Raw genomic sequence first — 57,671 nt, forward strand, 5'->3', positions numbered from 1 at the left:
ACCCGAAGGTCGAGTTCGTGTTCGTCTCGCTCGACGCCAACCCGTCCGACGTGGAAGCGTTCCGCACCGAGCACTGGTCGATGCCCTGGACCCACGGCTTCGTGGGGCACTCGGGCGAGAAGGCGGCCATGGAGCGCTTCGGCTTCTTTGGCGTTCCCACCACGATCCTCGTCGACGAGAAGGGCACGATCGTGGAGTACGGCAACGCCCTGCGGGGCGAGAATCTGCTGCCCGTGCTCGAGCGAACGCTGGCCGAGCGACACGGCTCGCCTGCTCGAGCGAAGTAGCGGATGCTCAGCCCGCCAGCCAGCGCAGGGTGTTGAGCACGAGCACCAGGTTGTCGTGGGCCTCGGCGGCCTGGAAGCCCACGGGTTGCCACTCACCACGTTGGTCCTCGACGTAGCGGGCCGAGAGCATGGCCGCCTCGCCCGACACGACGATGCGCCCGCGGCCGTGCTCGCGCGCGGCCATCACCGGCCAGCCGCTCACGTCGTGCCGGGGCGTGTGCTCGTCGAACTGCCACGCAGTGGCGGGCACGAGCGAGACGGCCGGGCTCGGCATGCGCAAGACGACCACCGCATCGTCGGGAACCTCGAACGCCTGTCCGGTGAACGAGCGCACCGAGTCCGCGCGCTCGCTCGGACCTCGCCCTTCGGTGATCGGGTGGCCGGAGACGATCGTCCCCTCGTCGCGGGTGTGCTGGATCGAGTTCGGGATCACTTCGCCCTGCTCGGTGGCCGCGAACGCGAAGCCATTGCTCATGCCAAAGCCCAGCCGCGTGGCGAGGGCCTGCGCAGCCCCGGGGAACGGCATGTGATCGGCGATGAGCCACAGCCGCCCGCCAGCCACGATCCATGCGTCGAGGGCCGCGATCTCGTCGTCGGTGAAGGCCGAGGGCGTGGGCAGCGTCCACTCGCCGCCGATGCGATGATCGTTGCGCTCGTGCAGCGCATTGGCGATCACCAGGATGTCGAGCGCGGCGAGCGACTCGGCGGAGAACGGGGCCTCGTGGGCGATCACGCGAAAGCCATCGGCTCGCGCAGCGTCGGCGAACGGGGCGAACATGCCGTCGAGGGTGTGGAAGTCGTGGTGGCCCTCGTCGATGCCGAGGCGGGGGCCCGTGCCGGGGGGGAAGCGCGGGTCGTCGATCACCACGTGGACCGTGGGCGGCGAGCCAGGCTCGGCGAGGATGGACTCGAGCACGCGGGCGTTGCGGGGCGAGCGGTTGGGGGCCGCGGTCGGCTCGGGCGGGAACGCGGACGGCGGGAGGGCCTCGGACGCATCGCCCCCAGACGGGCCCGCCGTCACGGGAGCGCGGACGTGACAGGCCGAGGCCAGCAGGAGGCCGGCCAAGGCCGGCCAGCGCATGCGTGCAGAGCGGGACCCCACGACCTCGATCATGACCCCAATCGCAGAGGCCGGGTGCCCCGAGGGCATCGTGCTGTTGCTCACCATGGCAAGGGAGCCGTCTCGTGATCGCGGAGGTCTCGGCCGGCACTTCCCCGGCATGACGCGATTGACCCTTGGATTGCTGACTCTCCTCCTCCTGCCGCTGCCCGCCTGCGACACCCAGCCCGAGGAGCCCGAGCCGCGTACGATCGTCGACAAGACCCCCCAGGAGGCCGCCGACCTCACCACCGAGGTCGCGTGCGACTACGTGGCGCGCTGCGGGATCATCGAGGTGACGTGCGCCGACTGTGCCGAGGGCCAGGACTGTGGCGGCTGCACCACGGAGGTGATCGAGGTGTCGCCGCAGGAGTGCGCCGAGGACCTGGGGCCCGAGCTCGAGCAGATCTTCGGCTGCGGGGAGCTGACCGCCGAGGAGCAGGCCCTGGTCGACGAGTGCCTGGCGGCGCTGCCCGACGCGGCGTGCCCCTCGGTCGAGGTGGTCGAGGACGGGGCCGAGCCGCCCGAGGACCTCTCCGATGATCTCCAGGCCTGCGAGGTGTTCGAGCAGATCTCGGAGCGCTGCGGGATCTACGGACAGAGCGAGCCCGGCGAGCCCGGACCCGATGTGCCGCCGCCGGCCGAGCCCATGCCCGGATGACGGAGATGCCTCGCACCACGAGGCCATCCCTCGAGCCGCTCGGGTAGGATGGCGTCGACATGGCCAAACATCGACGTGGCAGTCCGGGTGCTCGCTCGGCGCGCAAGCGGCGAGCCCCCGATCCCAAGGCGCCGCCAGCACACGTCCGCCATCATCCGCTCTACGGCGACATTCCCCTGATCGTCGTCACATGGATCGATCACCTCGGGTGCGAGCGTGGCACCTACCAGCACGACCCCGACTACCGGCCTCCGTTGCCACCGGGGGCGGTCCGCGGCGATGCGCGGCGGCAGCCGTTGCGAACGGTGTTCGACACGCCGCGGTACTTCTACGTCGACGAGGAGCGGACCTGCATTCAGTGCCGAGAGGAGTTCTCGTTCGGCGCGCGGGAGCAGAAGTACTGGTACGAGACGCTGCGGTTCCCGTTCGAATCGGTCGCGATTCGCTGCCCGGCGTGTCGTCGGCAGACCCGTAGCGACAAGGCGCTGCACCACGCCGTGGCGGAGGCCAAGCGACGGGTGGGTGCAGCCTCCGATGATCCCGCGGCCTGGCTCGCGCTGGCCGAGGCCATCGTTCAGCTCCACGAGCGGCTCGAGCGAGGGAACCTCGACCAGGCGATCGCGGCCGCGCGCAAGGCTCGTGTGTCGAAGGAGGCTCCGCTCTCGGAGGGATGGCAGGCGGACGCGCTCTACTGGGAAGCCACCGCGCAGGCCCGAGCCGGCCGCGAGGGCAAGGCGCGGGCGCTCTACGAAGCGTTCGTCGAGCAGGCGAAGGGCAAGGTGCGAGCGCAGCGGCTCCGCAAGGCCACCAAGTGGCTCGAGGCGCATCCGGTGGGGTGAGGGTGCGCGAGGTCGCAGATCAGCGACCATCACGATGATCCGGCCGGGCGCCGTGTTTTCGTCCGGTCGGACGGGCAAGGCCCTCGATACCGGCCCATCCCAAGCGCTGATGGATCGGGGGGCCGGTCACCCATCAGAACGCTCATCCTCGGCGCCACCGGACCCGAACGATGTATTGGCTCGTCGATGGGTCGCCGGAACCACCCCAAATTCGCGCCCATGCTCTTCGCTCACCGGCTCCGGCCACGCCGGCGACATCGGGGTTCCCATTTCGTTTTCGACCACCGCTCACCACCGTAATGGTGCGCAATCCCTTGCCCACGCACCGAGCTCCATCGCTCCATCGATCGCTTGCGCCAGGACCGGATCTCTGCGTAACTGCATGGACGCCACTGACTCGTGTGCTGCGCCGAAACGCACCAGGTCGTCGCGAACAGCAGGAACGTCATGGACCACTATCTTCTCGGCGACCCGATCTCCGTGACTCATCACTCGGTACTGCGTCGCGCGGTGCGAACGGCCGACGGCTTGCCGGTGATCATCAAGACGGCCGCCGCTCCGCATCCCAGCCAGGCGCAGCTCGAGCGGCTGCGGAGGGAGTACCAGCGGCTGCAGATGCTCGACTCGCCACATGTGGTGAGTCCCATCGAGTGCATCGACGACTCGGACGGCGTATTCATCGTATTCGAAGACCGTAACTACGAGTCACTGGCAAGCGGGCACACGGGCCAGATGTCGCTGGACGCGTTCTTCGGCTACGCGGCGCAGCTGGCCAAGGCGCTCGATGACATCCATGACGTCGGGATCACGCATCGAGACATCAAGCCCAACAACGTGCTCGTCAACGAGGCCGGAGACCTCGAGATCATCGACTTTGGCAGTGCGTCGCTGCGGGTGCGCGAGCGGCAATCGAGCGGAGCATCCGGTACGCTCGAGGGCTCGCTCCCGTACATCGCGCCCGAGCAGACCCGACGGATGAACCGCGTCGTCGACTACCGCTGCGACTTCTACAGCCTCGGCGTCATGTTCTACGAGCTGCTCACCGGACAGCTCCCGTTCGTCGCTCACGACCTGCTGGGGTGGATTCACTGCCACATCGCCGAGCTCCCGGTCGCACCGACGGAGCTGCGCCCCGACCTGCCCCGCCCGGTGCAGGCCATCGTGCTCAAGCTGATGGCGAAGCTGGCCGAGGACCGCTATCAGAGCGCCCGCGGGCTGTCTCACGACATCGAGCGCTGTCGTCGCGAGTGGCAGGAGCACGGGAGGATCGCACCGTTCGTACTGGGCGAGCACGACCACTCGCTGCGCTTCGAGCTGCCGCAGACGCTCTACGGCCGAGACGACGAGCGCGAGCGGCTGCTCCAGGACTTCGCCGGGGTGCGCCGTACGGGCGCGCCCCACCTGAGCATGGTCAGCGGGTACTCGGGCATCGGCAAGTCGGCGCTGGTCAACGAGCTCCATCGCCCGATCGTCGTGGCGCGCGGGCGATTCATCTCGGGCAAGTTCGACCAGTTCCAGCGGGATGTTCCATACGCCACCTTCTGCCATGCGCTCGAGTCCCTGGTTCAGCAGATCCTCGGGGAGTCGCCCGAGTCGCTGGCGCGGTGGCGCCGACGGCTGCGCCAGGCCGTCGGCGACAACGGCCGCGTCATCACCCAGGTCATCCCATCGGTCGAGCTGGTCATCGGCGAGCAAGCTCCCGTCCCCGAGCTGCCGTCCAACGAGGCCCGAAACCGGTTCCAGCGCGTCTTCGGCGAGTTCCTGGCGGCGCTGTGCTCGGCCGAGCATCCCCTGGCCATCTTCCTGGACGACCTGCAGTGGGCCGACCAGGGCAGCATCGACCTCATCCGATATCTATTCACCACGTCGTCGATCCAGTACTTCCACCTGATCGGATCCTATCGCGACAATGAAGTGACCTCGTCCCATCCCCTGATGCTCGTACTCGACGAGCTCGCTCAGCGCAAGGGAGTGTCGAGCACGATCACCCTCGAGCCGCTGACCCTCTCTCACATGCAACGCATGCTCGCAGATGCGATGGCCACCCGTGAGGAGGACGTCACGAGCCTGGCACGGCTGGTCCACGAGAAGACCGGCGGCAACCCATTCTTCATCGGCCAGCTGCTCTACTCGATGTACGACGACGGGTACATCCGGCGTGGCCCGGACGCCTGGGAGTGGAACGAGGACGAGATCCGGCAGCGAAACTACAGCGACAACGTCGTCGAGCTGATGCTGGCCAAGCTCACCACGTCGTCGACGCGCGCGGTCGAGAGCATGAAGGCCGCGGCATGCCTGGGCAGCGTGTTCCATGTGCGAGATCTGGAGATCGCGACCGGCGCGAGCGCAGCGGAGCTCACCGAGGCGCTCGAGGAAGTGTACGCCCACGGCTATCTCATCGACGCGGGAGATCGCGTCCAGATCGCTCACGATCGAATCCAGCAGGCGGCGTATGCACTGTTCGAGCCGGCCGAGCGAGCCGCGGCGCACCTCGCCATGGGCCGCGGCTTCGTGCGCGAGCTGTCCGAGGAGCAGCTGACCGAGCGGTTGTTCGACGTCGCGGCACAGTTCGCCCAGGCGGTCGAGCTGCTGACCGATGCCACCGAGCGCGACGCCGTCGCCCGAATGTTCTTGCGGGCCGGACTAAGGGCCAAGGCCTCGGCCGCGTATGACACGGCCATCCGGTTCTTGACGCTGGCCAAGGAGCTGCTCCCCGAGGCGTGCTGGGAGCGAGACTACGCGCTGGCCTACGCGGTCCACGTGGACCTGGCCGAGGTGTTCGCCATCTCGTCCCACGAGGGCCACGCCGAGGCAGATCGACTGTTCGACGTCGCGCTCGAGCACAGTCGGACCAACATCGACCGAGGGGCCATCTATCGCATCAAGGTCGAGCTGGCCACGGTACGCTCGGACATCGAGTCTGCGGTGCCGCTGGCCCTGGCCGGCCTGCGGCTGTTCGGCATCGACATTCCGGCCCAGCCCGACGACGACGCCATGCAGCGCGAGTACGACCTCGTGTGGCAGAACCTCGACGGCCGCTCCATCGAGTCCCTGGTGGAGCTACCGCTCGTGGACGATCCAGAGCACCTGACGTGCATGTATCTGCTGGCCGTGCTGCAAATTCCCGCCCTGTTCGCCGGTGGGAACCTGCTGGGGGTGGTGTCGTACCGCATGGTGAACCTGAGCCTGCGACACGGCAATTGCCCCGCCGCCGTCAACGGCTACGGATGGTTCGGGCTGTTCTTGCAGGCATATCACCGCTATCGCGACGGCACCCGCTTCTCCCGGCTCGCGTACGACTTGGTCCACGAGCATGGCTTCGATCGCTTCGAGCACTACGGCAGCTACTTCATGGAGCTGAGCAGCTACTGGACCGGCTCGATCTCCGACATGATCGCCTTCGCGCGAGAGTGCTACTTCCATGCGCTTCGCAACGGCGACGTCGGGTTCGCATGCTATGGCTGCAACCACACGGTCACCAACTTGCTGGCTCGAGGCGACGCGCTCTCGGACGTGGACGCCCAGGCGGACCAGTGGATCGACTATCCGCGGCGGACGGGCTTCCAGGACGTCGTGTGCGTCATTCGGTCGACGCAGCAGTTCGTCCGGTCGCTGCGTGGGCTCACCGACGAGCTCGTCAGCTGGAACCAGGCCGACTTCGACCTCGAGCAGTACGAGGCCGAGTTCTTGCCCCCTCGGGTCACGACCGCAATCTGTTGGCACCATGTCCTCCGGATGACGACCCTCTACCATGCCGGCGAGTACGAGCAGGCGCTCGCCGCCAGCGAGCGGGCCCGGGAGCTGCTGTTCAGCTCCGCGTTCCACCCCCAGTATCACGACTACTTCCAGTTCCGCTCGCTGTGTCTTGCGGCCTGCTATCGCGATGCATCGGACGAGCTCCGGGCGGCGTACGCGGAGGAGATGCAGACCAACCTCGAGCTGATGGAGCGTTGGACCGACTGCAACCCGCGCAACTTCGAGGCCAAGACCCGGCTGGTGCAGGCGGAGTGGTGCCGAGCCCGCGGCCGGCTGGACGAGGCGATGCTGCGCTACGATCAAGCGATCGCGTCGGCCAAGCGGTACCGGTTCATCCACACCGAGGCGCTGGCCCTCGAGCATGCCGGGCTCGCCCATCGCGAGCACGGGCTGGACGAGGTCGGCAAGCTGCTGCTCGCCCAGGCCATGCTGCGGTATCGCGCGTGGGGAGCCGAGGGCAAGGTCGATGACCTCGTCAGCCGGTTTCCCCACGTTCGCGTCCTCGAGGCCGGCTCGTCGTGGTCGGACAGCCAGAGGACGCCGCGCTCGGGCTCGATCACCCTCGACCACGGCTCGGCAGCCGGGGGCGTGTCCAACGTGGACAGCATGAGCCTCGCCAAGGCGGTGCAGAAGGTCTCCGCAGAGCTCGACCTCGACCGGCTGCTCGAGGCCCTGCTTGGAGTGGCCATGGAGAACGCCGGAGCGAACGTCGGGCGGCTGTTGCTCGTGGAGGACGACCGCTACGAGGTCGCAGCCTCCGCCTGGCTGCGCAACGGCGAGCTCGTCGTCGAGAAGGGCAACGACTCCGGGAACGGTCGACCGCTTCCCGAGGACACCGTCTACAAGTGCTGGCGCACCAGGAAGCCCGTGTTCGTCGAGGACGCGGGAGCCGACATCCCCGATGCTGTCGAGGGGCGGCATGAACGCACGCGATCGAGCGCCTGCATCCCGCTCCGGCGACACGGTCGCGTGGTCGGCATGTTCTACCTCGAGAACACCGTGATCGGGGTGGCCTACACCAACTCGCAGGTCCATCTGCTCGACCTCATCGCGTCGCAAGCGGCGATCTCGCTGTCCAACGCGCTCCTCTACCGGGACCTGCGGCGAGAGAACCAGGAGCGGCTCGAGGCCGAGCGAGAGCTCCGCGAGGCCAAGAGCCGGGCCGAGGCCGCCAATCGGGCAAAGAGCGCGTTCCTGGCCATGATGAGCCACGAGCTGCGCACCCCGCTCAATCCGATCATCGGGTTCACCTCGCTGATGGTGAACGAGATCACCAACCAGGAGCATCTCGACTATCTGCACACGATGACCCACTCTGCGAATCATCTCCTCGAGCTGCTCAGCGACATACTCGAGTACAGCAAGTTCGAGGCGAGCACGATGGGGCTCGCTCCGCGGCAATTCTCCATGGGCAAGCTCATCTTCGACTGTGTGGCCCAGGTCGCTCCGGGAGCAGAGCAAAAGCAACTGACACTGAGGGTCGTCGCCGACGAGGCGGTGCTGGCCAGGCGCTTCGTCGGCGACGCCAAGCGGCTCCGCCAGATGGTCCTGAACTTGCTCGACAACGCGGTCAAGTACACCAAGGTCGGGGGCATAACGCTCGACGCTTCGGTGGAGGAGCGCAATGCCGAGACGGCCGAGGTGTCGATCATCGTCGAGGACACGGGCATTGGCATCGCCGAGGACCAGCAGGCCAGCATCTTCGAGCCGTTCTTCCAGTGCGACAGCTCCTCCACGCGACGGCACGGCGGGGCCGGGCTCGGCCTGGCGATTGCCAAGCAGTTCGCGCTGCTCCTGTCGGGGGATCTGGGCGTGACCAGTGTCCCCGGGAAGGGCTCGCGCTTTCGACTCACCGTGCCGCTCGGTCGGGTCGGTTTGCTCGACGGAAGGGAGGAGATGCCCGCCCCCGAGCTCGCGGCCGCGGCCAGAGACCAGGCGACGGTCCTGGTGGTCGAGGACAACGACCTCAACGCGCAGGTCATCACCGCGATCATCAAGAAGCTCGGCCACGCCGTCTTGCGGGTGTCCAGCGGCGCCGAAGCGCTGCGCACCCTCCCCACGCAATCGTTCGACCTCGTGCTGCTCGATCTACAGATGCCGGGCATGGACGGCTATCAGACCGCCGTCGCGATGCGCAAGGACACCATGCACCTGGATGTGCCCATCGTTGCGGTGACCGCCCACGCATCGGCCGACGCCAGGGCCAAGTGCCTTGCCTCCGGCATGAACGACTTCCTGACCAAGCCCGTCTCGCTGAGCCAGATGACCGCGACCCTGGGCCAGTGGCTCGACCGACCGAATTGATCGCGCCAGGCGTCGGCGGCTCGCCCGAGCGCAGCTTCTCGCGCCAGGCCGAGCGCTCACCCGCTCGGAAGCAGCTCCCAGTCGATCACCAGCTCGGGAAACAACCCCGAGGTCAGCTTGCCCTTGGTCTCGCTGATCGCCGGCCGTGGGAACGGCCGATCGATGTCATCTCGTGCATACACGGTCACGAGGTGATCGAGCGGATGCACCAACCAGTAGTGCCGCACCCCGTAGGCCTCGTAGTAGGCGAGCTTGGTGATCTGATCCCGCGCCGAGGTCGATGGGCTGAGCACCTCGATCACCCAGTCGGGGCCGCCCTGGAATCCACGCTCGTCCAAGCCCGAGGTATCGCATATCACCGTCAGATCGGGCTGGACCACCGTCCTGATGTCCCGCGGCGGTGCGTTCGCGGCCCCCAGGCGCACGTCGAAGGGCGCGGCAAAGACCTCGCACGGGCGACCCACGAGGAAGTTGGCGATCTGTCGAAACAGCTCCCCCACCACCCGCTGGTGCGCCGTGCTCGGCGCAGGGCTCATCGCCACGGGCAGCCCCTCGTGCAGCTCCCACCGCTCGTCCTCCGGCCACGTCAGCACGTCGGCGTAGGTGAAGCGATCGGCGAGGGTCGCAGGGGGCGGGGCCATGACCCGCCGAGTATAGCTCGGTCCTCACGGCCGGATGGGCCCCGCCTGGACCGGCCCGCACCAACGAATTGCTACGCCCCGCCTCGCACCCGCCCCGGCAGCACCGGTGCTGCCACGACCACCGCCTTGCCCACCGCGGGCAGCTCGAACCTCCGCAACCCTCGAGGCCCACCCGCGAGGAACACCAACCCCGGATCCTCGAGCGCCCGATCGAACGAGAACCGTACTGCCCTCACTCCCCCGCCCTTGCCCTCGGCGGCCACCTGCGCCCGAAACACCCCGACATCCACTTCGTCCCCGGCGTGCAGCCCCTGCGAGGGCGGCCGAAACAGCACCTCGGGCGGCTGGTCGTGCATCACTCCGCCCACCGTCGAGAGCTCGAGCGTCTGCTCGTCCACTCGCCGCACCAGCAAGCGCCGCTCGCCGATCTCCAGCACGTGCCACGTTCGGGGCAACGGTCGCTCGAGCAGGTGCAGCAGCCACATCCCGTGCAGCCCCGTCACCAACCCGGGGGCCGCGATCACCACCACGTCCTTGCCCTCGAGCGGCAGCGCCTGCGTGCCCACGTCGGCCATGAACCGCGGATACGAGCGCCCCGTGGCATCGATCCCGGCGATCTGCGCCCGTGCCCACCCGGCATCGACGACCACGTGCTGCGCCACCAACCCCGCCGCGAGCACCCCGAGCACCCCCGTCCGGGCCCACGCCATCACTCCAGTCGGCCGCGTCCGCACGGCCCGCACAGCCGCCACCGCCACGCTCCCCACGAACACCGCCGGTCCCAACGCCGCCACCGCCAGCGCTCGCGTCGACGGCAGGATCGCGGCCAACGGCACCAGCGCCCCGAGCGACCCCAGCGCCAACCACACCACCGTCCGGCGCTCCGACGGCTCGAGCCACCGCCGCGCCAGCCACCAGCAGGGCCCCACCACCACCGCGATCCCGAGCAGCGCGAACCCTCCGTGCGCCTTCACCACCCCGGGCGCCCCTTCCACTCCGGACAGCGCCGTCATCGCCCGCACCACGATCGTGCCCTCGTAGCGAAACAGCAGCCGATCGCTCTCGCCCGGCAGCCCCAGCCAGATCTCCCCCAGCATCCGCGGCACCCGATCCACGCACGCAACCAGGAACTCCACCGGATGCCCGAGCGGATCCACGTAGCTCGTCGCCCCGTGCACCCCGGCCCCCATCGCCACCGACAGCACCGCGAATGCCCCGAGCACCACCCCCATCGGCAAGAGCCCCCGTGCCCGCGCCCGCCATCCATCGGTGCGTCCGCACAGCGCATGCGCGATCCCATACGCCGCCCCGCACAGCGCATACTCGCCGGCCGCGAACGCCAGCGCCCACAGCCCGCCCTCGATCCACCCGTCGCGTCGCCGCTCCCGATCCGAGCCCCTCGTGGCCCGCCGCAGCTGCACCGCCAGCGCCCCGAAGGCGAACGCGGCCGACACCATCGCGCAGCGATTGGCCAGCCACGCCGTCGTCCACCCGAACGTCTCGTCCACCGCGTAGACCAGCAGCACCATGGCCGCGATCACCGGCGTGGTCGCCCGCCGCAGCAGCGCGTACGCGGCCAGCAGCGCCGCCGCCAGCCACCCCATCGAGTGCAGGTGATGCACGAACGCCCGCTTGCCCCACAGCGCATGATCGACCCACAGCAAGAGGCTCGACAGCGGACGCACCTGCACGAAGCGAAACTCCGTCACCGTCCACCACGGCAGCGAGCCGCGCCGCACGTGCTCCGCCGTCGCGGAGGGATCCCGCGGATACAGCGAGTAGAGCGACAGCGGCCCCCGCTCGCCCGCCACCCCGTCGAACAGCGCCACCTGATAGACGTCGTCGGCCAACAGCCCCACGTGCATCGCGGGCCAGTAGAGCCCCACCGCCACCAGCACCACGAACGCAGCCCACGCCCACGCCCGCCCGATGCGCTTGCGCTCCATCAGCCCCCCGCACGCGCGTAGAGCAGCGCGCACTCGAGCAGCAGCGTCGACCCCAGCAGCACCCGCACCCGATTCCAGTACCCCTCGATCCGCACCGCCGGAATCGGCAGCGCCGCCGCGACCCACGGCAGCACCACCAACACGGGATGGAAGCACCACCCCGCGTAGGCGCCCGCCAGCAGCATCAGGCCGCGGGCCAGCCACTGCGTCCGCTTCCGTCCCAGCACCACCGCGGTCGTTCGGATCCCACGGCGTGCATCGGCCTCTCGATCGCGCAGCACCTGGATGGTCTCGAACACCCCCGAGAACAGCCCGAGCTGCCACAGCAACCACCAGCCCTCGGCCGCCCCGGGCGGCACCGCCACCGCGGGCATCGCCATGCCCCACACCATCATCGCGCCGACGTCGACGAACGGCCGCCGCTTGAGCCGCGCCGAGTAGAGCCAGCAGATCCCGGCCCCCACCGTGAGCGGCAGCCACAGCCCCCCGCCCCACAGCGACGCGAACCCACAGCAGAGCCCCAGCAGCCCCCACTGGGCGCGTAGCGCGGCCCCACGGTGCGCCGCCAGGTAGGCGGTCTTGTGGCGATCCCGGGTGCTCGTCATCAGATCGTCGTCGAGATCGAACCAGTCGTTGTTGAGGTACACCAGCAGGTTCAAGAGCATCCCGAACCCCGTACGCACCATCAGCTCGGGCAGCGACAGCTGCAATGCCAGCATGATCGCGACCGCAGCCACCAGGTTGGCCATCTCGAGCCGACCGATCCGATAGCGCGCCACATCGAGGACGATCTTGAGCTCGGCGGGCATCCGCGGGTCGATGGTCACACATCGGGCTGGCTGGGCGCCAGCCGGGCTCGCAGCCCCGACGCCCAGCGACGGACCCAGCGACGGGCCCAGTGCTGCTATGCTCTGCCCGTGGACGCCGGGGATGGCTCCGTCAAGGAGTCCAACGCGGGAACCACCCGCCTCCTCGAGAAGGAGGAGCTCGCCTTCGGCGACGACGAGATCGACGAGACGGTCGAGTCCCAGGTTGGCGACGCCTCCCGCCCCCGGACCCCGGCTCCCGACAAGGAGGCCCCGCACACCATCGGGCGCTACGTGATCCTGCGTCGGCTGGGCGCGGGCGGCATGGGCGTGGTCTACCTCGCCACCGATCCGCAGCTCGACCGTGCGGTGGCCATCAAGGTCATCGCCAGCAAGGGCTCCACCGTTCGCCGAGCCGAGGCCGTCGAGCGGCTCGAGCGCGAGGCCCGGGCGCTCGCCCGGATCCGCCACCCCAACGTGGTCGTCATCCACGACGTGGGCCGCCACGAAGACGCGGTGTTCGTGGTGATGGAGTACGTGGAGGGCTCCGACCTCCGACGCTGGTTGAGCGAGCCCATCGGGCGCCGCAGCTGGAAGCAGGTGGTCGACGTGTTCATCGCGGCCGGCCAGGGCCTGGCGGCCGTACACGCGGCCGCCCTGGTCCACCGCGACTTCAAGCCGGCCAACGTGCTGGTCGCCAACGACCAGCGCGTGCTCGTCACCGACTTCGGGCTCGCGCGCGAGGCCGAGCCCGACACCGCCTCGCTCAGCTCCGGCTCGACGTTCTCGATCGAGCTGACCGCGGCCGGCACGGTGATGGGTACGCCCGCCTTCATGTCTCCCGAGCAATTGCGCGGCGCCGTGGCCACCGCCAGCAGCGATCAGTTCGCCTTCTGCGTGTCGCTGTGGCAGGGGCTGCACGGCGCGCGCCCGTTCCTGGGACAGAACATTCGCGAGCTGCGCGAGGCGATCGAGGCGGCGCCTCCCGTGCGCCCGCCGGGCTCGAAGATCCCCCGCTGGCTCCACCGCGCCCTGCTACGCGGCCTCGACCTCGACCCCGACCGCCGCTTTCCCTCCATGGATGCGCTCGTGCACGAGCTCCAACGAGGCCGCCGCGGGTGGCGTCGCGAGCTCCTCGCCACCGGGGTGCTCGCGAGCACGGCAGCCGTCGTCGCCGTGCTCGCCCACGGTGATGCCTCGCCTCCGTGCGAGGACGGGATGGCACGCATCGAGACGGTCTGGAATGCCGATGATCGCCAGGCCCTCCAGATCGGCGGAGGAGACTACACCGCCGCCCACATCCAACAGACCCGTGCGCAGCTCGAGCAGTCGCTCGACGACTATGCCGCGCGCTGGGCCGAGACCTACGCCCAGTCGTGCGCCGCGGTCGGCCCGAACGCCTCGCGGGGTACGCCCGCCGATCAGGCCACCGCGCAGTGCCTCGAGAACCGCCTGGGTTCGCTGCGCGGCCTGGTCGAGCTGTTGACCACGAGCCCGCTGGACGCCTCGCGGGTGGAGCCCGTGGTGAGCTCGCTGCCGGCCCTCGAAGACTGCACGGGCGGGCGCTGGGTGCCCTACCCCACCGGTCCCGGCGAGGCCGAGCGTGCCGCCGCGATCGACGAGCGCACCGCGGCGGTCCGTCGAGAGCGGCTCGTCGACCGCAAGGACGGTCTACGCGAGCGCATCGAGGAGGTGGTCGAGGACGCCCGAGCCCTGGGCGCTCCCTACCAGCTCGCACGAGCGCTCGCCGAGCGCTCACGCCTGCTCGGCGACGAGGGCGAGATGGACGAGGCCTTCGTGGGACTCGAGGAGGCGACCGAGCTGGCCATCGTGGCCGGTCACGACCACCTGGCGGCACGCCTCATCAACGACGAGCTGCTGGTCATGCTCGAGGGCACGCCCCCGAGCGCGCGCGAGGTTCGGCAGCTCGCCGCGCTGGCCCGAGCGCTGGAGCGCCGCTCGGGGAGCGACGACTACGAGCTGCTCGGCCACGTGCTGCTCAATCAGTCCTCGCTGCTGCGGCGCATGGGCAAGTACGACGAGGCCACGGTCTACAACGAGCAGGCCAAGGAGGTCTTCGCGCGCGCGGGGGACCGTGCCGGCGTGGCCAAGGTCCGCTTCAACCAGATGACCACGATGCTCCAGACCGGAGACATCGCCGAGATGAAGAAGCTCGATTTCCAGGAGGTGATCCACGAGCTCGAGGCGACGATGGGGGAATCGTCGCCTGCCGCGATCAGGGCCCGACGAACGTACGTGGGCTCGCTGTACCTGCTCGATCGGTCTTCCGAGGCCATCGAGGAATCACGCGCGCTCCATCGGATCGTGCGCGAGCACTTCGCTCCAAGCTCCGCCACCTACCACGACGTGCTGTTCCAGCACGTCATGATCGCCGTCCATACCGGAGCGCTCGCCGAGGCGGAACGGACCCTGGCCGAGAGAGTCCACATCGAGGCGACGACCGACCGCGAGCGCCTCGATCGCGCAATCATGGCCACGGTACTGGCCTTCGTTCACCACCGGGACGATCACGTCGACTCGCTCCTACGCGAGATCGAGCCGCTGGTCTCCGCGATCGGGAACCGGCGGGACCGCATGTGGTACACGGGGACGGCCGTCACGCACGAGCTGCTCACGGGCCGGCTCGACCGGGTTCGAGCCCGCTTCGCCGACCCCGAGACCGTGGCCACGCTCCTCGCGGAGAAGACGCTCGCCCTGGACGCACGCGCCGAGGCAGCGATCGTCGCCATGCTCGCCGAGGCTCCCGTGCCCCCGCCCGCCCGGAGCTGGGGCGAGGTGCTGCAGGTTGCCGATCCCAGGTTTCCTCCCGACTACCTGCTGATCGCAGCCGTCGAGGCGCTCTCGTCCGAGGCCGATCCCACGGCGACGATCCAGCGCGTGCGCGACGAGCTCGCGCGGGTGTACTGGAACGGGGTTCCGTCCGTGCGACTGCTCGATGCCTGGTTGGCGAGGCATCGCGATGGCCGAGTCGAGGGCGAGTAGGGCTCGAGCCGGGCCGATCACTCCCGATAGACATTGCGGATCTCGAAGTCCGCCGGATGCGGCGCGGGCACCCGAATGAACCCCACCGTATCGACCTCGTCGATCCGCTCCCGCTCGATCCGACACTCGGGCCCGCACGCCAGCGTCTCGAGCCAGTGATAGCGCAGCACCACGTCCTGCCCGGGATCACTGCCGCTCACCAGGATGCGATTGGTCCCAGCCTCCACCCGCCCGCGCCCCTCGGCGATCAGGCTCACCGGCTCCTCGAAGCGATAGATTCGAAACACCGAGATCGTGGCAACCAGCTCGAGCACCGGGCTCTGATCCCACCACGGGGCCAGCGAAGCCGGCGTGGAGATGATCACGTAGCGAGCCCCGTACGTTCGCATGTACTGCCGCAGCTCCTCGGGCGAGGCGATCCCCTGCGGCCGCCGCCGAAAGAAGTTGGCCCAGCTATGGTCGAGGTTGCGCCAGATGAACCCGCCCAGGATCTGCGCGTCGGTCTTCCAGGTGAGCTGCTCGCCGATGTGCCAGCTCTCCACCAGGAACCGGGCGCTGCCGTCGTCATGCTCGCGTACCCAGGCCGCGAGCTCGTCGTGATCCCAGTCGCCATAGACGAAGTCGCCGTGGGGCCCGTAGCCGAGCCGGGTGTACCAGACCTGCTGACCATCGAGCAGCTTGGCCGGGGGAGGCAGCGAGCGCGCACAGAAGTACAGCACGTCGCGCGACAGGTGCTGCATCGCCGGCACCGCGAGCACGGCCGCCAGCGCCCACGCCGGTCGCGGCAGGCGCGACCACAGCCGCTCGCGGGTCGCCAGCTCCACCGCCGCCGCGGCCGGGATCACGGCCAGGAACCCGGTGGGCCCCACGTGGCGGTGCGGCTGGATGTTGGCGAAGAAGGTGTAGCCGCCCAGGTACGTGAGCAGCAGCAGCACCGACAGCCCCACCCCGAACGGCAGCGTGCGCGCGTCCCCGCGGCGCCACCACGCCACCACCCCCACGATCCCGCCCGTCAGGATCATCAGCCGAAAGCCGGTGCGGTTGCCCACCACGCCCTGGGCCGCAGGATCGCCCACCAGGCCAAAGACGTCCCATAGCAGCGAGTCGAGCCCGGTGTGCCCGAACAGCGACGAGTCGAGGATGTAGTGCCAAAACGAGAACGCGATCGCCAGCCACCAGGCATTGGCGAGCACGGTCACGCCGGCGATCGCCCACACGATGACGTGATCGCGCCGCGACATGCTCCGCGCGTGACGCAGGTAGAGCGCCGCCATCGGCCCCACCAGGATGAAGAAGGTGTAGGGATGCACCAGGTGCGCGAGCGCCATGCTCACCGCACACAGAATCGCGTGGACCGGGCGGCGCTCCTCGGTGAAGCGGTAGAACGCGGCCAGCGGCAGCAGGAACAGGTAGCCGGCGATCGCATAGGCGATCATCCCCACGAACCACTCCCAGTGGTTCCACGAGTCGAAGAACCAGTAGAGCACGGCAAGGCCCGCGGCGAGCAGCGAAGAGCCGCGCCGCAGCCCGAACAGCCGCGCCGACGCATACACCACCGGCGCCACCGCGAGGTGGGCCACCACCACGAACAGGTTGAACGCCAGTCCCTGCGGCACGCCGAGCACGGTCAGCGCGTGCGTGAACAGCTCCCAGCCCTTGTTGTCGGCGTCGAAGATCGTGCCGTTGGGATAGCCGGCCAGGTGCTGCACGTCGTAGACCCACGTGCGCCCCCAGCCGCGCAGGCCCTCGAGTACCCGCCACACCTGGGAGATGTGCGTGTCGAAGTCGAACCCCGCCTGCGGCGTGGGGGCCAGCAGCCGCTCGCCGCCGAAGTACCACAAGAGCGCCACCGGCCCGAGGAACACCGTCGCGTAGGCCGCGGCCCACGCCGCCACCCGCAGGATCCGGGCACGCGCGCGAGGGGGGGGCACCATCGGCTGGATGCTACTCTTGGGCGCTGGCGTTGTGCACCACGATCTGGCTGAACGGAATCTCGATCCCCGCGGCGTTCAGTTCCTCGTACACGGCCACGCGGACCTCGTGCAGCATGGGGATGTAGTCCTCGGGCTTGCACCACGGCATGACCTGGAAGTCGAGCGAGCTGGCTCCCAGCTCGACGAACGCGATGTACGGGGCGGGCTCCTTCAGCACCCGCGAGGACTTGCGAGCGGCTCGCTCGAGCACGGGCATCACGTCCTCGATCTTGGTGCCATAGGCCACCCCCACCGCAATGCGCCCGCGGCGCTTGCCCAGCTTGCTGTGATTGATGATCGCCCCCCCGGTCACGGCACCGTTGCCCAGGATGATCACGTCGTTGTCGAGGGTGCGAATCGTGGTGGCGAACAGCCCGATGTCCTCCACGAAGCCCTCGTGTCCATCCAGGGTCACGTAGTCGCCGATGGTGAGGGGACGAAAGAGCAGCACCATCACCCCGCTGGCGAAGTGAGCCAGGTTGCCCTGCAGGGCCAGGCCCACCGCGATGCCGGCCGAGCCGAGCAAGGCCACCAGGCTGGTGGTCTCGAGCCCGACCTTGGCCAGCGCCGTGATGACCGCGGCCGCGAGGATCAGGTACTGGACCAGCGACGACAGGAAGCGCGCGAGCGACTCGTCGATCTTGCGGCGGTGCATCAGCTGCAGCGCGAGCCGATAGCCCCACTTCGATGCCACCCAGCCGATCACGAAGATCAGCAGGGCCAGCGCCGTGCCCACCACCAGCGGCATGTAGGGCACGAGGGCGTCGGGGATCCAGGTCATTCCAGAGAATTCGCTCGGCGAGCTGGGGTCCATGGAGGGTTGATACCGGAGCAAGACGCATCCGACCACCCACGGGCCATCTTTTGCGGCCCCGAAAGAGACCTCGCCTCCCGGCCTTGCCGCCAGGCTCCGCCCGCTGCCGGTCCCGCACGACGCGTCAGCGGTGCTCAGAGCCGCTTGCTGACCTCGAACAGCTCAGGGACTCTGGCGTTCGCGCTCGTCGATCGCGCGTAGCTCCAAGGCGACCTCTCGGTCCTTTGGACGCGTGAGCGACTCCTTGACTGCGATCAGCTGGCGACGATCGATGACACGTACCGTGTGTCCCGCCAGGGTCATCTCCACGGCCGCCAGCTCGTGGTAGTCACCGATCGGCTCGACCCGAGGGAGCACGTCCAGGCGCCCCAACTCGGTCTCGATGAGCAACAAGCGAAACGTCATGAGTCGATCGAGGGGATCATCGAGCACCAGTAGATCAGGCCGGGTTGCATGGACCGGTCGATGCGGCCCGAGGGCCTGCAACAAGCGCTGAAGGTTCTCCTTGCTCAGTGGAGCCGAGATGTCGAGGTCGGACGTAACCCGCGAGGCACCATGTAGGATTGCCGCGACTCCCCCGATGACGATGAACTCCACCTTCGCATCGACGAGCGCGCGCACCAAGGCGGCATTGTCTTGAGGTCGTCTACGGCTCACCGGCGTGCGTCGTGGATGAGGTGCAGCATGGCGTCGAGCTGCATCAGCCGTTCATCGGGGGTGAGCGCGAGGTTGCGCTCGGTCAAGGTGACGTCGATGCCAGCGTCGATGGCGGCCTGCCATGCAGGGCCGCCCCGCATCCGTTGCTCGGCGGCCAAGGTCTCGAAGGTGAGCTCGGCAGGGTCCATGTGCCGGCACCAGAATAGCACCTTTGGTCTTGGGGGTGCAGGTGCCTCGAGCGCCGGGTTCGCATCGTGCGATCGGGCACTGCCTCAGAGCCGCTTGCTGACCTCGAACGCATCGCTCCCATACCCACGCCGCAGCAGCGCGCGCACCCACGGTCGCTGGTACCAGCCGCGTTCCACCAACGGATCCATCGCCTGCTGGATCGCCAGCCGAGCGACCGACCCTGGCCACAGGCCCGCCGCGTGCTCGAGCCGGTAGCGCCGCGCCACCATGCGATCGAACCCGCCGCGCACGAGCGCCCGGATCACCGTCCGCCCCGCCAGCCCTCCACTCCATAGCGCCTGGAAGATCCCCTCGCCCGCGAGCGGATCCACGGCCCACGCCGCGTCGCCGCACGCCAGCACCCCTGGCCCCGCGGGCGGCCACGGGCGCGCCATCAGGGGCAGCGCCCAGCTCCGAGCACGCCCCACCGCCCGCGACGACGCCAGCCGCTCGGGGTGCGCCGCCACGAAGCTCCGAAGCAGCTGCGGCAGCGTGCGACCGTGCGCCTTGAAGCGATCGGCCCGCTGATACACCCCCACGTTGCTGCGCCCCTCCACCGCGGGGAAGATCCACCCGTAGCCGCACGGAAGATCCTCCTCGAAGTAGTGCTCGTTGGTGCTGGCCGCGTCACCATGGGTCACGCCCTCGTGGTAGGCGGTGATCGCCACCGCCAGCTCGGGCCCGCGCCGATACGGCACGCCCAACGCCGCCCATGCCACCGAGCCCGGACCGTCGGCGGCCACCACCACGTCGGCCCGCACCGAGAGCCCCTCGGCCTCCGCCCCCACCACGCGCTCGCCGTCCGTGCTCAGCCGCCGCACCTTGACCCCCTGCCGCAGCTGCGCCCCCGCGGCCTCGAGCGCGCGCCGCAGCAGATCGTCGAGGTGCAGCCGCGGCACGATGAAGCCGGGCGCATCGCCGAAGCTGCGCCCCACCCGGCTGCCATCGGGAAACACCGCCACGCCGGCCGTGACCTCGGCGTGCGGCACGGTCCGCAGCGCATCCGGGCACCCCACCAGCGCATCGACCAGGATCGCGGCGCGGTTGGAGATCGCATCGCCGCAGGTCTTGGGTCGCGGGAACGTGGCGCGATCGAGCACCCCCACGCGCAGGCCGGCTCGCGCGGCCTCGATGCCCGCGGCGCAGCCGGCCGGACCGGCCCCGATCACGAGCACGTCGTAGCGAAGAGCGCTCACGGGAGCTCGCCGGGCAGCAGCTCGGTCGGGATGCAGCGGTAGATGAACGTGCCCAGCTCCGTGGTGAACCACCACTGCGGCACATCGGAGCTGGGCTCGTCGATCTCCCGCACGCGCGAGTAGATCGCCTGTGGGCCCAGCTCCAGACCGATCGAGGAGTCGGTCACGAGGATGCTGCCGTCGGGGAGGCGATCGCTGTCGCCCGCTATGGGTGACACGAAGTCCTCCGCCGCGTCCTCCCACACCTGGGTCACCTCCATGGCCCCGGTGTCGATCGCATAGCGCACGGCCCGAGAGGTCTCCATCGGGTCGGGCAGGCCCGGGTTGCCCAGCCCGTTGTCGTAGAGCAGCAGCGTGCCGTCGTCCTGCCACTCGGGGGAGTGCTGGTGGTACTGCCAGGTGCCCGCAGTCAGCGTGAAGTCGCCCTCCTCGCCAAGGCGCCACAACACGTCACCGGTGCCATGATCGACCTCGATGATCCAGTCCTGGTGCCGCATGGAGAACGTGATGGTGTCGGTGTCCTCGCGATGGACGATGCCGTTTCCGTGGGTCCAGTCCTTGCCGAATTCACCGGTCTCCGGGTCGAGGATGAGATCGTCGAAGCCATCGCGGCGGCGCAGCGGATCGAGGTGATCGAACGAGTCCCACTCCCACACCAGCTCGCCCTCGGGCGACAGCTCCACGATGAGATCGCCCGCCACGTGGGTGAGCCCGATGTCGGGATAGTCGATGTCGCGGAAGGTGAACGCCAGCGCCAGGAAGTTGCCGCTCGGCAGCTCGATGACGTCGTGGTGCAGCCCGGGCAGGCCGAGGTCGACCGAGGCGATCACCAGCTGCTCCACGCCCATCTCGTCGATCACGTACACGTTGAGGTCGCGCAGATAGAGCAGCGTGCCATCGGCGCGGAGCTTGGCGCCCGCGAACACCGACGTTGGCCCGATGAGCCCGTCGCTGCGCCCGAGGTGCCAGCGGGTCGTCCCCTCGGTGTCGAGCACGAAGATCGACGCAGGGGCCTCGGGGGTCAGCGCCAGCAGGTCGAACAGCACGTAGCCGCCGTAGCCGGTGCCGGTGCCCGGCCCGCCCGGCCCCTCGATGGTGAACGAAGGCCGAAACCCCGGCAGCGCGGTCTCGGTCGTCACCGTCAGCTCGCCCTCGGCCGTGCGCCCGTCGGGAGCCAGGGCGCTCCACGAGAGCGGGTGCTCGGTGTCGGGGGCCAGCCCGCGCACGCGCACCCAGGTCTGCTCCGGATCGGCCTCGATCACGGCGCTGCGAATGCCCGGGTCGGTCTCGTGCTCGATGGTCACCTCGAGCTGCGGCACCGAGAACGACAGGTCGATCACCATGGGCTGATTGGGATAGGTGTACGAGACGACCTCGAGCTCGAGCGGAGGCAGGTCGCCGCTGCTGCTGCTGCCGTCGGCCGTGGTGTCGACCCCCGGCCCGCTGCTCGACTCGTCGACCGCGACGGTCGTGCCCGTGGAGCCCTCGGCGCTCGCGCCCGTGGAGCTGCCATCGCCGTCCTGCACGGGCTGATCGTCGCCGCAGGCCGATGCCAACGAGAGCCCGAGCACGGCGAGAGAGGACGCGAGGGAAGAGCCAAGCAAGCGAGTCATGGAGCTGACTCTACAGCACCCCGCCCCGGGGGAGGCAGGGGCACGTCGTGCCGATAGGGCCCACGAACCACCGACAGCGCGCCGCCCTCCACCGTGAAGGTGTAGTAACGGCCATCCCAGGGGTTGAGCGGGCGCCGGCCGAAGTCGAGTGCCAGCTCGGCGGTGGTTGGGTCGCGCCCGTGCTCGGCCCGCAGACGCAACGCCCGTAGCGTGGCCAGCAGGGTGATCTGCGCGTCGACCAGCACCGCGACGCGATTGAGCCGATCGGCGACGATGCGCAGCCGCACCCCCGTGGGGGGATGCAGCCCGTCGAGCCGCACCACGGGCTCGGCCGCGGCCTGTATCGTCAGCCCCAGGGGCCGCCGGGTGCAGCCCTCGACCATCGCGTCGTAGGCATCCCTCCAGGCCCCCCACTCGGCCCGACCGAGCTTGCCGGGCCACGGCGATCTCCACGTGCGCATGGCGTGGTCGAGCCCGAAGCGCTTGGCCACCGCCTCGCGCTCGCGCTGGCCGAAGTGCACGCGAAAGCCGGTCATCGCCAGCGTGAGCAGGTCGTGGCGCATCGCACCGCAGATCGTCCCCACCTCGGAGCGCGTGGCCTCGACGCCCGCGATCAGGCGATCGAGGGTCGCGGGGCTCGGGGGGTGTCGATCGAGCAGCGCGGAGGTCGTGCGCAGCACGTCGGTGAGCGACAGCTGCTGCTCGAAGCCGAAGCCGCCCCAGTTCGCATGGAGCGCGAGCGCATCGAGCACGTGCGCCCAGCCCTCCTCGACCTGCCCCCGCGAGGCGAGCACCCGCGCCACGAGCACGTAGAGATTGCCGACCAGAGGCTGCGCGTCGAGGAAGTCGGGCTCGGCGTTGGGCACGACCCCATGGAAGTCCTGCAGCAGGCAGCGATAGTCGTCGCCCTCGCCCAGCATGGGGTGCTGCATCATGCGGTCGTGGAGGTTTGGGGGCGGCAGCGTGTCGTACTCGCGGATGCGGGCGCGCAGGTCCTGGCCCATGTAGACCATCTCGGCCAGCCGCTCGACCTTGGCGGCGCGCTCGGGGCATGGCCGCGCGACGAAGCCCCGCGGGCGGGCCCGCAGGCGCTCGTGGAATTCCTCGGCGATCGTGGCATCGGGGGTCACGCCACAGCCGAGCGCCGCCGCCAGGGTGAGCCCGACCGCGGCGATCCACCCGACCTTGGAGGCCCGTGGGCGATCGCCTGGCATCGGGCGCATGGCCCAACATCTACCACGCAGGCAAGAGGTGAGCGCGCTGCCCCCCGAGTACCCCGGATGGATGCTCCACTGGCAGGGACGCGATCGCGCGCCGCGCTGAGGGTGTTATCGACCGGCCCCTGGCGCGCTCGGGGGCTCGGATCCATAATCGTCCCATGACTTGGCTTGACCGATGGATGACCCGATGCATGGCCCGCACCGCCCCGGTGCTGCTGGTGCCCCTGCTCGCTTCCGGTTGTGGCGACGGGCCCACGGGGCCGGCCGATCTGGGCTCGAGCAGCGCTGACGATGGGCTCGAGACCACGACCGGCTCCGACGACACGGTTGGCGACGCGGGTGACGCCAACGACGACCAGGACGACGGCGTGGACGGGGGCAGCTCGGGCACGGGGATGGACAGCACCGGCGGCTTCGAGGACGACGGCTTCGGCATGGACGACGACATGCCGCTGGTGGTCAAGGTCCCCGACATCAAGGAGGGCCAGGTCGCGGTGGGCACCCTGGTGGAGCTGCAGAAGGTCCGCCTGATCACCCCCAAGGGCAGCGCCCCGCACGGCAGCCTGCTCGAGTTCTACGTGCAGGATCCCGAGGGTGGTGCCCGCTCCGGCATCCTGGTGCGCATCGACGGCTCGCTCTCCCTCGACCTGCAGCCCGGCGACGAGGCCACGATCCAGGGCGTGGTGCGTCGCGCCGACGGCATCCGCTACCTGCTCTGCGGCGCCGATGACATCGTGGTGACCTCGTGGCAGGGCGACCTGCCGCCCGCCGTGCTCGAGGTGGGCGAGCTCGTCGGCAACAGCCCCGTGATCATGGACTTCGAGGGCTCGCTGGTCCGCATCGAGGACGTCGACGTGACCGGTACCACCTCGATGGGTGATCCGCTGCTCGAAGGCGTGCTGGTCCTCGACGACCGCTTCGGCGAGGGCCTGCCGGTGCTGGGTCCGGGACAAGCGCTGGGCTCGGTGACGGGCGCGCTGATGATCACGCCGCAGGGGCTGGCGATCGGACCGCGCAGCGGCGACGACGTGACGCCGTAGGTCGCCTCCACGGGTCCCGGCAATTTGCGGAGCAGGAGGCCCAGGGGCGGCCGCACGATGGAATCGACGATGACCGACCGTTGGGTCTTCCTGGCTCTCCTCTTGGCGGGGGGATCGATCGCATGTGCGTCGGGCAAGGATGGGTCCACTGGGGAGTTCAGCGCCGGAGCGACGACCGAGTCGGCATCGGGCGGCTCCGACGCGACCTCGGCATCCACCGCGGGCACCGAAGCGAGCGACGGTGCTCAGGCCGATTGCCTCGCGGTCGACTGGGACGTACTCGTGGCGACGTGTCGTGCGGCAACGGATGAGATGGGTTGCGCTCCCGCGAGCTCGGACGTGGAAGCCCTTGCTTCCCGATTCGGAGGCCCTTGCTACGTTTGTGTGTGGGAAGACTGGGTGCCCACGACGATCGACGAGGCGGGAGCCTGCGTCTTCGGGGAGGTCGTGGCTTCCTGTGAACTCGACGCACTCGGTCCGGGGGGGATCGGCTGTTTGTCGGCCCCCGCCGAGTGCACCGGTGGCCAGAAGATGATCTTTCGGGAGGGGACGGATGGCGTCGAGATCCTCGTCGCGCCACTCTGTTCGTTTCCCCCGGATGTCGACGCATGCTTTGCTCATCCCGAGGGTGAACCCATGGCGCCAGAGTGCGCGTGCGGCTGCGACCCCTCGTTCCCTGGCATCTGATCATGATCGCTCTTCCATGAGCTCGTCCGCTCGTGGTCTCATTGGGCGCATGGGCCTGAAGTCCTCGATCGAGAAGCTCGCCCGCTTCATCACTCCGGTGTCGGCGACGACGGACCTCGACGTGGCGGCCAATCGCGAGCACCTACGCAGCGGCGACCCTTCGCGCATGCGCGACGGCCTGCGCTTCCTCGCCGAGATCGGACCGGCGGCCCGCGACGCGCGACCCGAGATCGAGGGGTTGCTCGAGCACGCCGATCCGGAGATGGCGGCGCTGGCAACCCGAGCCCTCGCCGCTCTCGATCTCGCGTGACCCGACGAATGCAATGAGCGGGAGGCCCCAACGGACCTCCCGCTCTCCTCGTGACCAAGCCGCTCGCGCTACTCCTCGAGGTGCCTGGCCAGGTGCCCTTCCCTCGGATTGCCCACCTGCTGCGCCGTGATCATCGCCTCTCGCAGCTGCGCGCTGATGTCCGACAGCGCCCCCGGCGAGTGCGGCATGAGGATCGTGTTGGTCACCGAGCTCGCCCCCACGTCCTTGAGGGTGTCGAAGTACTGCGTCATGAGCACCAGGTTCATCACGTCCTGAGGCGAGGCCCCGGGGATGCTCTTTTGGAACTCGTCGACCGACTCGCGCAGGCCGTCGACGATGGCCCGGCGCTGATCCGCGATGCCGCGCCCGGCGAGAGCCTTGGCGTCGGCGTCGGCTTCGGCCGCCTTGACCTTGAGGATCTTGTCCGCCTCGCCCTTCTCGGCCGCGGCCTGGCGCAGGCGCTGCGCCGCATTGATCTCGTTCATCGCCGCCTTGACCCGCGCGTCGGGCTCGATGTCGGTGACCAGGGCCTTGACGATGCCGTAGCCGAAGTCACCCATCACCAGGGCCAGCTCGTTCTTGACCGCGTCGGCGATGTCGTCCTTCTTGCGGAACACGTCGTCGATGTCGATGTTGGGGACCCGCGCCCGCACCACGTCGAACACGAAGCTGCGGATCTGCGAGGCGGCGTCCTCGAGCCGGTAGAACGCCTGGTAGGCCGCCTCGGGGATGATGAAGTACTGCACCGAGACCACCACGTGCACGAATACGTCGTCCTGGGTCTTGGTCTCCACCTGGACATCGAGCTGCTGCACCCTGAGGTTGGGGCGACCCGCCACCCGCTCGATGAAGGGGATCTTGACGTTCAGGCCGGGGTGCGCGATGCGGACGAACTTCCCGAAGCGCTCCACCACGCCCAGCCGCTGCTGTGCCACCACGAACAAACACTGCGCCAACGTCAGCAAGCCGAACACCGACGCCACCGCGCCCACTACGATGTACATCTCTTCGTTCACGGCGGAATCGTACCAGGACCTCGTGCCGCTATTTCCGGCCCCGGGCCGGCTCCGGGCCGGCCCCGGCCGGTGGTCACGGGCAGAACGACCGCAGCCCCCGGTCGAGCTCGCGCTCGACCTCCGGGTCGGGCTCGTGCAGAGCCGCGTGCACGTGGGCATACGCCAGCGGATACGGCATTCCGGCCGTGTCGTGGATGACGGTGAGCGCCTCGGCCAGCCGGCCTTCTCGGGTGAGCAGCAGCACGCGCGTCATGGCGCCCGCACCCATGCTGGAGAGCGAGACGGCCTCGAGGGCGGCGAGGTCCTGCCAGGCCAGCTCCCGCTCTCCCGCGCGGTGGGTGGCCTCGGCCAGCGCGGGCCACAGGCCGAGCGCCTCGAAGTGATCGCCCAGGGCCCGTAGCTCGGTCCGGGCTCGCTCGCGCAGCTGCGTCGCATCCTGGGGCTGGCCCGCCTCGTGGAGCGCACGGGCCATCGCCACCATGGGGCCGATGCGCCGCGAGGGGCGGGACTCGGGGCCGGGCTCGGGCTTGGGGTCGGAGTCGGGCGGGGCCTCGGGCATCGCGGCCACGGCATCGCGCAGCACCGCAGCCGCTTGCTCGGCGCGCTCCTGGCGGAGGAGCGTGCGGGCGATCTCCAGACGCAGCAGCACCGAATCGAGCGTGGAGCGATCGGCCAGCGACAAAGCCTCCTCGAGCTCGCCCGCCGCCGCCAGGGCGGCGGCTCGCTCGACTCGCTCTCCCAGGCCGCTCGCGTCGACCGTGGCGGCGAGCAAGGCTCGCGCCCGCTCCACGTCACCCAGCTCGGCGTAGCATCGTGCCAGTGCCGCCTGGGCCTCGGGATCGTCCTCGACCAGCGTCTGCGCCAGCGCGTGGTCGCCCAGTCGCGCGGCCACGCCCGCCGCCTGCCCGCGGAAGTCGGAGCGCTCGAAGCCGAAGTCGGAGGGCTCGGGCGGTGGCAGATCCCGCGAAGCCACCAGCGTGACCCGCGCTGCCTCGGGGTGCCCCAGCCGCACCAGCCCATCCGCCGCGATCGCCAGCAACCGCGAGCGTGCCACCCCGGGTGACAGCGCCGTAGAGGTGTCGGCCAGCCCTTGCAGGTAGCCGCGCGCGACCTCGGGCGGGGCTTGCTCGCGATAGAGCTCGGCCAGCGCCTCGGCCTGGCGCAGCTGCACGAGCTGCCGCCCCAGCTCCTCCACCGTCATCTTGGCCAGGCAGCGCGAGCGATCGACGGCAGCGGCGGGAGCCTCGGGCGGTGAGGGCACGGGTCGAGCCCGCGGGGGATCGGACGCATGGCTGGGGTACGCCACGGGCCGTGCCTCGGGAGCGTCGCCATCGTCCGTGACCGCGACGATCAGCGCCAGCCCAGCCGCGAGTGTCAGCGGGGCCACAACGGGAATCAGCCTGCGCGCATCCATGCCGAGCGCGATGGTGACACGACCCCCAGAGGATGCGCACTTCATTCGGGCCACTCGCGATCTCAGCCGATGCGCCCCTGCGAAATTCGGGGATGACGAGGCCACGGCGCTCCCGAGTCGTGGCTCCTCGCCCAGCTCGACCAGATGCACCGCTGGTGCCAGGACGGGTGATCATGAGCGTCGCAGCACCAGGGTAGCCGTCGAGACTCCACCGACGCGCACCGCACCATGGCCTAGACGTCTCATCCGATCCGGCCTAGACTGCCCACCCGAAGCACGCGCTGGAATCTCGGCTTCGACCGGAGGAGGTAGCCCATGCAAACCTTGACCGACTACGAGCTTCGAGATCCGATCCACGAGAGCCGGCGAACGATCGTCTATCGCGGTCGGCGACGCAGCGATGATCGTGCGGTGATCGTCAAGACGCATCGCGCCGATCGGCCGCAGCCGGCCGCGATCGCCCGGCTACGCCACGAGTACGGGGTCGGGGTGGCGCTGTCGGGACCGAGCATCATCGAGTACCTGGCCGTGGAGGCACAGGGGCACTCGGTGGCGGTGGTGACCGAGGACTTCGGCGGCGTGGACCTGCGCGCGCTGATGCCGTCGCTGCGCGGCGACCTCGAGGCGTTCCTGGCGATGGCATTGCAGCTCACCGAGGCGCTGGCGCTCGTCCACGAGCGCGGGGTCGCCCACCGCGACCTCAAGCCGGCCAACGTCGTGGTCAACCCCGAGACGGGGGTCGTCAAGCTCATCGACTTCGGGCTGGCCTCGAACATCGTCCGCGAGCGCCGTGATCCGACGAGCCCGGCGACCATGGTGGGGACGCTCGCCTACATGTCGCCCGAGCAGACGGGGCGCACGAACCGACCCATCGACCACCGCACCGACTTCTACTCGCTGGGGATCACGTTCTACGAGGTGCTGTGCGGCCAGCCGCCGTTCACCAGCAGCGACCCGCTGGAGCTCATTCACAGCCACATCGCCAAGCAGGTGGTGCCGCCGCACCAGCTCGACGGCCGCATCCCGGTCGTGCTGTCGGAGGTGGTCGGCAAGCTGCTGGCCAAGAACGCCGAGGATCGATACCAGACGGCGCGGGGGCTGCAGGCGGATCTGCTGCGGTGCCAGCAAGCGCTGCGGGGCGCGGGGCCGAGCGAGACCTTCGTGCTGGGGGCGCACGACCGCGCCCAGACGCTGCAGCTCAGCCAGCGCATGTACGGGCGTGGGCCGCAGCGCGAGCGGCTGCTCGCAGCATTCGAGCGGGTGGCGGCGGGCAGCCGCGAGCTGGCGCTGGTGCGAGGATCGGCGGGGATCGGCAAGTCGTCGCTGGTGGCCGAGGTGCACCGGCCGATGACGAGGGCGCGCGGGTACGTCATCCGGGGCAAGTGCGATCCGCTCCAGCGCAACACGCCGTACACATCGCTGATCGAGGCGTTTCGCTCGCTGCTGCGCGAGCTGTTGACCGAGAGCGAGACGCGGCTCGTACGCTGGCGCGAGCGGCTGGACGAGGCGCTGGGGGCCAATGCACCGATCCTGGCCGAGGTGCTGCCGGAGCTGCGGCTGTTCCTGGGCGAGCAGCCCATGCCGACCGAGGTCGGCCCCGCGGAGGCGCGGCGACGCTTCGATCGCACGTTCCTGCGACTGGTGGGGGCGTTCGCGCATCGCGAGCATCCGCTGGTGGTGATCCTGGACGATCTGCAGTGGGTCGACAGCGCTACGCTGCGAATCCTGAGCCAGGTGCTCGGCAACCATGATTGCGCGCACCTGCTGGTGGTCGGCGCGTACCGGAGCGAAGAGGTCGACGCCGCACACCCGCTGGTGACCACCATGGTTGGCCTGCGAGAGGCCGGGGTCCGCAGCGACGAGCTCGAGCTCGGCGAGCTCGAGCTCTCCGACGTGACCGCATGGGTCGCCGACACGCTGGGATGCACGACCGACGCCGCGTACCCGCTGGCCGCGCTGGTGCATGGCAAGACCGGGGGCAACCCGTTCTTCATCGGCGAGCTCTTGCACGCGCTCCACGACGGTGGCCTGCTCACGCTGGACACCGAGGGGTGGACCTGGGACCTCGCGGCCATCGAGGCGCACGGCGTCTCCACCAGCGTGGTGGCGCTGCTCGTCGACAAGGTGCGGCTCTTGCCGGACGCCACCCAGCAAATCCTGCGGATCGCGGCCTGCATGGGCAATGTGTTCTCGCTGGGCCTGCTGTGCCAGGTGCTCGACCGGCCGCTCGACGGGGTGGCCCATGGTCTGCAGGAGGCCGTGGGTGCCGGCTTGGTCCAGCCGCTCGACGATCTCTACCAGCAGGCCAACCTGGGCATGAGCGGCGGCGAGGCGGCCTGTTATCGCTTCACGCACGACCGGATCCAGGAGGCGGCCTACTCGCTGCTGCCGGCGCCCGAGCGTCCAGCCGTGCACTGGCGGGTGGGTCAGCTCTTGCTCGAGCGTACGCCGCCGGCCGAGCGCGAGGCGCATGTGTTCGAGATCGTCAACCAGCTCGTCCACACGGTGGCGCTCGAGCGGCCGCCAGCCGAGCGCGTCGAGCTGGCGCGCCTCGACCTGCTGGCGGGCGAGCGGGCGGCCGCCGCGGCCGCTCACGAGCAGGCGCTGGTGTACCTGCGGCGTGGGATCGAGCTGCTCGGCGACGATGCATTCGACTCGGAGCTCACGCTGGCCTTGCAGCTCCACATCGGTGCGTGCGGGTCGGCGCAGCTGAGCGGTGAGCTCGACGCGATGGACCGCTTCGCGGAGGTCGCCCTGGCCAAGGCCCCCTCGGCGCTCGACCGGGTGCCGATCCACGAGATCCGGATTCGGGCCCACTGCGCGCAGGGGCACCTGCTGGAGGCCCTGGCCCTGGGTAGGGAGGTCCTGGCCTCGTTCGGCATCCACCTCCCCAAGGAGGCCGGTCTGCCCGAGTTCCAGCAGGAGATGGAGGCACTGGTGGCCAAGCTCGCCGGGCGCGAGACCGACGAGCTGGCGAAGCGGCCGCCCATGGAGGACGCGGCCATGCGGGCCATGATGCGCGTGCTGGTGTCGATCTCGGCGGCCACCTTCACGACCACGCCCATGCTCTATCCCGCGATCACCCGGAGGCTGATCGAGCTGACGCTCGAGCACGGCAACGCGCCCGAGTCGGCGGTCGGCTACGTCCAGTACGGCATGCTGTGCTGCTCGGTCCTCGGCGACTATCAGGCCGGCCAGCGCTACGTCGATCTCGCCGAGACGATCGTCGATCGCCTCGCCGCCCGATGGATCCTGCCCCGCGTGGTCGTCCTGGCGGCGCTGATCCGCCCGTGGGCCGGACCCCTCCAGGCCACCTGCGAGCAGCTCCGCGACTGCTACCGCGAGGGCATGGACAACGGCGATCCCGAGTGGGCCGGGCACTGCATCCAGATCTACGGCCAATACACCCTGTTCGGGAGCTTCGAGCTCGGGCCGCTGCTCGAGGAGGTGAACGCCTACGTGGACGCCCTGGATCGAGCAGGGCAGCAGTCGTCCGTCATCTGGATGAAGACCTATCTGCAGATGACGCACAACCTCTTGGGGCACGCGCAAGCACCCACCCGGCTGCGAGGCGAGGCGTACGACGAGCTCGAGATGATCCCGATCCACGAGGCGCATGGCGACCTCGTGTCGCTGCTCCACGTCAATCTCGCCACGACGATCCTCTCGTACCTGTTCCGCGACTACGAGCGTGGGCTCGACTACGCCGGCCGTACCGAGGCCTTCATGCCGGCCGCGGCGGGTCAGATCTTCGTGCCGCTCTATCACTTCTACGACTCGCTCGTGCGGCTGGCCGTCGTCGTCGACGGGGCCCCTGACTCGCAGCGGGAGGAGCTGCTCACGCGGGTGGAGGCCAACCAGGCCAAGCTCGAGGTGTGGGCCCGGAGCGCCCCGTCCAACTACGCCCACAAGTGGACGCTGGTCGAGGCCGAGCGCCACCGGGTGGCGGGGCGCCTGGCCGAGGCGATCGACGCCTACGACGAAGCCATCGCCCTGGCGACCCGGCACGGCTACATCAACGAGGCCGCGCTCGCCAACGAACGGGCCGCGGAGCTGTGGCGGGCCCGCGGCCATGCCACCTTCGCCCGGAGCTACGCCAGCGCCGCGCACTACGACTACGCGCGCTGGGGCGCTCGGGCCAAGCTCGCCGATCTCGAGGCGCGCTACCCCGAGCTCACACGCGTCGACAGCGGGCCGTCGGAATCCTCGAGCATGGGAAGCGAGCCGCTCAGCGACAGCGAGTGGCTCGACATGGGCTCGGTGTTCAAGGCCACCCGCATCATCTCCGAGGAGATGGACCTGCAGAGCGCGGTGACCAAGCTGATGACGATCGTCATCGAGAACGCGGGCGCGCGCCGCGGCCTGCTCCTGCTGGAGGAGGCAGGGGCGCTGCAGATCCAGGCCGCGGGCAGCGTGGCCGACGACGCCGTGGTGGTGGAGCACCCGCCCAGCGAGCAGTCGGGCGCCGTGGGATCGTTCCTGTCGGAGGCGATCGTGCGCTTCGTGTCGCGCACCCGCGAGCCGGTCGTGCTGCACGATGCCCCCCGCGAGGGGCCCTTCACCCGCGATCCCCACGTGCTGCGCACCGGGGTGCGCTCGGTGCTGTGCATGCCGTTCTCCACCCCCACCATGGACCAGCGCGCCGCGACGGGTGTGCTGTACCTCGAGAACGCCGATGCCGTCGGGGCGTTCACCCACGACCGGGTGCACGTGCTCAAGCTCATCACCGCCCAGGCCGCCATCTCGCTCGAGAACGCCCGACTCTACGGCGACCTCAAGTCGATCAACGCTCGCCTCGAGGAGCTGGTGGAGGAGCGCACCCGGGAGCTGCGACAGGCCCAGCAGGCCCTGATTCGGGCCTCGCGCAAGGCGGGTCAGGCCGAGGTCGCCGAGAACCTGCTCCACAACGCGGGCAACACCCTGAACCGCCTCACCGTGGCGATGGGCGCGCTGCAAGGCGCCGTCGAGCTGCCCGCGGCGAGGGTGCTGCGCCAGGCCGTGGCCCGCATCGGCACGCCCGACCACGAGCTCTTGAGCCAGGCGCGTGGTCCGCTCCTGCTCAAGCTGCTCACGTCGATCAGCAAGCAGCTCGACGGCGACAAGGACCACCTGTCGGAGCTGGCGAACGGCATGAGCACGCAATTCGACGAGTTCGTGCAGGTGCTCAAGCAGCACGACCAGCTGGTCGAGGCGAGCATGGTGCTCGAGTCGTTCCCGCTCGGTCCGCTGCTCGACGATGCGATCGCGAGTGCGGACACGGCAGCGCAGCCGGGCCTCGCGCTGGTGCGGCGGTATGGCCCCGATCCCGTCGTCCACTCCGACCGCTATCGCCTCGAGCGGCTCGTGGTGGGGCTCCTGCGCGACCTCCACGAGCGTGCGGACGGGACGGAGGCCACGCTCACCGTCGATAGCCAGCGGATCGAAGGGCGGGTCCAGATCACCGTGGGCCTGGGAGAGCTCTCCTCCAAGGACCGGGAGCTCGACGTCGAGTCCTTCCGGCAGCGTCGTTTTTCCCACCCCGAGGCCCCCACACTGCACGACTGTGCAATTGCGGCAGGCAGCCTCGGGGCGGTGCTCGCGGCATTCGTGGGCCGGTCCCGTCGGGACGCCCACTTCGTGCTCACGCTCGACGTCCAGCAGCCCGATCGGACCGCGTGACGGGCAGGTCGGCTCGACCCTGAGAGAGGGCTCCGATTCGAACCGTCCCATGGAGGGCCATCTCCATGCGTGGGGCCGACGTCACCGCTATCATGACGAAGATCGAATCGAGAGCCCATGGACCACCAGCCGATCGACATCTTCGATCCCTCGATGCGCGAGGATCCATTTCCCACCTACCACCGCATGCGCAGCGACCGACCGGTGTGTCGAGTGGAGCCCGGGGGATTCTTTGCACTCACGCGGTACGACGACATCACGGCGGCGTTCCGCGACACCGCGACCTACTCGTCCGCGGCCTTCCGCTTCGTGCTGGCGCCCGAGTGGGTCGGCCGCAACCCCGCCGCCGACTCGCTCATCGTCCTCGACCCACCCACCCACACCCGGCAGCGCTCGCTGGTCTCGCGGGCCTTCGTCGCCTCGGTCCTCCACGCCCTCCAGCCGTTCATCGAGGCGCTCATGGGCGAGATCCTCGAAGACGTGGAGCGCGACGCCGGCGAGCCCGTCGACATCGTCGGTCGCGTGGGACTCCCGCTGGCGGGTCGGGTGATCGCCAAGATCCTCGGGCTCGATCCGACGCTCGTACCGAAGTTCGGGCAGTGGGTGGGCAACATCTCGAAGATCACTCCGATCGTCCCCCCGCCGGAGGCCGTGGCCGAGACCAAGCGGCTTCTCGCGGAGCAGGAGCAGTACCTGGCCTCGGTGGTCGACGACCGGCTCGCCGCTCCGCGCCGCGACGACCTGCCCAGCGTGCTCTGCCACGCCGTGGTCGACGGCGAGCGCTTGTCGCGAGAAGAGCTCATCTCGTTCTTGTTCATCTTGCTGGGCGCCGGGTTCGAGACCACCGTCCACCTGGTGTCCAAGTCGGCGCTGCTCCTGGCCGATCGGCCCGACCTCCACCAGGCGCTGCGGGACGACCCCTCGCGCGTGGGCGACTTCGTGGAGGAGATGCTGCGCTACGACGGTCCCACCCACTCGCTGATGCGGACCACCACCCGCGACGTGACGCTCCACGGAACCACGATCCCCGCCGGCAGCGTGGTCGCGCTGGTCATGGCCGCGGGCAACCGGGACCCCTCACGCTTCTCCGATCCCGACACCTTCGACCTCGACCGCAAGCCCACCGGGGTGCTCGCCTTCGGCCACGGCATCCACGTGTGCATCGGCGCCGCGCTGGCCCGCATGGAGGGAGCGCTCGCGCTGCGGGCGCTGACCCAACGCTTCCGGCGGTTCGAGCGAGTGCCCGCCGGAGTCGAGTGGAATTACATGATCCACGTCCGTGGGCTCGACCGGCTGATGCTGCGGCTGCACGCTTGATACCCGCCGTCGATGGCCCCCGTTCGGTGCCGGCACCGGCTCGACCGCCATCACTCCGAGGCAGGTTGGCGACTGGCGGGTCTCGCCGTCCGCGCAAGCCTTGCTGCGCCCCCTCGGCGTCGCCCCTACCGAGCCCGTCCGCTCCAGATCGCGCCGCAGGGGCTTCCCGTCGCAATCTGGACACGACACCGCTGGGTCCACGCACCATGGGTCTAGACTGCCCCGCGCTCGGCGCCCCGAGCGACCCATGCCCGCCTCCCTCCCCCTGCGGACCCGCCTCGCCTATGGCGCCCCCAACCTGGGTCTCGCGCTCGTGGGGATCCCCATCCTCGTGTACCTGCCGCGCTTCTACAGCGACGTGGTGGGGATCTCGGTGGCCTGGCTGGGCGTGGTGTTCGTGGCCGGCCGGGTGATCGACGCCGTCACCGATCCCCTGGTGGGAGTGCTCTCCGACCGCAGCCGCTCGATCCACGGACGCCGCCGCCCCTGGATCCTGTGGGGCTGCCTTCCGCTGGCGCTCCTCTCGGTGGCGCTCTACGTGCCGCCCAAGGGCCTCTCCGACACCATGGCCGCGGCCCTCGCCAGCCTGGTGATCCTGGGCTGGTTCCTGGCCTACACCGCGGTCAACGTGCCCTACCGGGCACTGGGCCCCGAGCTGAGCGACGACTACGACGAGCGCACCGCACTGTTCTCGATCCGCGAGGGCTCCCTCGTGGTGGGCACCTTGATCGCGGCCGTGGGGCCAGGAGCGATCGGCCTGGCCCTCGGGCTCGACGGCGGCCTCGAGGTCGTCGACGATGCGGCCGAGCGACGACGCTTCGCGATCTACGGTGCGATCGCGGCCCCGGCCCTGGTGCTGACGTGCCTGCTGTGCGTACGGCGGGTCCAGGAGCGCTTCGGGGGCCGATCTGGCGATGCACCGGACCCGATCCCCGCCGCGCCTCCGCCCTCGCCCTCGGCCGTGCGCCAGCAGCTGCGCGACGCCTTCTCCAATCGCCCCTTCGTGATCCTGCTGCTCGCGTTCGTGGTCATCGCCATCGGGAGCAGCCTGCCCACGGTGCTCATCAGCTACTTCCTGGCCTACTGGCTCGGCGCCTCGCACCTGCTGCCCCTGTTCCTGCTCGTCTACCTCGGGGTGGGCCTCTGCTGCCTTCCCGGCTGGGTGTGGCTGTCGCGACGCCGCGGCAAGAAGGTCACCTGGCTGGCGGCGATGGCCGTCAACGCGGGATTCTTCGGGTTCGTCAGCCTGCTCGGACCCGGCCAGGTGCTCGAGTACGGGATCCTGGTCGCGTTCTCGGGCATCGGAGGCGTCGCGGTGCTGGCCATGCCCTATGCCATGCAAGCCGACGTGATCGACCACGACGAGCTGCGCACGGGCGAGCGGCGCGAGGGCCTGTACGGCGGGCTGTGGTCGATCGCCGAGAAGTCGGCGGCGGGCCTCGGCCTCGGCCTCTCCATGCTCACGCTCGACGCGGTGGGATATCGACCCAACCAAGCCCAGTCGCCGCTGGTGCTCGACGTGCTGCGAGTGCTCTACATCGGGGTGCCCTGCATCTGCACCGCGATCGGCTTTTGGATCGCACGAAAGTATCCGCTCGATCGCGAGGCCCACCAGGCAATCGCCGCCGAGCTGACGCGCAGCGGCTCGTCAGACACCCGATGAGCCCACCTGCTCGTACGCATCGAGCAGGCCCCGCGGGCTGCCCGGATCGCACAGCACCTTGCCCGGCGGCGCCTTGGCGGGGCGCAGCTGCCCCGGGCCGAGCACGTAGGCCACCACGCCCTCGGGCGGAGAGATCCGGCGCAGGTCCATGCGGCCGAAGCGAAGCGGGACCGCCCGGCTCGGAGCGTGCGGCTCCGGCCCCTGCAGCCGCGCCGTGATCCACTCGAGGATCGCAGCGGCGTCGTTGCGGTCGGTGTCGAGCAGCAACGCGGGCACCTCCTCGTCGAGCGCCCAGCCCTCGCCCGCTCCGTCGGGCCCGGTCTCGAGCACCAGCGACCGTGACACCAGCGGACGCCGCGATTGCAGCAGCTCGGCCAGCTGTCGCTTCACCGCATCCTGGCCCTCGTGGGCCTGCAGCGCTTCTTCGATGGCATCGCTCCGCAGCGAGAAGCCCAGTCGGTGGAGCGCCAGCACCCCGAAGATCTGCGGGAGCTGCCTGGCGTAGGCCTCTTGCACGAGCTCGCTCCAGAGCGCCACCGAGCGCTCCGGTCCGGGCTCGGAGTGCGCGTGCATGCGCCAGCGCCAGAGCGTCCCACGTGGCCACTTCTTCAGCTCGGCCAGCGGATCGAGCACGCTGCCGCGATCGTCGGGCTCCCACGGCTGGGTGAAGCGCAAGAGCCAGTCGTCGAGCCACGCCTGGCGCAGCGGCCCGACCCGAGCGGTCAGCGGGCCACGGCTCTTGAGCCGCGCCTCGAGGGTCGCGGCGTCGGCCGCCTCGACCAGGTCGTCGAGATCCTCGAGCTGCAGGTGCCGACCCAGGCGCTCGACCGTCTCCCGTGGGATCCGCACCGTGCCGTGCGCCAGCAAGCCCACCGCCTCGAGGGCCTCGGCGTGGGTCTGCTGGAAGCTGGCCGCCAGCGCGCGCGCCAGGAATGCCACCGACAGCACGTCGGACTCGCGCTGCACGATGGACGCGGACGACGGCGACGGCTCGGAGAACAGCACCTCGATCACCGCCGGCAGCCCCCCCACCTGCTCCACGCAGGGCACCGTCGCCAGCTGCTGCAGACGGTGCTCGATGTCGAGCTCTTGCACGATGGCTGGTCGCTCGAGCCACTTGTGACTCTCGCGATCGAGCAGCGGGCCCTGGTGCGCGTGGGCTTCCACCGTGCGCTTGAGCGCGTCCTCGCTGGGGGACGTGCTCGCGAGCCCTGCGGGCGGGCACTGCACCCCCAGATAGGCCCGCGTGCGGGCGTCGTCGGGAGCGGTGGCGCACGACCACGACAGTGCGGCGAGCTGCTCGAGCAAGGTATCGAGCGCTCGCGCCACGTGACCGGCAAAGTCTCGATCGCCCGTGGCCTCGCGGACCTCGCGGTAGACGTCGAGGCGGGTGAGGCCACAGCGCTCCTCGTTGCCGCGCCAGCTCCGCCAGGGGCGATAGAGCACCTCCTTGGCCAGCTGCAGGCGCCGGGGATCGTTGCAGGTCTCCGCCGCCAGCTCGGCCATGGCCCACTCGGTGACCAGGGCGAAGCGCAAGCGCAGGCGGATCGCGGAGTCTTGCAAGAAGCCCTCGGGATCGTCGTCGATGCGAGCGTAGAGCCCCTCGCGCAGGGCCTGCTCGAGCTCGCGATGCAGCCGCAGCGTGTGGTGCTCGGCGCGCAAGAGCAGGATGTGACGCACCACCGCCACCGCCTCTCGCTGCATGCCTTCCTCGGCCTCCTGCTCGGCCAGGAACGTCTGCAGGTAGCCGTGCAGCGCGGCCGTGGTCTGGAACAGGTAGAGGCGATCCCAGAACAGGCTGGAGCCGACGGAGGCCCCCTCGTCGTGCTCCTCGCTCGTGGCCGCCCCTTCGTGGTTGGTGAGGAAGCAAAAGAAGCTCTGCTCGGTGACCTGGGTCTTGAGGTTGTTGACCAGATACGTGACCAGCTCGGGATCGACCTTGTCGAGCTCGTCGACCACGAACACCGGGTGCAGGCCCACCTGCCGCAGGCCCTGTAGGAGTCGCGGCAGGCGATGGATGAGGGACTCGACGTCGGCCTTGAGCACGTACTCGCGCTCGTCTTGCTGGCTCTGCCTGCGGGCGAAGCGACTGCTGAACGTGAGCGAGGCCCCCACGCCCGCCGTGATGAGCGGCCCCAGGATTCCCGCCGTGATCCAGCTGCCCTCGAGCGCCAGGCCCCCGGCGACGGCAGCCCCGGCGATGACCGCGGTCGAGGTCTTGAGCAGATCGGCGGGCTGGACGGTGCTCTTGCGCTCGCGCTCGGCCTCGACGGCATCCGACCCCCCGCGCTTGTCCTCGACCTTGGAGACCACCGCGAGGCGAGCCTCTGCGAGGTCTTGCAGCACCGCGACCTCGGCCGCACCACGGTGGGTGGCCTCGCGGGAGAATGCACCGCGCTTGCCCCAACCCAGGCGCTCCCAGTAGGCCATCAGATCGGCCACCGTCGGTCCACGGCGCATCTCGTGGCGCAGCTGGAGGAACAGCTCGAGGTCGTCCTCGCGGGTGGCCAGGGCCGGGCCCGAGGCGCGCTCGACCCGGAGCCGAATCGTACGCTCGATCTCCGAGAGCACCGACTCGAACAGGCTCACCGCCATGTCTCGCAGCAGCTGCAACACCGGCGGATAGCGGGAGTGTGCGGCGATGTCCTCGCGCGCGCCCTCGGGCGGAGGATCGCGCACGGGGGCGAGGTTGGGGCCGTACAAGCGAACCAGCAGCGGGCGATGGCCGAGGTACGACGAGTCGTCGGCGAGGCACTCCGCGTAGAGCGACTGCACCACCCACTCCACCGTGGTGGTCTTGCCCGAGCCGCGGTCGGCCGCGAGCAGATAGGACGATCCGGTCACCTCGCGCCGCACGTAGCGCTCGAGCGCCCGCGCCAGCTGCCCACGCGCCGCCGAGTCGGCGTAGTACACGGGCCTCCCCGAGCGGCGAGGAGAGCGGCCGAGGACCGCCGCGAGCCCGGCGTCGGTCCACGGGCGTGGGCCCGGTCCGATCTTGCTCGACCACGGCTTGGACGAGTGACGGCCGGAGCCGCGGGAGGTCGAGGACGTCGCGCTCATGGATCGGGGCAGCCGTTGGCGTCGTCGATCCCGTCGACGTCCTCGGGGTGGAGCGGGCACTCGTCCTTGGCGTCGAGGATCCCGTCACCGTCGTTGTCGGGGTCGGGGCAGCCGTCCCGATCCTCGTAGCCATCGAAGTCCTCGAGCGCAGCCGGGCACTGGTCGTCGTCGTCGAGCACGCCATCGGCGTCGTGGTCTCGGAAGGTGGTGCGCTCGGGCAGGCGCTGCAGCACCGTCACCCCGATGCCGATCGCCGACGCCCCCACCAGGGTCAGGGCGAACGCAGGCGTGACCTGCCATCCCCCCAGCCCGTGGCCGAAGCCACCCCAGCGCTCCTGGATCCCGATGCCCTCACCGGTGGCGACCTTGCGCAGCGCGAGGATCCACGCCGCCGCACCGAGGAGCACGAAGATGATGGCGACCAGGGAGCCCAGGGGGTCGGCGGCAAAGTCCACGGCAGTCTCGGATCTTGCCAGGGAACGGGCTCCGGGAGCAACGCGTGGTTGGGGCGTTGGCACCAACGCAACCCTTCGAAACGCCCGAGGGCCGAGCACTCACGCCCGGCCCTCCGCGTTCTTGGCCTTTCCATGGTTGGCTTGGGCCACGTCTGGGGCCCTCGGAGCCCCGGCCATCCCGACGCTACCGCTTGCGCGAGGGGGTGCTGCTGCGGCTCGGCGACGAGCTACGCGAGGGAGCGCTGCGGCTCGGCGACGGTGACGAACGGCTCGGCGACGAGCTCCTCGATGGCGTCGAACGACTCGGCGACGGCGTCGAACGGCTCGGCGAGTAGCTCCGCGACGGCGTGGTCCGGCTCGGCGACGGCGACGTTCGGCTCGGCGTCGAGCGGCTCGGCGACGGCGACGTTCGGCTCGGCATCGAGCGGCTCGGCGATGGCGACGTTCGGCTCGGCGTCGAGCGGCTCGGCGATGGCGACGTGCGGCTCGGCGTCGAGCGGCTCGGCGACGGCGACGTGCGGCTTGGCGTCGAGCGGCTCGGTGCGCTCCAGCTCGGCACGGTCGCCGAGGAGCTCCGCGACGGCGACGTCGTCCGCGTGGGCGCCGAGCGGCTGGGCGTCGACCGGCTGGGCGTGGCCACCGGTTGACCCCAGCTCGGCGCGCGGGCGGGGGCCGTGCGCGGCGGCGCGCGGAAGGTCGTGTCGGGCGAAGCCTGGAAGGTCACGGGCGTCCGCGCGGGCCGAGAGGGCGGATCGATCACGGTGACCTTCTGGCCCCCGGCGGTCGTGTACTCGTTGCGCCCGCGCGATGGTGCGGGCCCCCGCGCCGGTCGACCATCGGCCACTGCGGGCTCGCGCTGCGTCGGTCCGGGCTCCCGCGCCGGTCGACCATCGGCCACTGCGGGCTCGCGCTGCGTCGGTCCGGGCTCCCGCGCCGGTCGACCATCGACCTCGGGCCGCGTCCGCGCGGGCTCTCGGGTCGCCCCCGCGTCATCCTCGGGGCGACCGCGCGAGGGAGGGGCATCCTCATCATTGGCCGGCTCGGGACGCGTCCGCGATGGAGCGCCGGGCTCGTCGGCACCGGGCTCACCGGCGCCTGCACCCGCTCCATTGGGCTTGCGGGTGGGATCGTTCCGGCTGGGGCTCGCATCGGCAACCTTGGTGCGCTCGGGCCCCTTGTCGGGCTCGACGGCACCACCCGCGCTGGGGCTGCCTCCCGTGGGCTTGCCCGGGCTCGGACGGCTGCCCCGATCACCGTCGGGGTTGGCGTGCTGCTCGTAGTGGTGATGGTGGTGGTGATGGACGTCGACCACCGGCAGCCCATAGGCGTGATAGCCCCATACCCCGACGCCACCCCAGTACCAGCCGGCGCCATAGTAGCCCACGCCCCAGTAGTAGGGCGAGTAGGGGTAGTAGCCGTTCCAACAAGCCACCAGCGGTGCGGGCGGGCCCCAATAGTAGACCCACGCGCCCCAGTAGTCGCTATAGTACACGAAGTCGCCGTTGATGTTGTAGTACCAGCGGCCGGACCACCAAACCTGGGGATAGGTGTCGATGGGCTCGGGGTAGGTGTGCACGTAGGTCACCACGGTGACCTGGGTGCCGTCGGTCAGGGACTCGTAGCCCACCACGCCGTCTTCACCGGGCTGCTCGACCACCTGCTGTACATAGACACCGTCGTAGGCGCCGGGCTCGGCGATCACGGTGCGCGGCGCCGCTTCGGGATAGGCCGACCCGTACACATCGCTCCCATTTCGAGCGTTGCGTCCGGCACAGCCCATCGCCGCGCTCGCACTCACGGCCAAGACGGCCGCCATCCACCACCTGCTCAGTCCAAGCTTCAACCCCGGCACAGAAGGCAGTGTTCACTGCGGCCCGAACCGCAGCAAGCCGTAGATCCCCCGGGAGCCCTCGCATCGCGCACGAGGCGCGGGCGGGGGCATCCCCTCGTCGGACCCGCGCAGAGGGGGCTGCGACCGCGTCTGGAGCACCCACCGGGCGAGGGCATGGGGGAAGCCCCCGGGCCCCGAGAATTCGAATCCAAGCATGTGAGCTGGCGATCGAGCCAATTGCCCGGGGGATTGAATGTGCTCGCGACGGAGCCGCCATGCCCGTCGGCTGCCTCGGATCAACGTTTGACGCGAAGCCCGCGGGCCGCGTATCGTGCTCGGCGAACGATGACGGACGACGGCCTCGTGACGGTGCTGCACTTCGTGTCCGGCCGCTACGAGGGCCAGGACTTCCCGCTCGATGCTCGGCGCAGCTACATCGCCGGCCGCAGCTCGGAGGTCGATCTCGTGTTGGCCGACGATGCGGTCAGCCGCAAGCACGCCCGATTCTACCCGGCGCGCGGCCGCATCTGGGTGCGAGACCTCGGCTCGCGCAACGGAACGATCATCAACGGGCAGCCGGTCGAGCGCCACTGCCTGCGCGTCGGCGATCGCATCGCCATCGGCTCCAGCCTGGCCAAGGTCGCCCGCTCCGCTCCCGAGTCGTTGTCGGGCAAGCGCGCCGGAGAAGCCCATCCCGGTCCCGACACGAGCATGAGCAACCGCTCCATGGCGGGCTCGCTCGAGGACATTCCGCTGATGGACGTGCTGCAGTGGCTGGCCACCAGCCGCAAGACGGGCTCGCTCAAGGTTCGCGATCCCGAGGCCGATCGCGTGGGCTCGCTGCACCTTCGCGACGGACGGGTGTTCTATGCCGCGATCACCGGGGCCCCCGAGCTCCCGCCCGAGAAGGCGCTCATCCGCATGCTGTGCTGGAAGAAGGGCAGCTTCGAGCTCGAGAACGCCGCCATCGAGAGCGTCGAGGGCGAGATCAACGTGTCGCTCGAGCACATGTTGATGGAGGCCGCCCGTCAGGAGGACGAGCTGGCCAACCTGGCCAAGAAGGTCGCCTTGCCCAAGCCACGCGCGCGCGTGGGGGTGGTCAGGCCGTGCCCGGTGCGCTGGAAGGAGCTGCAGGCGGCCGAGCTCGATCTCGTGCAGGACCTCATCGAGGTCGGCAGCTGGTGGAAGGTGCTCGATCACAGCACCATCGACGACTTGACGCTGAGCCGCACGCTGGTGGCCCTCAAGAAGAAGGGCGTCATCGAGTACTGACGCCAAGACGACGGGTGCGAGCGCAGTCGCGCGTCGCACTTCGACACTCTTTGGGGCACTCGTCGATGCTGCACCTTGCTACCATCGACGCTTGTCTCGCTGGTCCTTGCTGGACGTGGCCGAGCCTCGCGTTCGGCTGCTGCACTACACGTGGCTGGCGTTCTTCATCACGTTCGTGATCTGGTTCGCGCACGTGTCGCTGATGCCGACGATCGCGGCCTCGATGCAGCTCTCCGACGCAGAGGTCAAGGCGATCTTGGTGCTCAACGTGGCGCTGACGATCCCCGCGCGGATCCTCGTGGGGGCCCTCGTCGACCGATTCGGCCCGCGAACCAGCTACAGCGTGCTGCTGGTCGTGTGCGGCCTGCTGTGCGTGGCCTTCGCTGGGGCCCAGACCTTCGAGCAGCTCGCGGTCACGCGGTTCTTGCTCGGGCTGACGGGGGCGGGCTTCGTGATCGGCATCCGCCTGGTCAGCGAGTGGTTTCCTCCCAGGGAGTTGGGGATCGCCGAGGGGATCTACGGCGGCTGGGGCAACTTCGGGGCGGCGGTGGCCAAGACCGGCGTCCCCGTGCTGGCCGTGAGCGTGTTCGGAGGCGCGCTCGGCTGGCGCTATGCGATCGGGCTGTGCGGGCTGGTCGCGATCGGCTATGCGGGGGTGTTCTACCTCCGCGTCCGCGACACGCCCGATGGCTCGACCTACTTCAAGCCCAAGAGCACGGGTGCGCTCGAGGTGACCAGCAAGGGTGACCTGCTGTTCTACGGGCTGGTGAACCTGCCCGTGCACCTCATCCTCTACGTGCTGGTCTGGCGGCTGTCGGAGGGCGAGCTGGGGGTGCTGCCCAGGAGCCTCGAGCTGGCCTCGTACGCGATCATCACCTTCATGGTGGTCTCGCACACGTGGAAGATCTGGCAGGTCAATCGGCACTTGCTGGAGCGCGAGGTGCCGGCCGAGCAGCGCTATCGGTTCAAGCAGGTCGCTGTGCTCGACCTGGCCTACCTCGCGTGCTTCGGCTCGGAGATCGCGGTGGTCTCGATGCTGCCCACGTTCTTTGGCACGACCTTCGAGCTGTCGACCTTGTGGATGGGTCTGATGGCGGGCTCGTTCACCGTGATGAACGTGGTGGCGCGCCCGATGGGCGGGTGGCTGTCCGACCGCGTGGGGCGACGGCGGGTGCTGGTGGCGTGCCTGGCGACGCAGACGGTGGGATACCTGGTGCTCTCGCGAGTCGACGCGTCGTGGGGGGTGGTGCTGGCGGTCGTGGTCACGCTTTGCACCTCGGTGTTCGTGCAGGCGGCATGCGGGGCCGTGTACTCGATGGTGCCCTTGATCCAGCGCCGCATGACCGGGCAGATCGCCGGGATGGCGGGCGCCTACGGCAACGTGGGCGGGGTGCTGTTCCTGACCGTGCTGTCGCTGGTGGGGCCGCACGAGCTGTTCGTGGTGATCGCGGGGGTGTCACTGCTGGCGTTCGGGGCGGCGTGCTTCGTGGACGAGCCGCGCGGGTTCATGGTGGAGGTGGACGAGCGTGGGGAGGTGCAGCGGATTGCGGTGGAGTGACGGCGACTACCGCCGACGCGGGCGCGGCCGATCGCCATGCCGCCCCATGCCCTGCACCACCGCCCCCACGAGCACCGCCCCGCTGCACCAGAACAGCAGGTCGGCCACGAAGCACGCGCGCAACACGGTGATGCTGGTGCGCAGATCTCCCGAGAGCGAATCGAAACCCGCGCGCGCCAGGGGCAAGGGCGCGCCATAGCGCACGTGCGACAGCTCGGGGTCGACCGACGACAGCGCGGTCGTGAGCAGAGTGAGCGCCACTCCGAGCAGCAGCAGGTGCGCCGCCTTCTTGGCACTCACCCATCCGCTCACGACGAGCAGCGTGGCCACGGGCACCGCGCCCGTGAGCCAGTGCAGCAGGTGGATCCCCTGTAGGGTGTCGTGCAGCACATGCATCGGCGGCACCGTTACGCGTCGGCGAGGGCGTCGCATTCCGTGATACCGTGGCTTCCGTACCTTTGCTTCGGGGGAATGCATGATGGTCGGAAGGACGGAAATTCGTTGGGCGCTGGCGCTGCTGTCGGGGCTGGTCGTGAGCTGCGGCGAACCCAACGACCCCATGGGCGGCGGTGACGGCTCCACCACCAACGCGCCGACGACCGCGAGCCCGACCACGTTCGATCCGACCACCGGAGGCCAGACGGGCGCCACCATGGGCGGCACCGGCCAGGCCGACAACGGCACCACGGCCTACGGGACGGCCGCCGACTCGGGCACCACGGCGGGCTTCATCTTCGACGTGGGTGGAGCCGCCACGTTCGGTGAGACCGACGGTCCGCCCATTCCGGGAGGCCCGGGCTCGTGCCGTCAGTCCGAGGCCTATGGTGCCGCGGGGGGCTATCCCGCGTTCACCGACCCGGCCTACGCCCCGTTCCTGGACCGTCAGGTCCTCATCATGACCAACAACGGGTACAACCCCGCCGGGTTCGCGCTGCGGATCTTCGACATCTCGGGGGCACCGCCGCCGCCCAACCTCAACTACTACGCGCCGCTCTACACCAATGCCGCGTGGACGCAGGGGGCCTTCGGTGGCTCGGTCTTCGGACTCACGCTCGACTCCGACGGCAACATCTACGTGGCCGCCACGCGGGTCTACGGCAACACCAGCACGCCGGGCACGATCTACAGGGTGGATCGCGAGACGGCCGCGGTCTCGGTGTTCGCCGAGCTGCCCAACACCGCGCCCGGCCTGGGCAACATCAACTACGACTGCGTCAGCGAGACCATCTACGCCGCCAACCATGAGGACGGGCGGATCTACCAGATCGAGATGGATGGCTCGATCCGCAGCACCTACCGGCATCTCACCGGCAACGTGACGATCGGGCCCGCCGCCGATCCCGGCGAGCCCAACGGGGTGTTCTCACCGCTGGGCGACCGCGTGTGGGCGGTGCAATCGCATGCCGGGCGCCTCTACTACAGCGTGTGGAACGAGGACTCCGGGCGGCAGTCGGCCATGGTCCAAAACGAGATCTGGTCGGTGGCCTACGTCGATGACGACGGGATCCCCGACCCCGCCACCGCCGAGCTCGAGGCCGAGGTGCCGGGGCTGAACGGCGCCAACTACTCCAACCCGGTCTCCGACATCAGCTTCGCGGCCACCGGCTGGATGCTGGCGTCGGAGCGCACGATGTACAACGACGCTCAGACCAGCGCCCACCAGAGCACGACCTACGAGTACCAGCAGATCGGCGGGGTCTGGCAGGTGATCGGCACCACCTACGTGGTGGGCGAGCTGCCCAACAGCGCCGCGGGCGGGGTCGATCACGACTTCGAGGAGGACGGCTACGTGTGGATGACGGGCGACGCGCTCGACTTCTACACTCCCGAGGTCGTCTACGGAGTGCAGGGCACCCCGTACGGTGGTGGCGACATCACCAACAGCACGCTCATCGACCACGACGCCGAGATCACCCAGCAGGACAAGACGGCGCAGGGGGATTGCGAGATTCCGATCCCCGGTGACGCGATGCCGCCGCCCCCACCCCCGCAGGGGTGAGGGCGCGGGGCGGGCTCAGCCGGGGTCTGGGCACTCGGTCGGGACGTTGGGAAGCCGATCTGCGCCACATGAGAGGTCGCCGTCCTCTCCGTACGAGGTGCTGAGATACACTTCCCCACGACGCCACGTCCATGCCTCTCCGGGCTCACCGTAGGGACTCAGAGGCTCCATGAGCTCGGTTCGCAGCATCTCGCAGGAGTCACCGAGCCGAAACACCAATGCCTCGGCCACGGGTACGCCGTCCCACATCACGGCGGTCTCCCCCTTCTCGGGATACACGTAGACCTCGTCTCCCTCGAAGCTCACCGCGTGGTGCTCGGTCTCCATGGTGCCATTGCACCACAGTCGCGTGACCAACAGTCCATCGCGGCGAAGCTCGATGTTCTCGAAGTGGCCGAACAGGTATTCCCCAGGCATTCCGATCGGAATCCCGCTGTCGAGATGGTAGGAGCCGAGTGATTCTTCGGGCCACACGGGACTCATGTCCTGTGCGTCGCCTTCGCTCTCCCCCATCGTGCCGGCTTCTTCGCCGGCTTCTTCGCCTCCATCGCCGCCGGCACCTTCTCCGAACGACGCGGGTGCATCCGTGCAGCCGAACGTCAGTGAGAGCGTCATCGAGACGACCAGCCTCGTGCTCCAGGATTTCGAGTATGACATTTGCGACGTCCAATCTCCTCAAGCAGGGTCTTCGCACCCGGTCGGGACATCGGGTGACAGGTCGGCTCCCCACACGCTGTCGCCCTCTCCACACTCGTCGCTGATGTAGACCACGCCGCGTCGCCACGTCCACGGAGCAGCGAACGAGCCCTCTGGATGGACCGGCTCGATGAACTCCATCACGAGCTCCGCGCAGCTGGATCCGGGTCGTATCACGAGCGCCTTGGCCACCGGTGATCCATTCCAGATCACGTGTGTCTGGCCGGGTTCCGGTCGAACGTGGACCTCCGCGCCTTCGAAGCTCGCCGCGAGCTGCTCGATCTTCTCGGTGCCATGACATCCCAGGAACGTCACCCGCAACGAATCCCTTCGGAGCTCGAGATTCGTCACGATGCCCAGGTACATCGCCGGAACACCAAGCGGAAGCGCATCGTCGTGATATTGCCCCAAGAATTCCTCGGGCCACGTGGGGGCCGCTTGCCCTCCACTCTCGCTGTCGCCGTCATCGTCGCTGGTCCCCGCGGAGGTCGAGCCCTCGGCGGGTACCTCGAAGCCTCCTTCGACGTTCACATGGCCAGGATTGGCCCCGCACCCGAGCATCAGACTCAGCACGACCAGCCGCCCCCCACTCTCCATCGTGCCCCTCGGCTTCTGCACAGACCGCCGGAGGCTCGAGTAATTCGAGTTCGACATCAGGACCGCCAATCTCCTCGAGCAGGATCTTCACATGTGGTTGGGACTTCGGTTGGCACGGATCCGTGATCGGTACCCAGTGATTGCTGCATACGCCGTCGCCTCGACATCAGCAGCATCATGCCGAGCAACCACGCAGACCATCCGCCATCGCCGCCGCTGGTCCGGCAGTCGCACCCGCCGGGATCTCCAACGCCTCCGACGCTGGTCTCGGTCTCGTTCCACGAGGTCGAGGTGCCGCCCGAGCTCTCGGGGTCGAGGCCGCCGTCCGAGGAAGATGAGGAAGACGACGCCGCCGCGATGCACTGGCCGAAGTCGTAGGTGCAGGTCATGGGATCGCACATCAGCACGCCGCCCTCGAAGCCCTCGCCCTCGCAGGTGGGGATCTCGCCCAGCGAGACGCCGCCCATGTCTAGCCCATCACACTGTTCCACACCCTCTCGAATGCCGTTTCCGCAGCTCTGACAGATCATGGGCGGAGGCTCCCCACAGCTCCGCAGGTGGTGATCACACAGCACCTGATTGAACCAGGTATACGCTTCGGTTCCGTAGTTGCACGCCACGAAGGTGACCATCTCGTCGATGAGCTGCTCGTAGGTGAGCGGATCGGTGCGCAGCGCGTAGAGGAAGGGGAGCACGGCCAATTCGTCGTCGGTGGCGCAGGTCGAGCTCGAGCCCGGCGCGTCGCACCCAAGCGGCCACGCAATGGCCGGCAGCGTCTCGCACGAGAACGGGAAGGTCGGCTCGCAGTACTGCCAGTGCAGTAAGCTCCACCACGCTTGCAAGAGGCTCGTGACGTTGTAGCCGGCGGTGGCATCGCACAGGTGCGTGCCGCCCTGGCTGGGGTCGGTCTCGTTGTTCGAAGGCTTGTCGCAGTAGAAGGGATCGAGACAGGCGGGATCGTCGTCGCGCAGGAACAGCGAGATCTGGTCCGCATCGCCCATGCAGGCCTCGTGTTGCACGAGCGTCGAGCCCTGGCCCGCACCGGTCATCACCAGGTCGATGATGCCGCAGTCTTCGAAGGGGATGCCGCCGATGCGCTGGAACTGCCACAGCGTGAACATCTGGGCGATGGTCTCGGTGAGCGGCAGGGCCTCGTCGGGAGTGTCCTCGTCACAGGTGCTGTCGCACAACCCGGCCTGGCACTTCGGGGCGTGGGTGCGAGGGAAGCCCGGCCCCAGGAACACGTCGAAGGCGTGGCCGAGCTCGTGCATCAGCACGTGGGTGCCCATAGGGCCGGGAGGAAGTCTGATGAAGGAGACGACCTCCGACTGTAGACCTGGTCCTGGCGATTGGTATGCCTCGAGCACCGGGGTCATCGACTCGACGAGACCGAAACCAGCCTGCCCCGTTGGTCCTCCGAGAGGAGCATGCCCATTGGCGTCGATGATTCGCGGACGGAACTGCCCTGGACCGTAGTCCGAGGTCTTGGGGACTCCGATCTCATTGGAAGGGTCGGCAGGATCGGGCACGAAGTCATCGAACAGCGAGATCGCCGAGTCCCATGAACCCGCCGCCAGGTGATCCACCAACGCATAGGCTTCTTGGCTGATGTGATAGTGCCGCTGCGCGTCGAATGCCGCACCAGGCTGTGACACATCGAAATCGCCGCTGGCATCGATATAGCGGGAGAAGTCGATCTCGTCCTGGACTTCCTCCAACGAATTACCCTGCAGATCGAGCGCCACCACCGTTTCCGACGCCAGCTGTGGCCACCCCGAGAGGTCCTCGATCGACCCCAGCAAGCTCGAGCTATCCAGCAGGCTCGACACCACGGCCTCGCTGATCGGCGCGGTGGTGATGTCGGAGCCGAGGTCCTCGGTGACGACCTGCACCCCCACCGTGTTGCTCACCCCGTTGGCCGAGTTGCGTTCGAAGGCCAGGAGCGGCAGCTCGGCCGCAGGCGTGCGCGGAGCGGCAGCCACGATCACGGTCGCCACCGGTACCTGCCCGCCGAGGTAGGCCACCCCCTGCCAGCCGATGGCGTTGGGGCCGGGCACGGCCACGAGCCCGAGGTCCTCCACCTTCACGGTGGACGCGGGTGCACCCGTGCGGTCGGCCACGTGGTGTGCGATCGCCTGCCGCGCCACCTCCTCGCCCGCGGGGTCGTGCTCGTGCTCGAACGGCTGCCGCGGATCGAGGATGGTCCCCTTCACCGAGACGGCGCCCAGGGGCCCGACCTCGACCGTGATGGTCGACCCATCGCCGACCACCAGGGCCCGACCGCCATTCGCCTGGTAGTACTGGTAGAAACGAAACAGCTCGAGCTTGCCGTGGCGAGCGCGCGACTCCTCGAGTACCTCGATGCTCAGCAGCTCGGGGCTCAGGCCATCGGGAAGGCCGAGATCGCCCTCGTGGCCCGAGATCCACGCCTCGAGACCCGCGAGGACCTCGTCGGAGCTGGAGGCGGATTGCAGCTCGAACAGCGTGGTTCCCAATCCAGCCAGCCCATGGACTCGACCATCTGCGTGGCAGTACGGCTCGATCGAGCACGAATCGAACCCGGGACTGCACGAATGATCACATGCAGCCCCGGCCCATCCGTCCTCGCAGGCGGGGAGCACCTCGCCACTACAGCCTTGCTGAGACGAAGTGTATCGGTGCGTGACGGCTGGCTCGTCGAGTACGGGCTCGACGGGCTCGGCGAAGGAGGCCTCGCATGCACCGAAGGGCGTCACTAGCAGCAACAACGAGAGACGGTTTCGTTTGAGACGTTCCACCATGCGCCTGACTAGCGACCCGAGCGTGGGTGGCCACCCGTCGGGTAAAGATTCCCGAACGAAATCCGACGGGGGTCGCCGTCGGCCCCGCCGGGCACCGACCGGCCGTCAATCCGCGACCCGTGGGCTCTCGGAGCGATTCCGGCTCACCCGCTCGACGGGGGCGGAGTCACGATGGCCACATCAGGGCAGCGGCAGGGTGACCGGGACCTCGACCACGTTGTTGTCGTAGTCCCGCTCGACGAGCACGGGCACGGCCGAGTCGGCGCGCGCCTGATTGAGCGCGGCCCGGATCGTGTAGTCGCCCGGAGGCACGTCGGTGACGTCGATCCACTGGCAGGGAAGGTCCGACTCGTAGATGTCGGCGTATCCGCGGCTGATGCCCTGGTTGGCGCAATCGTAGTGCCCGGGCGTGTTGGGCCAGGCCCAGCTATAGGAGTCGAGCAAGCAAAAGCCCGGCTTGAATCCGCTGGCCACCACGCCGAATTCGTCCCGCAGCTCGAAGGTGGCGAACTCGTCGAAGTGATGGTGGTCGTGGCACTCGCTGTAGTGGAAGACGTCGGGCTCATTGGCCGCCACGCCGAGCACCAGGTCGCGCGAGCCGATGTTGGAGGCGGTGAGGGTGAACCGCAGGATCGTGCGCCATCCCAGCCCTCCCACGCAGCCCTCGTAGAGCTCGCAGGTGCCCTCGTGCACGAAGATGTCGGTGAGCACGGGCTCGATCCACGACTCGTCGATCACCAGGTCGGGAGCATCACAGCCCACTGCACCGTTGCCGGGATCCTCGGGCGCGGCGGGCGGGTCGTCGAAGTCGAGCCCGGCCACCGCCGGGGCGCAGCGATGGATGCCGCGGTGGATCGAGCCCTGCGGACAGCACAGCAGCTCGCCGGGGCACGCGGTGGCCCCCTGCGTGGGGTCGCACAGGCCTCCTTCTCCGCTCCCGCACACGGAGGCGTCGTCGTGGGCGTGCACCGAGACGGAATCGACGGCGGCCTCGAGGATGCCGGTTCCCACGTCGGTGGCCGTCAGGCGCAGCCGCGAGCCGTCGACCATGGGTATCGAGCACGCCCCGTACTCGCGCGGAGTCCAGCGGTTGTGGGGCGTGCTGGTCGTGGGCTGGTCGAGCTGCTCGAGCGCATGGGCCACGTAGCCGCCGGGTACGCGGGCGTCGGGCACGAGCAGGTCCACCCGCAGCGAGGGCCCGGGCTGATCGCTCGACTCGTAGAAGAACCGGCGCAGCCGCACGGTGGCGGCAGCGGCCCCTCCGAGATCGAACGGAGGCGAGGTGAGCACGGTCCGACCTCCGGAGACGTCCTCGTCGTCGGCCTGACCGGCGGCGTTCTGCCCGGTGAAGACACAGGCGCTTCCGCCCGCACACCGACCGGGCTGCGAGGGCGCCCCCAGGTGCGAGGCCGGAACCGGATCCCCGCGCACCCAGGCGCCCGTGAGGGCATCGCCGCTCACCTCCCAGCCGCGGTCCTCCTCGAAGTCGTCCTCGAACACGGTGCTGCTGATCCCGTCGTAGACGGTGGTGAAGCTCCACGTGGGGCTGGGCTCGGAGACCCGCTGGGGATCGTCGACCTCGAACGCCTGCACCCACCACGCGAAGGTCTGCTCGTGGGCGAAGTCCAGCGGGCCCAGGCACGGTCCTTCCCAGCCCGGCTGCTCGCCCTGGATCCCCTCGCCGAGCTCGATGTCGTCCACGAACACGCGGTAGCGCACCGCATCGCCATCGGGGTCGTCGACCAGGGTCCAGCACAGCTCGGTCTGCACGGGTACATCGACGGCGCCATCGATGGGGCTCACCAGCGTGGGAGCAGGAGGGAGCGAGCCCGCACCGGTGGTGCCGTCCAGGCCCGAGGAGGACGAGGTGCCGCCCTCGGCCGTGGTGGCTTCGGTCGCGGTGCCGAGGGTCGTGCCGGTCGTTCCGCTGCTGCCACCGTCGACCGAGCTCGGCGGGCCGGGGCACGCCACCAGGCCCAGCGACGCGAGCGTGGCGAGCCACGGTGACCTCGTCGTTCGCCCTCCCACGAGCTCGATGATAGGCGATGCTCAGCGCGTCGGGACCACGCCGTGCAGCCGCAGTCCCGCCTCGAGCGCTTCCACGCCCTGCACCGCCACGCATGCCCCCGTGGGCGCCGCCCGACCGAGCACGGCATCGCGGACGAGGCGGGTGAGCGCGACCTCCTGGGCCTGCTGATGGCTCGTGGCCACCCGAAGGCTCGCGTCGAGCAGCCCACGCGCGCGAAGGCGCTTGCCGGGCACGCGGCTGAGCGCGGCCAGTCGACCCGCCTCGCGCAGCGCATGGGCCAGGTCGTTGCGGAAGCGGCTGGTCGACCACAGGCCCCAGCGCAAGCAGCGTCGGGCGCGTCGTAGGGCGTCGCCGGGTGAGGTCCCGCCGGGCTCTTCGGCCACCCGCCGCCAGGCCGTGGCTCGCCACACGTCGAGCGCGGCCAGCAGCTCGGTGGGCATGAGCTCGACGCGCGCGAGCTCGTCGGCCGTACGATCGAGCATCTGGGCCGCCTCGAGCGGCCGCCCCACGCCCAGAAGCCGCAGCCCAGCCGCCTGCATGGCCACCAGCTTGGTGAAGCGATGATCGATCTGCTCGGCGATCTCCACCTGCACGCGGATCATCATCGAAGGCACGCGGCCTCCCGAGGCCTTGGTCCACAGCAGCACGCTGCTGGCGGCCATGACCACGTTGCCTCCATCGAGCGCCCCTTGGTGGAGACGACGTGCGATCGAGGTCGCCTCGGCGGTGGATCCCAGCCGATACTTGGCCCGCGCTGCATACAGCAGGGCATCGTTCGCCGCGGTCACGTCGTCCATGGCCTCGAGCCGCTCGGCGGCCTCGGTCGATACCCTGGCCGCCTCGGCGAAGCGCGACGCTCCGTAGAGCACGATCCCTTGCTGGTGAAGCGCCTTGGCCTCGCCCCAGCGGTCGCCCAGGCTGCGCTGGATCTCCAGGCCGCGGTCCGCGTACGACAGGCCGCGACGAAACCACGGCAGCGTGGCCAGCATCGCTCCATGACTCGAGTAGGCGCGTCCGAGCTCGGGCGTGGGCGGGTGACGTTCGGCTGCGTTGAGCTCGCGCAGGTGCGGCCAGAACACGCGCATGCCCCCGCGGTTGAAGTAGGAGGCATGGGCCAGGCGACCGTAGATCCGCATGGCCAGGCGCTCGGACGGAAGCGGGGGCACGAGCGCCTGCTCGCGAGGGAACCATGCGCGACGCAGCTGCACGGCCACCTCGCGGAGGTTGCCCAGCAGCAGGGCTCGGTGATCGCTCGGAATGCCCTGGCCCAGATCCTCGAGCGCGGTCTCGAACGCCCCGATTGCGGCTCGCACGTCGCCGCGACTGAGCTCCACCTCGCCCAGCTCGTAGGAGATGCGGGCACGCTCCTCACCGATCTCGAGCTTGTCGCGCGCTCGCGCGAGCTCGCCCGCGGCCTCGTCGAAGCGCCCCTGCCGGGTCAGCACCTCGGCGTACTCGCCACGCACCCGCACCTCGTCGGCCAGGGGCAGCAGCCCGGGCGCCAGGGCCCGGCGATAGAGGTCGGCCGCACGATCGAACGCCAGGGTGTCGATGGCTCCCTTGGCCGCCTTGAGGTAGCGGGGCACGGCCTCCGCTCGACGTCCGCCGGCCTCGAGGTGCTTGCCGATGCGCTCGTGATCGACGACGCCTTCGGCAAGCAGGGCATCGACCAGCCGCAGGTGCCACCGACGGCGCTCGTCCTCGCCGAGCTGCTCGTTGATCGCATCGCGGATCCGGTCGTGGTAGGTCTCGATCACCTCCACCCCACGCGTGCCCTTGACCCGCAGCAGGTTGGCGGCGCGCAGCTGGACCACCGCGGGGGTCTCCTGGGCCCCCAGGTCGGCGGCTCGCCGAGCCACCGCGCGTGCCACCGGCCCGGCCGCCACCGCCACGGCCTCGAGCAACCGCCGAGAGGACTCCTCGAGGAGCCGGATCCGATCGCGTACCACCGCCTCGACCGTGAGACCGCGTGGCGACAGCTTGGGTCCGGCGCGGCTCGAGACGTAGCTGGCCAGCTCGACCAGCAAGAAGGGATCGCCCTTGGCCTCGGCCGCCACCTCGGCCACGTCGGCGTGCGTGGAGCCTCGTACCAGGCTGCGGGCGAGCTCGAGCGCCGCTTCGGGGCTGAGCGCGTCGAGCGGAATCACCTCGTGCTCGACCGGTGCCGCGAGGAAGCTGCGCAGGAACTCGCTGGTGTCCTGGTCCTCGCGACGAAAGCTGCCCAGCAGCAGCAACGGAGGAGGCGGCGTCCCGAGCACGTCGGTCAACACCTGGGCGCTGTCGAGGTCGCCCCACTGCAGGTCGTCGATGGCGATGATGAGGGGCGCGTGTCGGGCCAGCGCCTCGAGCAGCTGTCGCAGCGCGGTGATCCCCTGGCGACGAATGCGGGCGGGGTCGGTGATGCCCACGGGCGAGACCGGGTCGTGCATGGCCGGCGAGCCCACCACCACGGTCGATCGCGACGAGAGGTTCTGATCGGAGCTCCAACGAGGAATGGTTGGGGGACTGCGAGCAGCGGCTCGAGCCCCCGTACTGGGTGCCGGGTCGGGTGCCGCGCTGGTTCCTGGGTCGGGTGCCGCGCTGGTTCCTGGGTCGGGTGCCGCGCTGGGTGCCGGTTCGGATGCCGTGCTGGGCCCTGGGTCGGGTGTCGCGCTGGTTCCTGGAATCGGGTTGGTGTCGTCGGTCAGCTGCCGCGGTGCCGTGACCGGCGTGGTCTGTTGTTGACGGATCTCGCGGAGCGCCTCGGACATGTGGGGATCGGTGTCGTGGGGCAGCGCCTCCACCGGCACCGCGGGTGCACCGAACTGGGCGAGCACCGGAAACAGCCGGCCAAGCGCCCAGCGATGCCGCGGCATCACCTCCTCGCGCTCCTCCATGGGCATGCTGGCCAGGTGGTGGCACACCGCATCCATCACCGCATCGAGAGCCTTGTAGGGCACCGATTCCTGCTCGTAGCAGCGCCCGGTGAGGACCACGGCGCCGCTGCGTCGCTGGCGGGTCAAGAAGTGTCGGATGAGCGCGCTCTTGCCGATGCCCGAGCGACCGGCGACCAGGAGCACCCGCCCCTTGCCACGCGAGACGTCGCGCATGGCCTCGTCGATGCGACGCAGCTCGGCCTCGCGACCGAGCAGCGGAGTCTCGGCGCGGTGACGCGACGGCAGGGCGTGCTCGCTGTCGCTGCACAGCAGATCGAGGATCTCGGAGCCTCCGGGGCGCAGCGCGGGATCGCGAGACAAGAGCGCCATGCACAGGCGATCGAGATCGGCGGGAACGTCGGGCACCCAGACGACGGGCGCGTCGGGATCGCGGGCCAGCTTGTCGCTGACGGGGTCATCTCCCGAGTGGGGAAGCCGTCCCGTGATCGCCTCGTAGAGCATCACCCCGACCGCGTAGAAGTCGGCCGAGGGACTCGGGCGCTCCCCCTGCGCCTGCTCGGGTGACATGTACGCGGGGGTTCCCGCGGCCTGGGCGTGGCCCCACAGCTCTGCCGACACGCCGAAGTCGAGCAGCACCGCGCGTCCGGAGTCGTCGACCATCACGTTCGACGGCTTGATGTCGCGGTGCACGTGACCGGCATCGTGCAGTGCCATCAGCCCGCGCACGACCTGGGCGGTCACCGTGCGCAATCCCGGGAGCTGCTCGGGCCGCAGCGGCGGGAAGTACTCCAGCTCGCCGGTCTCGGCTCGGGACAGCCGCTCGGGGGCTGGGCCCGTCCACTCGGCCACCGTTGCCCGCTCGGGCGCCGCCGGGCGTGGATCGCTGGCATCCCAGCTCGGCAACGCATCCACGGGGCGGCGCACGTAGCCCAGGAAGTCGGTGCCGTCCACCAGCTCCATGGTGAACATCAGCTCCTCGCCCGCCGCGTGCAGCTCGTAGAGCTTGACGAGGTTGGGGTGGACCAGATCCGCCATCGAGCGGAACTCGCGCTTGAACGCCAGCATGCTGGCCGAGCCCTGCACGCTGAGCGCCTTGAGCGCGACCTCGGCTCCGCGCTGGCGATCGAAGGTTCGGTAGACCACGCTCGACGTGCCTCGCCCGAGCGTCGACCGGATCTCGAAGCGCTCGCGGTCGAAGCCCTCGGGCAGAGCAGGCCCGCTGCCGCGAAACGCAGCACCGTCTGGCGAGGCAGGATCCACGAGCCCTCCATCCTATCTACAAATGCTCGCCAGGCCACGGCCCTGGCGCCCAAAAGGGCCGCGCGGGGACACCAGTGGCGTGAGGAGTGCCGATCCGGGCCACGAAGGGTCGGTGCTCGGCCACCGCAGCGGTTGATCGGGTGATCACCAACACAGTCAGAAGTGCATCCCCGACTGGTTGCGCCTGGACCCAACGGGACGCCAGCTAATCGGCGTAGAGCCGCAGCCACTGCTCGAGCACGATGAACGACCACAGGCGCAGCCCGTGATCCCGTTGACCTCCGCGGTGCTCCTCGACCAGGCGACCGACCTCGTCGGCGGCCAACAGGCCCCGGCGCTCGAGCAGCTCGGGTGCGAGCCATCGTTGGACCAGGCGATCGAGATCGCGACGCATCCACACGCCCACGGGCGCGTTGAAGCCGAGCTTGCGCCGACGCAGCACGCTCCTTGGCAGGCGCTCGCCCATGATCTTGCGAAGCACCCGCTTCGAGGCCAGCCAGCCCACGCGGTGACGCGCGGGGATCTGCATGGCCAGCTCGACCAGCCGGTGATCGCAAAGCGGCACGCGAAGCTCGAGGCCATGGGCCATGCTCATGCGATCCGAGCCACGCAGCACGTTCTCGGGGAGGAACCCGTGGAGATCCGCATAGGCCCCGCGCTCGACCAGCCCGGCCCGAGCCGGTCGATCGAACGCCTTCACCACCGGATCCACCCGCGGCAGCGTACGCAGGCGATCGCGCAGGGCCGGAGCCAGCAAGCGATCGCGCTCGGACACGCGCGCGTAGCCCACCCACGATGCATAGCGCTCGGCATCGGGCAAGCGCAGGCCGCTCAGGAACTGCCGAGCCCAGCGCCGATAGCTGCGTGCGGTGGCTTGCTCGCGTCCTCGGACCGCGCGGCCGGCCAGCTCGAGCAACGACGGCGGCAGCCGCCCCGCCAGCTCCGAGAGTCGAAGCCCGCGGTAGCGCGGATAGCCGCCGAACAGCTCGTCACCGCCGTCGCCGGCCAGGGCCACCGTCACGTGCTCACGCACGAACCTCGACAGCGCCGACGACAGCATGGCGGTGGGGCTGCCGAACGGCTCGTCGAAGCCCTGCACCATCGCCTCGA

Annotated in this window: 37 protein-coding genes (2 of these 37 cut by a window edge); 15 read left to right on the forward strand and 22 right to left on the reverse strand. The window is 69.6% G+C overall.

What is annotated here, in order from left to right:
• On the forward strand, positions 1 to 287 hold the end of the coding sequence (locus OEB96_RS44870; RefSeq protein WP_266223153.1) for a TlpA family protein disulfide reductase. Its footprint begins 1,609 nt before the window's first position; the window shows 287 of its 1,896 coding nt (coding positions 1,610-1,896); the start codon falls outside the window, past its left edge; its stop codon occupies positions 285 to 287.
• A 7-nt stretch (positions 288 to 294) separates the two neighbouring features.
• Here the strand turns inward: OEB96_RS44870 and OEB96_RS44875 are convergent, their stop codons facing one another.
• Positions 295 to 1,389: a hypothetical protein gene (locus OEB96_RS44875; protein WP_266223154.1), complete on the reverse strand. Its 1,095-nt coding sequence runs from the start codon at positions 1,387 to 1,389 to the stop codon at positions 295 to 297.
• A 10-nt stretch (positions 1,390 to 1,399) separates the two neighbouring features.
• Between OEB96_RS44875 and OEB96_RS44880 the strand changes: the two genes are divergently transcribed.
• From OEB96_RS44880 to OEB96_RS44890, 3 genes are all read left to right on the forward strand, one after another.
• On the forward strand, positions 1,400 to 2,047 hold the full coding sequence (locus OEB96_RS44880; RefSeq protein WP_266223155.1) for a hypothetical protein: 648 nt from the start codon (positions 1,400 to 1,402) through the stop codon (positions 2,045 to 2,047).
• 59 nt (positions 2,048 to 2,106) lie between these two features.
• The gene (locus OEB96_RS44885) at positions 2,107 to 2,886 is read left to right on the forward strand and encodes a zinc-ribbon domain containing protein (protein ID WP_266223156.1); all 780 of its coding nucleotides are present in this window, start codon (positions 2,107 to 2,109) and stop codon (positions 2,884 to 2,886) included.
• Between the two features lie 447 nt (positions 2,887 to 3,333).
• Positions 3,334 to 8,946: a hybrid sensor histidine kinase/response regulator gene (locus OEB96_RS44890; RefSeq protein WP_266223157.1), complete on the forward strand. Its 5,613-nt coding sequence runs from the start codon at positions 3,334 to 3,336 to the stop codon at positions 8,944 to 8,946.
• 56 nt (positions 8,947 to 9,002) lie between these two features.
• Here the strand turns inward: OEB96_RS44890 and OEB96_RS44895 are convergent, their stop codons facing one another.
• The 3 genes from OEB96_RS44895 to OEB96_RS44905 all read right to left on the reverse strand — a co-directional run bounded on the left by OEB96_RS44895 (position 9,003) and on the right by OEB96_RS44905 (position 12,342).
• Complete coding sequence (locus OEB96_RS44895; RefSeq protein WP_266223158.1) at positions 9,003 to 9,587, reverse strand: Uma2 family endonuclease; 585 nt, start codon at positions 9,585 to 9,587, stop codon at positions 9,003 to 9,005.
• 71 nt (positions 9,588 to 9,658) lie between these two features.
• Positions 9,659 to 11,566 (reverse strand): hypothetical protein, encoded by a 1,908-nt coding sequence (locus OEB96_RS44900; RefSeq protein ID WP_266223159.1) that lies wholly within the window; start codon positions 11,564 to 11,566, stop codon positions 9,659 to 9,661.
• Positions 11,533 to 12,342 carry a UbiA family prenyltransferase gene (locus OEB96_RS44905; RefSeq protein ID WP_266223160.1) on the reverse strand — a complete coding sequence of 270 codons (810 nt, stop codon included), beginning with the start codon at positions 12,340 to 12,342 and terminating at the stop codon, positions 11,533 to 11,535. The genes OEB96_RS44900 and OEB96_RS44905 overlap by 34 nt, the downstream gene beginning before the upstream one ends.
• 108 nt (positions 12,343 to 12,450) lie before the next feature.
• Here OEB96_RS44905 and OEB96_RS44910 point away from each other — a divergent pair, with 108 nt between their 5' ends.
• Positions 12,451 to 15,342: a serine/threonine-protein kinase gene (locus OEB96_RS44910; RefSeq protein ID WP_266223161.1), complete on the forward strand. Its 2,892-nt coding sequence runs from the start codon at positions 12,451 to 12,453 to the stop codon at positions 15,340 to 15,342.
• A 17-nt stretch (positions 15,343 to 15,359) separates the two neighbouring features.
• Here the strand turns inward: OEB96_RS44910 and OEB96_RS44915 are convergent, their stop codons facing one another.
• The 7 genes from OEB96_RS44915 to OEB96_RS44945 form a co-directional block, all read right to left on the reverse strand.
• A complete protein-coding gene (locus OEB96_RS44915; RefSeq protein WP_266223162.1) occupies positions 15,360 to 17,276 on the reverse strand; it encodes a glycosyltransferase family protein in 1,917 nt (638 codons plus the stop codon).
• Between the two features lie 10 nt (positions 17,277 to 17,286).
• Complete coding sequence (locus OEB96_RS44920; protein ID WP_266223163.1) at positions 17,287 to 18,129, reverse strand: mechanosensitive ion channel family protein; 843 nt, start codon at positions 18,127 to 18,129, stop codon at positions 17,287 to 17,289.
• Positions 18,130 to 18,291: 162 nt separating this feature from the next.
• Positions 18,292 to 18,750 carry a hypothetical protein gene (locus OEB96_RS44925; protein ID WP_266223164.1) on the reverse strand — a complete coding sequence of 153 codons (459 nt, stop codon included), beginning with the start codon at positions 18,748 to 18,750 and terminating at the stop codon, positions 18,292 to 18,294.
• A gap of 32 nt (positions 18,751 to 18,782) precedes the next feature.
• Entirely contained in the window at positions 18,783 to 18,974 is a 192-nt protein-coding gene (locus OEB96_RS44930) for a hypothetical protein (RefSeq protein ID WP_266223165.1), read from the reverse strand.
• A gap of 84 nt (positions 18,975 to 19,058) precedes the next feature.
• Positions 19,059 to 20,210: an NAD(P)/FAD-dependent oxidoreductase gene (locus OEB96_RS44935; protein WP_266223166.1), complete on the reverse strand. Its 1,152-nt coding sequence runs from the start codon at positions 20,208 to 20,210 to the stop codon at positions 19,059 to 19,061.
• A complete protein-coding gene (locus tag OEB96_RS44940) occupies positions 20,207 to 21,823 on the reverse strand; it encodes an aryl-sulfate sulfotransferase (protein ID WP_266223167.1) in 1,617 nt (538 codons plus the stop codon). Before OEB96_RS44940 ends, OEB96_RS44935 begins: the two co-directional genes overlap by 4 nt.
• A complete protein-coding gene (locus tag OEB96_RS44945; protein ID WP_266223168.1) occupies positions 21,820 to 23,046 on the reverse strand; it encodes a hypothetical protein in 1,227 nt (408 codons plus the stop codon). Before OEB96_RS44945 ends, OEB96_RS44940 begins: the two co-directional genes overlap by 4 nt.
• Positions 23,047 to 23,234: 188 nt before the next feature.
• Here OEB96_RS44945 and OEB96_RS44950 point away from each other — a divergent pair, with 188 nt between their 5' ends.
• Complete coding sequence (locus tag OEB96_RS44950; RefSeq protein WP_266223169.1) at positions 23,235 to 24,083, forward strand: hypothetical protein; 849 nt, start codon at positions 23,235 to 23,237, stop codon at positions 24,081 to 24,083.
• Between the two features lie 703 nt (positions 24,084 to 24,786).
• Positions 24,787 to 25,080, forward strand: coding sequence for a hypothetical protein (locus OEB96_RS44955; protein ID WP_266223170.1), 294 nt, complete (start codon positions 24,787 to 24,789; stop codon positions 25,078 to 25,080).
• 68 nt (positions 25,081 to 25,148) lie between these two features.
• On the opposite strand, the gene OEB96_RS44960 is transcribed toward OEB96_RS44955, so the two are convergent.
• A complete protein-coding gene (locus OEB96_RS44960; protein ID WP_266223171.1) occupies positions 25,149 to 26,096 on the reverse strand; it encodes an SPFH domain-containing protein in 948 nt (315 codons plus the stop codon).
• 73 nt (positions 26,097 to 26,169) lie between these two features.
• On the reverse strand, positions 26,170 to 27,510 hold the full coding sequence (locus OEB96_RS44965) for a hypothetical protein (protein WP_266223172.1): 1,341 nt from the start codon (positions 27,508 to 27,510) through the stop codon (positions 26,170 to 26,172).
• 315 nt (positions 27,511 to 27,825) lie between these two features.
• Here OEB96_RS44965 and OEB96_RS44970 point away from each other — a divergent pair, with 315 nt between their 5' ends.
• The 3 genes from OEB96_RS44970 to OEB96_RS44980 all read left to right on the forward strand — a co-directional run bounded on the left by OEB96_RS44970 (position 27,826) and on the right by OEB96_RS44980 (position 36,148).
• Complete coding sequence (locus OEB96_RS44970) at positions 27,826 to 33,168, forward strand: AAA family ATPase (protein ID WP_266223173.1); 5,343 nt, start codon at positions 27,826 to 27,828, stop codon at positions 33,166 to 33,168.
• Between the two features lie 117 nt (positions 33,169 to 33,285).
• Positions 33,286 to 34,485, forward strand: a complete 1,200-nt coding sequence (locus OEB96_RS44975) for a cytochrome P450 (protein WP_266223174.1) — start codon at positions 33,286 to 33,288, stop codon at positions 34,483 to 34,485.
• Positions 34,486 to 34,732: 247 nt separating this feature from the next.
• A complete protein-coding gene (locus OEB96_RS44980; RefSeq protein WP_266223175.1) occupies positions 34,733 to 36,148 on the forward strand; it encodes an MFS transporter in 1,416 nt (471 codons plus the stop codon).
• On the opposite strand, the gene OEB96_RS44985 is transcribed toward OEB96_RS44980, so the two are convergent.
• Both OEB96_RS44985 and OEB96_RS46500 read right to left on the reverse strand, forming a co-directional pair.
• Complete coding sequence (locus tag OEB96_RS44985; RefSeq protein WP_266223176.1) at positions 36,134 to 39,208, reverse strand: hypothetical protein; 3,075 nt, start codon at positions 39,206 to 39,208, stop codon at positions 36,134 to 36,136. The two genes, OEB96_RS44980 and OEB96_RS44985, sit on opposite strands and share 15 nt — an antisense overlap.
• Positions 39,205 to 39,663: a hypothetical protein gene (locus tag OEB96_RS46500; protein WP_323137506.1), complete on the reverse strand. Its 459-nt coding sequence runs from the start codon at positions 39,661 to 39,663 to the stop codon at positions 39,205 to 39,207. The genes OEB96_RS44985 and OEB96_RS46500 overlap by 4 nt, the downstream gene beginning before the upstream one ends.
• Before the next feature lie 191 nt (positions 39,664 to 39,854).
• Between OEB96_RS46500 and OEB96_RS44995 the strand changes: the two genes are divergently transcribed.
• The 4 genes from OEB96_RS44995 (at position 39,855) to OEB96_RS45010 (ending at position 44,324) form a co-directional block, all read left to right on the forward strand.
• Positions 39,855 to 39,998: a hypothetical protein gene (locus tag OEB96_RS44995; protein WP_266223177.1), complete on the forward strand. Its 144-nt coding sequence runs from the start codon at positions 39,855 to 39,857 to the stop codon at positions 39,996 to 39,998.
• A gap of 12 nt (positions 39,999 to 40,010) precedes the next feature.
• On the forward strand, positions 40,011 to 40,310 hold the full coding sequence (locus OEB96_RS45000) for a hypothetical protein (RefSeq protein WP_266223178.1): 300 nt from the start codon (positions 40,011 to 40,013) through the stop codon (positions 40,308 to 40,310).
• 1,529 nt (positions 40,311 to 41,839) lie between these two features.
• Entirely contained in the window at positions 41,840 to 42,766 is a 927-nt protein-coding gene (locus OEB96_RS45005; RefSeq protein ID WP_266223179.1) for a DUF4388 domain-containing protein, read from the forward strand.
• Positions 42,767 to 42,857: 91 nt separating this feature from the next.
• The gene (locus OEB96_RS45010; RefSeq protein ID WP_266223180.1) at positions 42,858 to 44,324 is read left to right on the forward strand and encodes an MFS transporter; all 1,467 of its coding nucleotides are present in this window, start codon (positions 42,858 to 42,860) and stop codon (positions 44,322 to 44,324) included.
• Positions 44,325 to 44,330: 6 nt separating this feature from the next.
• Here the strand turns inward: OEB96_RS45010 and OEB96_RS45015 are convergent, their stop codons facing one another.
• Positions 44,331 to 44,720: a hypothetical protein gene (locus tag OEB96_RS45015; protein WP_266223181.1), complete on the reverse strand. Its 390-nt coding sequence runs from the start codon at positions 44,718 to 44,720 to the stop codon at positions 44,331 to 44,333.
• Between the two features lie 79 nt (positions 44,721 to 44,799).
• On the opposite strand from OEB96_RS45015, the gene OEB96_RS45020 reads away from it, so the two are divergent.
• On the forward strand, positions 44,800 to 46,323 hold the full coding sequence (locus OEB96_RS45020; protein ID WP_266223182.1) for an SMP-30/gluconolactonase/LRE family protein: 1,524 nt from the start codon (positions 44,800 to 44,802) through the stop codon (positions 46,321 to 46,323).
• 15 nt (positions 46,324 to 46,338) lie between these two features.
• On the opposite strand, the gene OEB96_RS45025 is transcribed toward OEB96_RS45020, so the two are convergent.
• The 6 genes from OEB96_RS45025 to OEB96_RS45050 all read right to left on the reverse strand — a co-directional run.
• Positions 46,339 to 46,938 (reverse strand): hypothetical protein, encoded by a 600-nt coding sequence (locus OEB96_RS45025; RefSeq protein WP_266223183.1) that lies wholly within the window; start codon positions 46,936 to 46,938, stop codon positions 46,339 to 46,341.
• A 60-nt stretch (positions 46,939 to 46,998) separates the two neighbouring features.
• Positions 46,999 to 47,550 carry a hypothetical protein gene (locus OEB96_RS45030; protein WP_266223184.1) on the reverse strand — a complete coding sequence of 184 codons (552 nt, stop codon included), beginning with the start codon at positions 47,548 to 47,550 and terminating at the stop codon, positions 46,999 to 47,001.
• A 122-nt stretch (positions 47,551 to 47,672) separates the two neighbouring features.
• Positions 47,673 to 50,111, reverse strand: coding sequence for an MYXO-CTERM sorting domain-containing protein (locus OEB96_RS45035; RefSeq protein ID WP_266223185.1), 2,439 nt, complete (start codon positions 50,109 to 50,111; stop codon positions 47,673 to 47,675).
• Between the two features lie 465 nt (positions 50,112 to 50,576).
• Positions 50,577 to 52,424, reverse strand: a complete 1,848-nt coding sequence (locus OEB96_RS45040) for a lysyl oxidase family protein (RefSeq protein WP_266223186.1) — start codon at positions 52,422 to 52,424, stop codon at positions 50,577 to 50,579.
• Positions 52,425 to 52,445: 21 nt separating this feature from the next.
• Positions 52,446 to 56,561: a protein kinase domain-containing protein gene (locus OEB96_RS45045; RefSeq protein ID WP_266223187.1), complete on the reverse strand. Its 4,116-nt coding sequence runs from the start codon at positions 56,559 to 56,561 to the stop codon at positions 52,446 to 52,448.
• A 205-nt stretch (positions 56,562 to 56,766) separates the two neighbouring features.
• Positions 56,767 to 57,671, reverse strand: the 3' end of a protein-coding gene (locus OEB96_RS45050) for an asparagine synthetase B family protein (protein WP_266223188.1). 1,057 nt of this gene lie beyond the right edge of the window; only the last 905 of its 1,962 coding nucleotides appear in the window; its start codon lies off the right edge, out of view; its stop codon occupies positions 56,767 to 56,769.

Source organism: Paraliomyxa miuraensis (assembly GCF_026337845.1).
GTDB classification, from domain to species: domain Bacteria; phylum Myxococcota_A; class Polyangia; order Nannocystales; family Nannocystaceae; genus Paraliomyxa; species Paraliomyxa miuraensis.

What these genes read in the sequence shown, in the direction of transcription:
- OEB96_RS44940 (WP_266223167.1), bottom strand. Translation starts at nt 21,823, where the DNA reads ATGACTCGCTTGCTTGGCTCTTCCCTCGCGTCCTCTCTCGCCGTGCTC.
- OEB96_RS44955 (WP_266223170.1), top strand. Translation starts at nt 24,787, where the DNA reads ATGAGCTCGTCCGCTCGTGGTCTCATTGGGCGCATGGGCCTGAAGTCC.
- OEB96_RS44880 (WP_266223155.1), top strand. Translation starts at nt 1,400, where the DNA reads ATGACCCCAATCGCAGAGGCCGGGTGCCCCGAGGGCATCGTGCTGTTG.
- OEB96_RS44920 (WP_266223163.1), bottom strand. Translation starts at nt 18,129, where the DNA reads ATGGACCCCAGCTCGCCGAGCGAATTCTCTGGAATGACCTGGATCCCC.
- OEB96_RS44915 (WP_266223162.1), bottom strand. Translation starts at nt 17,276, where the DNA reads ATGGTGCCCCCCCCTCGCGCGCGTGCCCGGATCCTGCGGGTGGCGGCG.
- OEB96_RS44890 (WP_266223157.1), top strand. Translation starts at nt 3,334, where the DNA reads ATGGACCACTATCTTCTCGGCGACCCGATCTCCGTGACTCATCACTCG.
- OEB96_RS44895 (WP_266223158.1), bottom strand. Translation starts at nt 9,587, where the DNA reads ATGGCCCCGCCCCCTGCGACCCTCGCCGATCGCTTCACCTACGCCGAC.
- OEB96_RS45015 (WP_266223181.1), bottom strand. Translation starts at nt 44,720, where the DNA reads ATGCATGTGCTGCACGACACCCTACAGGGGATCCACCTGCTGCACTGG.
- OEB96_RS44905 (WP_266223160.1), bottom strand. Translation starts at nt 12,342, where the DNA reads ATGCCCGCCGAGCTCAAGATCGTCCTCGATGTGGCGCGCTATCGGATC.
- OEB96_RS44980 (WP_266223175.1), top strand. Translation starts at nt 34,733, where the DNA reads ATGCCCGCCTCCCTCCCCCTGCGGACCCGCCTCGCCTATGGCGCCCCC.
- OEB96_RS45025 (WP_266223183.1), bottom strand. Translation starts at nt 46,938, where the DNA reads ATGACGCTCTCACTGACGTTCGGCTGCACGGATGCACCCGCGTCGTTC.
- OEB96_RS44885 (WP_266223156.1), top strand. Translation starts at nt 2,107, where the DNA reads ATGGCCAAACATCGACGTGGCAGTCCGGGTGCTCGCTCGGCGCGCAAG.
- OEB96_RS45020 (WP_266223182.1), top strand. Translation starts at nt 44,800, where the DNA reads ATGATGGTCGGAAGGACGGAAATTCGTTGGGCGCTGGCGCTGCTGTCG.
- OEB96_RS44970 (WP_266223173.1), top strand. Translation starts at nt 27,826, where the DNA reads ATGCAAACCTTGACCGACTACGAGCTTCGAGATCCGATCCACGAGAGC.
- OEB96_RS44930 (WP_266223165.1), bottom strand. Translation starts at nt 18,974, where the DNA reads ATGGACCCTGCCGAGCTCACCTTCGAGACCTTGGCCGCCGAGCAACGG.
- OEB96_RS44975 (WP_266223174.1), top strand. Translation starts at nt 33,286, where the DNA reads ATGGACCACCAGCCGATCGACATCTTCGATCCCTCGATGCGCGAGGAT.
- OEB96_RS44985 (WP_266223176.1), bottom strand. Translation starts at nt 39,208, where the DNA reads ATGAGCGCGACGTCCTCGACCTCCCGCGGCTCCGGCCGTCACTCGTCC.
- OEB96_RS44965 (WP_266223172.1), bottom strand. Translation starts at nt 27,510, where the DNA reads ATGGATGCGCGCAGGCTGATTCCCGTTGTGGCCCCGCTGACACTCGCG.
- OEB96_RS44945 (WP_266223168.1), bottom strand. Translation starts at nt 23,046, where the DNA reads ATGCGCCCGATGCCAGGCGATCGCCCACGGGCCTCCAAGGTCGGGTGG.
- OEB96_RS44950 (WP_266223169.1), top strand. Translation starts at nt 23,235, where the DNA reads ATGGCCCGCACCGCCCCGGTGCTGCTGGTGCCCCTGCTCGCTTCCGGT.
- OEB96_RS45005 (WP_266223179.1), top strand. Translation starts at nt 41,840, where the DNA reads ATGACGGACGACGGCCTCGTGACGGTGCTGCACTTCGTGTCCGGCCGC.